This is a genomic window from Mesorhizobium robiniae, assembly GCF_040545535.1.
GTDB classification, from domain to species: Bacteria; Pseudomonadota; Alphaproteobacteria; order Rhizobiales; family Rhizobiaceae; genus Mesorhizobium; species Mesorhizobium robiniae.
This window is the reverse complement of record NZ_JBEPMC010000001.1, coordinates 337,398-395,068: the sequence shown is the minus strand read 5'-3', so window position 1 is coordinate 395,068 and position 57,671 is coordinate 337,398. Positions and strand designations below refer to the sequence as shown.

Below are 57,671 nucleotides of genomic sequence, written 5' to 3'. Positions count from 1 at the left end.
TTCCCGGGGTCTGCCGAGATTGGTCAGATCTCCAGTGAGCACAAGAATGTCCGCTTCGCGCGAAACTTCGCCGAAGAGATCGCGACAAGAGGCCTGGGCGTCCTCGTTCACATGCAGGTCGCCGACGGCCGCGATCCTCACGGTGCCGCCGTTCCCATCCCTTGCCGTGGCAGTTTTGCTCTTCTCAGCCATCGCGAAATTCTCCCGTTCCGCCGACGCCGGCAAAACCCCATTCCTTGACGTCGATTTCATAGTCGGTCGGCGAAAGCAGTCGTCCGCGGCAGATCTTCATCCGTGGAGTAGGCAACTCCCTCTGCTTGGCGAGACGGTCGAGCAATTCGTCGAGCAGCCATGCGGGAACATGATCGCGCTCGCTTGGATAGATCCATCGGAAATTCAGAAGCTGCATCAACAGCACCTCCCAGTGAACTTCGAGATAGGAAAGCAGCCGGTGCCAGTCGATCTGATCTTGCGCCTTGAGGATGGTATGAGCGACGTCGGCGCCGTCGTGGCGGCCTCTGTCCTGGATGAAGCATTTGGACCAGATAAGCTCGGTCGGACCCACGATCCGCACCTGAGTGCCCAGCAGCTCGATTTGCCGTGCATGCTCCAGCCACTGGTCGCCGACCGGCATGGTCCCGTTCGCCGACGCGAATATGACGTCAAAAAAATGCGTGCTTTTGAATACCTTTCCAAGCCATCGGTCGTCCACGATCTCGACCGCATAGCCGGCCTGCTTGAAATGGGCGAGAATGCGCGCGTAGTCGCCGGCCTTGCAGAAAATGTCGAGGTCCTTCGTCTGGCGCGTAACGCCTGTGTAGGCGCTCACCGCATAGGTGCCGGCGACAAGAAAGGGGATGTCCGTCGCGGCGAGTTCGCGGATCGCCTCTGTGTAGAAGACTTCGGCCTCGGCGTGCTGAAGCGTCGGCGCGGCTTTTGGATCGATCGTCGGAACGGATGCCGGTATGGCGCCTCCCGTTGGAGAATTGTTGGTCATGAAATCGTGGCTCCAAAACCCCAGCAACCTGCAACTGTCCGTTCTTAAACAAAGCCGCCGCCGCATGGTTCCTTTGCCGAGATCATGCAGCCGGACACTTCCATCGGACGGCCGGGCCGCCAAATCCGCTGAAAAATGCGACGGCGGAGCCTTTTTCGCCGCCGAGGAGTTGAAGATATGACAAAACCACCGGCACGGAGGCGACTATGGAGGGCAAGCGCAAGGCCGTACGCGTCAGGCTCAATGGCAGGGTGCAAGGCGTCTCTTTTCGCGTGTGGACACGGACCGAGGCCGAGAGGCTTGGCCTGTCCGGATGGGTTCGCAACGAGGATGACGGATCCGTAACGGCGCTGATCGTCGGGGCCGAAGACGCGGTTTCGACGATGATGAACCGGTTGTGGAAAGGGCCGACCGGGGCGGCGGTCGCCGGCGTGACATCTCAAGATGTCGATCCCGGCCAGAAGCCGAACGGATTCAGGATCATCGGCTAGAAGTGGTTGCCGGCCATGGAAAAACCGAGGCTCAAGCAAAAGCCAGGCATCAGCAACTCTTGCCTTCCGTCACCGGGAACAATCGGCAGCCAATGCCGTTGGAACCAATCAGCCATGACAAAGTCACCGGAGCAGATGGCTTTCCGCTCAGTTCGGCGAGAAGTATTTTCAGGTCGGCTTCGGATTACCGACGGACAATTCGATGTATGCTCTTGCTCTGGCCACTGACTACGACGGCACACTCGCGGAAAACGGGATCGTTTCCGACGCGACCCGTGCCGCGCTCGAGCGGTTGAAGGAAACCGGCCGCAAATTGATAATGGTGACCGGTCGCGAGCTTGCCGACCTTGAAAGCGTTTTCCCGGAGCTTGGTATGTTCGACAAGGTCGTCGCCGAAAACGGCGCGCTTGTCTACACGCCGGCTTCGAAGAAGGAGCGGATCCTGGCGCCTGCCCCTCCGGCGGAGTTCGTCGACCGGCTGATGATGCGCAAGATCTCGCCCCTTTCGATAGGACGTTCCGTCGTCGCCACCAGGGAGCCCAACGAGACCATCGTGCTGGAAGCGATCAAGGAGCTTGGCCTGGAGCTGGAGATCATCTTCAACAAGGGCGCCGTCATGGTGCTGCCGAGTGGTGTCAACAAGGCGACCGGTCTTGCCGCTGCCCTCGAGGATCTGGAATTGTCCGCCCACAACGTCATCGGCATCGGCGATGCGGAGAACGACCATGCCTTTCTGCGCGCTGTCGGTTTCGGCGTTGCGGTTGCCAATGCACTGCCGAAAGTTAGGGAGACGGCGGACCACGTGACGAATGGTGCCCGCGGCGCGGGCGTAAGGGAGTTGATCGAGGGCCTGATCTCGCATGACGCCGCCTTGCTGGACACGGCGCGGCAACGCATCGAGATTGGCGCGGACGGTTCGGGCGCAATGATGCACCTTTCGCCACGCGGCGGCAGCGTCCTGCTGGCCGGCACGTCGGGAATCGGAAAATCCACCCTCGCCACCGCTCTGACCGAGCGCTTCGTCGAGCAGGGCTTTCAGTTTTGCGTGCTCGACCCGGAGGGCGACTACGAGGAACTGGAGGACGTGCTGGTGGTCGGCGATGCCAAAAGCCCGCCGAGCTCGCGCGAAATTTTCGATCTTCTGTCAAAGCCGTCCAACAATGTCGCCGTCAACATGCTCGGGATCAAGACCGAGGAGCGACCAAACGCCTTCGCCAAGTTGCTGCCGGAGCTTGCCGCGCTTCGCGCCCGCACCGGACGCCCGCACTGGCTGATCATCGACGAGGCACACCACGTGCTGCCGCACGCGCGCGACGGCACATCCTTTGCGCTTCCAAATAGCCTTTCGGCGACCATTCTGATCACGGTTCATCCCGACCTGGTTTCGCGAGACGTGCTGGCAGGTGTCGACACGGTGCTGGCTCTTGGTTCGGAAGCCGACAAGGTCGTCGAAAGCTTCTGTGCCGCGATTGGCGAGGACGTGCCGGAGGGTGTTGTGCCGCCACCGGAAAACAAGGTCTTGTATTGGAACCGGTCGACAACCGATCCGGCAAGGCCGATCGCGGTCGAGCGTCCCCGGCAGGAACGCAAGCGGCATATTCGAAAGTATGCCGAGGGCGATCTTGGCGACAACAGTTTCTATTTCCGCGGCGCTGACGGTACGCTCAACCTGCAAGCGCAAAATCTGATGATGTTCCTCCATATCGCCGAAGGGATCGACGACCGCACCTGGGAACATCATCTGCGCGCGGGCGACTATTCGGCCTGGTTCCGCAACCAGGTCAAAGACGAGGGACTTGCGGAGGAAGCGGCTATCATCGAGGATGACGAAAGTCTCGATCCGCACAGGAGCCGCGCCGCCATCGCCGAAGCGATCCATCGTCGCTACACCGCGCCCGCCGACTGAATCCGCCTACGCCGACGATATCAAGTTCCGCCGATGGCGGATCGCCGCCTTATGGCATATCCGTCATCAACGACCACGAATGGGAGGCGTGGGAACCACTTCGCCGCCCCAACATACCGCCCAGAGCAACCCCAGGAAAAGTACGCGGCGGTTTCCCGGGAAAAGCGCGTAGCGCCTTCCCTAGGGAATTGCGCAAAAACAAATACTTAGAGCGGTTACGCGGCTATTGAAAGCTGAACCGCTCTAAGTATCGATGCCGGCGGCGTGAATGCCCGCTGACTCAATGCGCGAAGATGCCCCGCAGCCAGGCGAAGAAACCGAACCTCTCGGACATTGCCGCACGGACGCGAGAGGCAGCCCATCGTGCTCGTATCGTGGCGCCGGCATGGCAATGGCAGACGATCTCGTGCAACTGCCAGTCGGTCAGCTCGAAGAAGCGCCTGGCTTCACCGTAAGTGTCATCTCGCAAGCCTTGCGCCCGAAAAATCGGGTCCTCGAAGGCAACGGTGAGAGGTGAATCGTTGTAGCGCATTTTTTCGCGTATCTCAGGGGACTTGTATTCGGTGCCTGTCAGCGCTTCGAGACGCCGATCGGGATTCTTCTCCAGCAATTTCGCCCAACGTTCGAGACGTTGACTGCGAGTTGCCACTAGATCTGTTGCTTCAGCGTGAACGTCGGCAACGGCATGCAGTTGGTCAAGTGTTTGGTGCTTCACGGCCGCCTCCTATTCAACAGGTGAGTTCGCCTCACCCTGAAATGGAATTATGGCGCTCCGCGTGGCCGACAAGGCCCGCACACCCGGACAATTCGATCACTTTTTCTGATGGCGCCGTCCTGCCATGGGCGCGCCAGATGCGTGCGGGATCGCTGGAGACACCAGATCGGAACCATAGCCACGCGTGGTCGTTCTGCTGCAACAGCCCGGAGAGCGACACCGTCGAAACGGGTGGCGTCAGAAATCCCACCCGACGTCGATGACCCGCCAAGGCAGAATGCAGCGAGCGGAAGGAAATCACGCCATGGCCATTCTTCCCACTCCCGAACCAACGCCCACTCCCGCACCCACGCCGCCGCCGCTTCCTGAACCGAAGCCGGTGCGTGAGCCGGACCCAGACAGACTTCCCGACGAAGCCCCTGTCCCCAATCCGGATGAAAACGACGCACCACTGAAAATCGGCCCTCAAACGTCCCATCTCGGCGTTTGATGGAGCAGATTTTGGCGTGAGGCGATCAAGAAAAATGCTCTTCCAGTTCGCACAGCTCCTCACTGATGGCGGATGGTGGCCACGCATTGCGGACCACAAGCATCAGATCGAGCGCTGCGGCGAAGCGAATTCCGAAGCCTGCCGCAGATGCTGGCGCAGCAGCGCCTCGGCCCATTCGATCTCGCCCGCCTCGACGGCATCGAGGATGGTCAGATGTTCCCGGCAGGACTGCTCGATACGTTCCGCCGGCAGTTCCTCGAAACCCGCCGATTCCTGCAACCGGCGCAGATTGTTCTGCTGGCGCACCGCGTCGGCCAGGAAACGGTTGCCGGAACAGGCCGCAAGTCCTTCATGAAATGACGCGTTGATCCGGAACCATTCGTCGCCGCCAATCAGCGTCTTGCCCGTCGACACGATCGCCAGGATACGCTCGTGAGCGCGCCGGACCGGCACCAGTTGCTGGGGATCCGCGCTGAACATGGGCGACCGCAGCGCCGCACATTCGACGGCCATCCTGAATTCATAGCTTTCCCGGTACGCATCTTCGCCGACAAGCGTGTCGGCGAAGCGCCAGCCATGCCCAGGCAGGCGCTGCACCAGGCCTTCGGCGGCAAAGCGAAGCAAAAGCTTGCGCACGACACCGCGTGACACCTGGTAGCGCGGCATCAATTCCGCCTCGGACACTTCCTGGGGCAGTTGGCCGAGCGCGCGCTCTCGCATCATCCTGCGGTAAAGCTCCTCGAGCGGAGAACTCGGCAGGATATCTTCCGGGTCGAGATCGGCGACATCGCGCGCCAGTTGTAGCCCCCTCGTCTCGAAGGGGCTCAAGATGCCTTGGGCGACGAGCAGTTCCAGCGCTGCGCTGACGGGAGAACGCGAAACGCCGAACGTGCGGGCAAGGTCCGGCACCGAGACGCGGGTTCCGACCGTCCAGCCCGAATCCCTGATCCGCTCCAGAATCCGCCGCGCCAGATCTATCTGCAGCGGACTGGCTGCCTCGCTGCGTGGCGGCCGGTCGATGATCGTTTCGTTCATATGCACTTCCTCAGGCGTTCGCATTATAGATATGCGCCACGCAGTTCAAACTGGCAATCTATCGAATTTTCCTGCTTTTCATTCAATCAAAATGCATTACTATCCGGACTCATACGAGTTTGAGGCTTTCCCTTTGATGACAACAGTCACACCTTTTCCGCTTGTCGAAATCGCAGGAGCGCCGAAAGCGCGCGGCATGGCCTACGGCGAACAGACGCGCGGGCGCATCGGCGCTTCGGTGGCGCTTTACGCCGGGCAACTCGACCGTTTTGGCTTCAGGCCGGACGACGTCGGGCGGTTTTCCCAGATGTTCCTGCCGCGCCTTCGGCAATGGGCGCCCGATCTCGTCGAGGAAATGGAAGGGATCGCGTCAGGCGCCAATGTCGAGCTGTCCTCGATCATCCTGGTCAATGCGCGGACGGAAATCTTGCAGCTTGCCAGGCGCGAGAAAGGCATTTCCGACGACGAGCCTGACGGGTGCACGGGCGCGGCGATCCTGCCGGAGGCAACCCGGGACGGCAGGCTCATTCATGGCCAGAACTGGGACTGGAAGGCCGAATGCGCCGAGACGTCGGTGGTGTTGCGCATCCGGCGAACGGACGGGCCGGACCTCCTCACCTTCACCGAAGCAGGCGGACTGGCGCGCAGCGGCTTCAACGCGGCCGGCATCGGCATTACCGCGAACTATCTCGAATCGGACCGCGATTATCGCGAGATCGGAATCCCGCTTCCCTTCATCCGGCGCCGGGCTCTCGAGGCGCAGCATTTCTCCCACGCCATCAAGGTGGTGGCGACAACGCCGAAATCCGGCTCCAACAACATGATCCTCAGCACGGCCGAAGGGTTCACGGTCGATCTCGAATGCGCGCCGGACGAGGCGTTTGCGATCTATCCGGACAAGGACATGATCGTCCATGCCAATCACTGGCAGAGCCCGGTGGCGCTGTCCAAGCTGCGTGAAACCGGGCTTCGCGATGTGCCGGACAGTCTCTATCGCGACCACCGCGTGCGCCGGCACTTGTCGGCGCGGCATGGCGATATCACGATCGGCGATCTAAAGGAGGCGCTGTTCGACGACTTCGCCTCGCCGTTCAGCGTATGCCGCCCAGTGGTCAAGAAAGAAGGCGGCAATCTGTCGGCGACAGTTGCTATGATCGTCTTCGAACCAGCCGCCGGCGTGATGGAGATCGCTCCCATGCCGGCTGAAAACCGCGAGTTCACCCGCTACGAACTCACGATGGACGACGCGGTCCTCGAGCGGCTGGAGAAACCAGTGCCGGCACGGGAGACATCTTCGATATCAGCACAGGAGAAACGATGGTCCGCTTTGTCCTGACCCGCATTGCCAGCGCCATACCGACACTCATCCTGGTGTCGGTCGCGGTCTTCGTGATGATGCGCTTCATCCCGGGCGATCCGGCGACCTTGATGCTGGGAGACCTCGCACAGCCTGGGCAGGTGGAGGCCATGCAGCACCAGATGGGGCTCGACCAGCCCGTGGTGGTGCAATATCTGATCTGGGTCGGGAACGTCCTTACAGGTGATTTCGGACACTCGATCGGCAGCGGACAAGAGGTGCTGCCGCTGATCCTCGACCGTTTCGCCGTTTCCTCGACCATCGTTTTCCTGGCCGTGCTTGTCGCTTCGGCGATCGCCGTGCCCGCCGGCATGCTGGCCGCCTGGAAGCAGGACAGCCTGCGCGATATCGCCGTCGTCGCCACCTCGACCTTCCTGCTCTCGATTCCCAGTTTCTGGCTGGGGCTGATGCTGATGCTGATCTTCGGTCTTTACCTCGGCTGGCTGCCGATCGTCGGCTACGTGCCTTTCAGTCGCGACTTCGCGCAAGCCGCCCTGTATGTGATCCTGCCGGTGATCACCCTGGTGCTCGTCGAATCCGGTCCGATTGCGCGCATGGCCAGGGCCAGCACGATCGAAGTGGCGCGACTGGAATACATCACCCATGCGCGAGCAAAGGGACTTTCGGAAAGCGCGGTGATGTGGCGCCACGCTTTCAAGAATGCCTTCGCGCCCACCTTGACCCTGATCGGCTTCGTGCTCGGCAGCCTGCTTTCCAGCATCGTCGTCATCGAGACCGTCTTCACTATTCCCGGCCTCGGCCGGCTGCTGGTCGACGCCATCTATGCCCGCGACTATCCCGTTGTTCAGGGATCGATGCTGTTCGTCGCCTTCATCTATGTCGCGGTCAATCTGCTCGTCGACCTGATTTATCCGCTGCTCGACCCGAGGGTCACCGCATGATCGCCCGTGCGCTCGGCCGGCCCGGTCTGAAATTCAACGCGATCTTCGGGATCATTGTCACCGGAACATTGATCCTTCTGGCCGTGTTCGGTCCGTGGATCGCGCCCTACGATCCGCTCAAGCTCGATCTGCCGTCGCGCCTCAGCGGGCCCTCGCCTCTGCATCTGCTCGGCGCCGACGAGTTCGGACGCGACGTGCTCAGCCGCCTCGCCAGCGGCGCGCGTACCAGCGCCTGGATCGCTTTTGCGACTGTTGTCTTCGCATTGATCACCGGCACCGTATTCGGCGTTCTCGCAGGTTTCCTGCGGGGCTGGGTCGATCGCGTCATCATGATGGTCAACGATGCCTTCCTCGCCTTTCCGGGCCTGCTCCTGGCGCTTGGCCTGATGGCGGTGATCGGCGCCAGCCGCGAAGGCATCATCCTTGCACTCGGCCTTGCCTACATGCCGATCGTGGTGCGCGTGGTGCGGGCGTCCGTGATGTCCATTCGCGAGCGGGAATATGTCGAGGCGTCGCGCGTGATGGGCAACAGCGAGATCATCACCATGGCGCGGCATGTGCTGCCCAACTGCGTCGCCCCGATCATCGTGCTCGCCACCACCATGTTCGGCTGGATCATCCTGTCGGAAAGCGCGCTGAGCTTTCTGGGCTTGGGCGTCCCGCCTCCGGCGCCGAGCTGGGGCAACATGCTGTCGACGGCAAGGCCTTATATCGGCCAGGCGCCGCATTTGATCATCCTGCCAGGTCTCTGCATCTCGATCACGCTGCTCGGCATCAACATGCTGGGCGACGCGGTGCGCGACTGGCTCGACCCGAAGATGTAGATTCTGGGAGCATGCTCGTGCCCACCGCGGACAAGAACACGATGCTTTCGGTGCGGAACCTGTCGATCTCGGTCGGACCGTCGGGAAAGCGGATCGTCGACGAGCTGAGTTTCGATCTCGCTTCCGGTGACATGCTGGCGCTGGTCGGCGAATCCGGTTCGGGCAAGACGATGGCGGCCCGTTCGATCCTGAACCTGCTCCCGGCACCGCTGGTCACGACCGCGGACAGCAGCATCCGCTTCGAAGGACAGGAGCTCATCGGCATTGCCCCAAAGGCGCTGCGCCGGATCCGCGGTGCTGAGATCGGCATGGTTTTCCAGGAGCCGATGGTCTCGCTCAATCCCGCCGTCACCATCGGCGAGCAGATGGCCGAAGGGCTTCGCCTGCATCGCGATATGTCGCGCGCCGAGATAAAGGATCGCTCGCTGGCGATGCTGGAGAGGATCCAGATCAGGGATCCCGGCAAATGCCTTGCGGCCTATCCGCACGAATTCTCGGGCGGCATGCGCCAGCGCATCATGCTTGCATCGGTCATGCTGCTCAAACCGCGCCTGCTGATCGCAGACGAGCCGACCACGGCGCTCGACACGCTGGTGCAGCGCGACGTGCTCGACCTCATGGTCGAGCTGACGCGGGAGAATGGAACCGCAGTCCTGCTGATCAGCCACGACCTCGGCATGGTGTCGCACTATGTGAACAGCGTGACAGTGATGTGCGAAGGCAAGGCGGTCGAACAGGGCAGCAGCATCCAGGTCCTTCACGCGCCGCAGCACGACTATACGAGGCGGTTGGTGGATGCGCTTCCCAAGCGCAGCGCCGGCGGATCGAGAAAAGCCGTCGACGGCCCACCTCTGGTCGAGATCAGCAATGTCGTCATCGACTATCCGGGCCGTCCGAGACTGTTTGCGCGCGCGGAGCGCAAGCGCGCCGTCGATGGTGTCGACCTGACCGTCCGGCGTGGCGAAACCCTGGCATTGGTCGGCGCGTCGGGCTCCGGCAAGACGACGCTCGGCCGCGCCATTGTCGGCCTGGTCAGGCCGTCCGGTGGAACGATTTCGTTTCTTGGCAAGGCGATTGCAAATGACCGATCCGCTGACGCTCGTGAGCAACGTCGCGACATGCAGATCGTCTTTCAGGATCCCTACTCCTCGCTCGATCCTCGCCAGTCCATTGCCGAGATCGTCACCGAGCCGTTGAAGCTCGACACCGAATTGGATCGCAAGCGGCGAACCGCGCGCATGGATGAGGTCATCGAGGAAGTGGGGCTGTCGCGCGACCTTCTCGAGCGTTTCCCGCATCAGCTGTCGGGCGGTCAACGCCAGCGCGTCGCGATCGCGCGGGCGATCGTCAGGCGACCGGCCTTCGTCGTCGCCGACGAACCGGTTTCGGCGCTGGACATGACGGTGCAGAAACAGATCCTGCTTCTAATCCGGTCGTTGCAGGAACGCTACGGTTTCGCCTGCCTCTTCGTTTCGCATGATCTGGGTGCCGTCGAGCAGGTTGCCGACCGGGTCGCCGTCATGCAGGACGGAAGGATCGTCGAGATCGGCGACCGCGACGATGTCTTCGACCGGCCGCGCCACGCCTATACGCGCGCCCTTCTCGATGCGGCGATGCTGATCGACCGCCGTTTCGCCGATGGCGCGGGCGCCCGCAAGGCGGTGGCGCAATGACGGCGACACGGCTCGTCTGCGCACCATCCGTTCTACCCTTGGCCTCGACCGGCGATCGGCAAAGAAGATTCCGAACGGGTCGAGCAGCTGTCCTCTCCTTCCGTTAGTCTGCTCCGTCCTTTCTCGCCCGCTCGATGAATTTCTCCGCGACCGCTTTGCCGAGTGCGGCACCGGCCTTGTTGTCTATCTCGTAGTGGATGCCGGCCCAGACGCGCGAATCGCCGGCCTCTTTGCCAACCTTGCGGATGAAGTCGGCATGGTTGGGAAACAGGTATGCCAGGACCTCGCATCTGGCGGTCGAGAGCGTGGAGTGGTTCGACGGATAACTGGGATGTGCCGGAACTGCGAACAGGGGAGTGATGCTCGGGTCAAGCATGTTGGGTCGCAGGTACCAATATGCGTACTTCCCGTCGTTGCTTGCAATGTAGGCGTCGTAGTAGACCGTTGCGAGCATCGCGTAAGCCCGAGCGGCGCGCGGCGGGTTTGAATCCGTCTTGTCCTCGAACATCCACTTGCTGGTATAATCATACCAGTCGGTGAACAGGCCGGATGGGCTTTGCCAGTAGAACGCTTTGTAGCTGATAGGGAATTTTCGTTCAAACTGTCGGATTGCATCCATCTCGGCCTTTACGGCCGGGGACTGGCAGTCGGGCGGCGCTGACGGCCTGAATTCATCGGGTGCTGCCAGCACGATCGGCTTCCATTTTGGCATGGTTGCATTGGCGGGTTTGTCCCCGACCCACATGCACGGCCCGGTCGGAACAGTGCCGGTCCACGCTTCATCGGAGCCATCGGCCTTTGCCCGCGCAATCAACTGCTCTGCGACCCTCCGCCCCAACTCCAGGCCGGCGGAAGAATCGCTTGGGAACTGGACACCGGCAAGGACACGCGACTGTGCCGCTTCTTCGGCCATTTCTTTGAACGACGATGTCTCTTCGGGAAAGAAATAAGAAAGAACCGTCGCGGCAGCTCCGGCGGCTGCGGCATGCTCGGATGGATAGGAGGGACTCCGCGGCGGCGGCAGCGCAGTTGCCAGCGTCGCATCCGCCTCGCTCGGGCGCGGCCGATTGTAGAAGTACTTCGCGTCCCACGTAGCGATGGTGGCGTCGTACATCGCCATTGTCAAATAGGTGTAGACGCGGTGCGCATTTGGAATCTGCTGGTTTTCGAGGAGGCGATTGTTGACCAGATCGATCCATCGGTACCCAGGCGAGCCGGCGTCCCAGAAGGTGATTTTGCCGGCGGCAGCCGGATCCTTTTGCGCCAGGAGATCCCGCATCTGCGCCAATTCGGCTGCTGCGGCGGAGGCGTCAGGCGGCGGCGGGACTCGGAAGTCCTCGCCAGACGTGATTACCCACGTCTTCCACGTTCCAGCCTCTGGTTCTATCAAATCCGATTGGGCGAAAGCGCAGTTCCCTGACAAAAGGACCACTGCGCAAGCCTTGCATAAGGCGCTGAGCATGTTTGCCTCCCATGGTTGGTCCCCGGCCCAAAGACGGACGCTTTTCTGGTTTTACTGCTCCGCCCTAATTTAGCGACCGCTGATTATAGCGCCGGACACCGCCGGACAAAAGGATCAAATGTGCGAATAGGGCAACGTTGTTGGTGACCGGTTTCCTTCTGACTTGAGGCCCGATGGCCGCTGTAACAGCGACATGAAATCCCGCGCAAAGTCGATGTTTGACGGCTTCTGCCGCAGGGCAACGTCAGCTTTCCAGCCCTTCGACGTTCCAGTTCGATTGCGGGAATGTCCGCGTTGGGGTCAGTTAGAGACTTCAATCTACCTGATTGAATGTCTGCCATCGATTTTTATGAAGCTGCCAGTCCGCTTTCGGCCCTAGATGGGGACGGTCGTTTCCTCAGCGCCAAGCGTCGGCTCCGGGCGCACACACGCCGTCCGAGAGCTGGTGAGTTTAGGTCTCCGTCCCATCCCTCAAACGAAAGATCGGAGGCAACACGCCTCCGATCTTTCGAGCGACAGAGAACCGCCAGTCTATTCGCTTTTCCAGACGCCCCATACGCGGGGGTTTGCCGCCGGCCATACCGAATAGCCCTTCACCTTCGGCGATACGGCGTCGACGGATGGCTCGTAATAAAGGCCAAGGATCGGCACATCCTTTGCCATGAGAGCATGGAGCTGCTTGAACAACGCCTTGCGTTGCCCGGGGTCGGTCGTGGCCATCGACTTCGTGTAGAGGTCGAGGGCCTCCTTGCTGTCCCACTGCGCCGTCGGATCGGTCGCCTTGTCGCCGAGGATGACGCCATACATCAGCGATGGATCGAGACGAGCCGAATAGCCGAATGACTGGATCTGGAATTTGCCGGCAAGGTAATTGTCGAGCTGTGCCGCCCAATCCAGCACTTCGAGCTGGGCGTTGAAGCCCGCGGCCGTCAGCATCGCCTGCAGCAGTACGGCGTTCTCATACATCCCCTGGTAGCGGGTGTTGGTCTGGATCTTGATCGGCTCACCCTTGTAGCCGGCCTCGTCCAGCAGTGCCTTGGCCTTGACCGGGTCGTATTCCGGCCATTTGAGGAAATCACCGTCGAAGAACGAGCTCGCCTGGGCGACGGCGGAGGGATCACCGGCAGCAACACCATTGGTGCGGGCGGCGGCGATCTGGTTGATGTCGGCGGCATGCGCCAGCGCCTGGCGTATCTTGACGTTCGACAGCAGCGGGTCCTTCGTCTGCAGCAGGATCGCCGTCCACGACAGGCCTTGCGTCGACAGCACCGTCATGCCTCGGGACTTGGCTTCCTCGACACGGGACGACTCAAGATCGGGCAGGACATCGAGCTCGCCGGCAAACAGCGCGGTTTCCGATGCCGCCGTGTCGGGAATGACCATGAAGCGCACCTCGTCGACATAGGCCTCACGGCTGCCGGCAAAACCGCTCGGCGCCTCCTTCACCGGCTTGTAATCGGCAAAGCGTTCGAGCGCGACATACTGGCCCTTGACCCACTCTTTCAGCTTGAAGGGGCCGCTGCCGATGGCGCTATCGGCGATCCACTTGCCGTCGGCGCCGACATTCCTAGGGCTGGCGACCCAGCCATTGCATTGCACATTGGCGAGCTGTGCCAGGAACAGCGCATTCGGCGCATTGAGCGTGAAGACCACGGTGCGTGGATCAGGCGTCGTCACCTGTTCTACCTTGAGGCCCTGGCTGCCGTCGAAGAACGGAATGCAGAACCACTGGTTGGCTGCGTCCATGCGGCGGTCCCAGTTCCATTTGACGTCCGCAGAGGTCACGGCGTCGCCATTGTGGAAAGCTGCGCCGTCGCGCAGCGTGAAGGCATAGGTCTTGCCGTCGTCCGACACTTTCCAGGATTCGGCCAGCGCCGGGCCGACCGTGAGATCGGCGCGGTAGGCTACCAGCGTCTCGAAGATCTGGTGCAGCACCGTGTCGGTGTTCGCGTCCCGGTTAAGACCGTCGGTGGCGCGAATGTCGGCGTTGATACGGACCTTGAGCGTGCCGCCGGTTTTCGGCTGCTCCTGCGCCATCGCCGGCAGCGCACACGCCATCATGGCGATTGCCGCCAGCATCCGGATCAATCGTCTTCCCATTCCCGATCTAGTTCCCATTTTTATCTCCAGTTTTGTTGACTGCAGTTTTTCAGACGGGCGCGGCATTCAATGTCCGCGCAAAGAAGTCCTTGACCTTGGCGATGAGCTCGCGGTCGTCGTGGGTGATGCCGGGCATGACATCCAGCTGCACCTCGACGCCGTGTTTCTCCAGGCTGCCCTTCAATGATCTGATCCGATCGTTGCGGGTCGCGCCGGCGAGATCGGCGCCGGGCATCCACCAGGCATCGTCCGGAGTGATGGTGATCTCCCAGGTTTGGAGATCGTCACCACCGATCACCATCTGCACGGCGACCTTGCGCATGGCGTCGAGGTCGACCTTCTTGCCGAACACTTTCTCGAAGTCGCGCACCCCGACCCAGAAATCATGATCGAAGTCGAGCAGGGTCACGACACCAGGCGCGCCGATCGATGCAGCCAGCAGACGTTCGGGATGGAGGAACAGGAAACGATGGGTGAAATGACCGCCGCCGGAGAAGCCATACATCAGCACCCGGTCGCCGCGGATGCGGTAGCGCTCGCGCATTTCCTCGACCATGTCGAGCATCACGGCATCGTAGTGGAGGTCGCCCTCGCGCAGCATTTTGTAGGAGGAAAGGTCGCCCGGAAAACAGATATTCGCCGGGAAGAGCGGGGCAAGCACGATCACGCCGTTCTGCTCGGCGAAGTCGGCAAAGGCGTCCCGGTAGGCGAGCATGCCGCGTTCGGTGCCATGCACGATCACCGCCAGCGCATAGGTCTTGTCGCCGTCCTCGTCATAATCTTCCGGCACATAGGCACAATAGGGAAAGCGCTGGTCGAAGCGGGAGGCATACACCGTCGTGTGGCCGAAATCGTAATAGGACAGGCGCTTGCCATGTCCGCTGACCTTGCGCATCAAATTTTCCCCAATCTCAATTTCATTGTTCCATCATTTTGTGCGACTGAAAAGCATTTATTTATCTTGGATGCCGGCAAAGTACGTATTTTACATCGCATAACGCCGGACCTTGCTGGAGCGGACGCGAGCCGGTGTACAGCCGCCGCGCGCCGTCGCCGCATTTGCCGGGCGCAACCGGGAGAGCGACGACGACGCGGCTTGCGGCGTTGCGGTTGAAGCGTCTATCATGTGCTTGAAAAATCGCTGACTTCGGCCTTCATGCCGCGTTCGGCCATCATTTCTAGCGGCAGATGTAGCCAGCTGCGTAGATTTCAGAACGAATGAAGTAGCGCACCGCCAATGGCCGATAAAACGCATTTCGGGTTGACCGCCGTCGACACCGTGCCCCTGCATGAGAAAGTCTATCTGGAACTGGTCAGGGCATTGATGTCGGGCCAGTTTGCGCCCGGCCAGAAACTGACCTCGCGCAAGCTTGCGAAGGAACTCGGCACCAGCGACATGCCGGTGCGCAGCGCCTTCATGCGGCTGCAGGCGCTGCGTGCGCTGAGCCCGATGCCGAACGGCAGCATGGAGGTGCCGGTCATCTCGGCCGAAAGATTCTCGCAGCTGACCGAGGTGCGAACGATCCTCGAAGGTTCCGCGACCGAGCTTGCCGCAAGGCTGATCAATGGCAACAATCTGCGGGCGATCCGTCGTCATTGCACGGAGCTGACCCTGGCAGCCCGCAAGGGCGACATCGACGACTATCTGCGCAAGAACTACAACTTCAAGTTCTCGATCTATCGCCACTGCGGCAATGAGCAGATGATCTTCCTAATCGAGACGGTATGGATGCAGGTCGGTCCGTTTCTCCGGAACCTGACCACCGGTTTCGAGGACAATCTCGCCGCCATTCTCGATATCGATTACCACGAGGAAGCCGTCGCCGCGATCGAAGTGCAGGACGGCCCGCGCGCGCGGGCCGCCATCGTGCGCGACATAAACGACGGCGCGACGCATCTCTTGCAGCACGTCAAGTTTCCGGAAACCCGGAACTGACGACCCGGGAAGCACTGTCGAGAGCAGTCACCAGGCGGCGCAAACCGCCTCGCTAACCGCCACGACCTCCTGATCCATCCGAAACCGTCCATCCATCTCGTTGATCATCATAGACGGCGGTTCAAATGCCGCTTGGCTTTCCCCGACCGTACTACTATATTGCGATCGCAAATCGCGCAATTGGTCTTGAAATGCCTCCCGATATCCGAGCTAGTGAATTGAAAAGATAACGGAAATCCTCTGGTGACCGCCAGAGCTGTTTCCACAAACTCACAAGCTTTCTATAAGAGATGTCGTAACCGAGCAGGGCTACGGCACCTTCGGAATCAGGGGTTGAAATTGGGCGATGCAATCACGGACGTTCTGAATTGGCTTGAACGCAGGGACGACATCCACAGCCTGAGGGCTGCGGTGTGCGACCTCAACGGCATCATGCGCGGCAAGCGCATACCCGTCGAGCAGGCACGCAAGGCGCTGGAGGGCAAGCTGCGCATGCCCTATTCGCTGGTTGGGCTCGACATCTGGGGCGAGGATATCGAGAACAACACGCTGGTTTTCGGCAACGGCGACGCCGACGGCCTTTGCCAGTGGACGGGGCGCGGCATCCTGCCGGTGAGCTGGACGGCACATCCGACCGCACTTGTCCCGCTCTGGCTTGCCGACGAGAACGGTGCGCCGTTTCTCGGTGATCCGCGGCGGGCGCTGGCCCGTGTCCTCGATCGCTACAAGGCTCTGGGCCTGACCCCGGTCGCTGCTACGGAACTGGAATTCTATCTGGTCGACCCGCAATCGCAGCGGCCGGTCGGACCTGTCTCGCCGATAACCGGGCGTCGTCTCGATTCCGATGCAGCCCTGTCGATCGACGAGATCGACGACTTCGAAGGCTTCATCCACGATGTCTACGACGCCTGCCGCATGCAAGACATTCCCGTCGACACCGCGATCGCCGAGAACGGCGTCGGCCAGTTCGAGATCAACCTGAACCATGTCGCCGACGCCTTGCGCGCCGCCGACGATGCCGTGCTGTTCAAGCGCACAGTCAAGGGCATAGCTCGCAAGCACGGCTTTGCCGCTTGCTTCATGGCCAAGCCCTATGGCGACCGCGCCGGCAACGGCTTTCACGTCCATTTCAGCCTGACCGACGCCGAAGGCCGCAATGTCTTCGATGACGGCACCGACCAGGGTTCGGACGTCATGCGCCATGCCGTCGGCGGTCTGCTCGCCGCCATGGCCGAAAGCACGCTGGTGTTCGCGCCGCACTTCAACTCCTACCGCAGGCTGCGCCCCAGATCCTATGCGCCGACCGCGGTTGCCTGGGGCTACGAGAACCGTATGGTTGCGATCCGCATTCCCGGCGGGCCGTCGAGCGCACGCCGGATAGAACATCGCGTCGCCGGTGCGGACGCCAACCCGTACCTGGTGCTTGCGGCAATACTAGGCGCCGCACTCACCGGCATCGAAAGACAATTGTCGCCTGGCGATCCGGCGGGCAGAGACGGCAAAGGACTTCAACCGGCCAAGCTGCCGCCTGACTGGGCCTCCGCGATCGCCAGCTTCGACAGCGGCCCGCATGTGGCGGAGATATTTCCGGCAACCTTGCGCGACTCCTTCATCGCCTGCAAACGGCAGGAGCTGAATACGTTCGCGCTCAATGTCAGCGACTTCGAGCTCGAGACTTACCTCGAAAGCGTTTGATCGGCAGGGCGCTCCAGCAACCACGGGGTCAGGGGCCTGCCTGACGGCGCCGCACACTTCCAGAAACGCTGTGTCCGAGCGCTTGTGTGATTTCCAGGTCCTCGCGCTTACATCTCGGCGCTTGGTAGAACGACTGACATTCCGGGGCCCAGGACGGAAACCGTCAGCCCGCATTCCTGCCGAGCGGCATGCAGCTTTCCCCGACGATCAGCGCCGGCTGGAAAACGATGCTGCGCACGGGCTCCGACACCCTTTCCTCGATACGATCGACGAGCAGGCGCAGCGCTTCATTGGTCATATCGGCAATGGGGTGCTCTGTTCTCGTCAGTCGCGGCTTCAAGCCGCCGGCGCCGGCGACCGTGTCCGTCGAGGCGATCGAGATGTCCTGCGGACAGCGCAGGCCCAGATCGGCAACAGCTCTCATCACGCCGATCGCCATGACGCCATTGGCGACATAGATCGCCGTCGGGCGATCGGGCGACCCCATCATATCGCGAGCGACCGAATAGGCGGCTTCCTCGCGAAATTCGCCGGACCTGACATGACCGGGCTGCGGCGCAAGCCCGCGCGCGGCCATCGCATCGATCATGCCGTCCAGCCTGCCCTTGCTGGTTGACAGTTGCATCGGGCCGGTAATCGAGCCGATGCGGCGATGCCCAAGGTCGAGCAGGTAATCGACGGCCTGCCTGCCCGCCTCCCGATTGTCGATGGTCACCGTATCGGCGCTGTTGCCTTCGATTGCTCGCCCCAGAAGAACGGTCGCCATGCCGTCGAACTCATGCGGCTGGTATTGATTTGCCGCGCCCACCGGAACCAGAACCATTCCGTCGCAACCGAGAGTGCGAATACGCGACAGGATGCGCCGTTCCGTGTCAGGTTTTTCATCGCTGTTGAAGAGAACGAGCGAATAGCCCCACGCCGCGACGGCCGCCTCCGCCGACCAGACGATGCGTGCATAAAACGGGTTCGACAGGTCGGCCACCGCAAGGGCGATCAACTGGCTGCGGCTGCGACGCAGGTTACGGGCAGCCAGCGACGGCTCATAGCGCAGTTCGCGAATGGCGGTGACGACGCGAGCCCTCAGCACAGGGCTGACAAAGGCAGTATCGTTCATCACGGCCGAGACCGTCGCGGTTGACACGCCTGCCTTCCTGGCAACGTCTTTTATAGTGGCCATTTTGCCCTGATAGCTAATCGTTTCGCTGAAGTCTGGTTCAGATTTGTGGCTGTGTCCAGCGGATTCATGCTTGCATTGGACCGCATTTTGCAGGACGTTAGCGAAACGGTTTGCTGCCAAGAGGCTCTGGCGGCAGATCAAACGAAGGGAGGAGAACCATGAGAAATCTAGTTTGCATCATCGCCGTTGGAGCGCTCTCGCTGGCAACGGCCGGCGCCGCCGCGCAGGACAAGCCGCTGCTTGGCATCGTGTCCATAAGCGCCACCGAAGCCAACAATGTCCGCTACATCGAGGGCGCCACGAAGGCAGCCGACGAGCTCGGCTGGAAGACCAATGTCGTCGATGCCGCCGGCAGTGCCGACCAGGCGAATGCGTCGATCCAGAATTTCGCGCAGCTCAAGGCGCATGCGATCATCGACATGGTGTTCCCCTATTCGTCGATCGGCGCGGGCCTGGCTGCCGCGGGCGACGCTGGAATACCTGTGGTGACCTGGGGCGGCGGGCTTGGCTCGACCGTCGCCGCCACGAACGGCTCGGGCGGACCTATGGCGATACCGGTCGTCGATCTCATGGTCGAAAAAATGGGTGGCAAGGGTTCGATACTGGCCCTCACCTACCGGACCGGCGAGGTCTGCCGGAACCGCGAAGTGGTCATGGACGAGATCGTCGCCAAACACCCTGACATCACCGTCACCAAGAACGAAGTGCGCATTCCCGGCTATTTCGAGGACGGCGCCCAATACGCCAATGCCTGGCTGGCCTCGCATCCGGCCGGCAAGGAAAACCTGGCGATCTGGGGATGCTGGGACGACCCGGCGATCGGCGCCATCGGTTCACTGCGCGCCCAGGGGCGCGACGACGTCCTCGTTTACGGCATCAATGGCAATGCCCAGGCGCTGGAGAACATCAAGAACGGCTTCATGACCGCGACGGCCTGGCAGGACAGCTTCACCGAAGGCTACAACATGGTCAAGATGCTGAAGGACATCAAGGATGCAGGCGGCGCATGGCAAGCCAAGGCAGCCGAGGTTCCGGCCGTGCTGGTGACCAAGGAAACTGCCGATGCCTTTCTCAAGGACCACCCGGAAGCCATAAAGTAGGGCTTGGTTTGGAGGCGATGTTGACAAGGAATGCGCCGCAGCCAGGCGGCGCCGAAATAGCGACCCCGTTCCTGGTCGCGCGCGATATCGCAAAGGCCTTCGGCGGCACACAGGCGTTGAAGGGCGTCTCGCTCGACATTGCATCAGGTGAAGTCCACGGGCTCGTCGGTGCCAATGGCGCGGGCAAGTCGACCTTCATCCGGATCCTGGCCGGGTTGAACCAACCCGATGCCGGTCGTCTCGAACTCGACGGCCACAGCCAGGAGATTGGCACGCCGCAGCGGGCGACCGAGCTCGGCATGAGCTTCATTCATCAGGAGCTTGCTTTTGTACCGGGCATGACCGTGCTGCAGAACATCATGCTGGGCGTGCCGAAGAAAACGCGCTTTGGGCTGACCGATTGGCGCGCGATCGCGCGCGACGTAGCACCCATCGCCAGGCGCGTCGGCATATCGGCACCGCTCAACGCCGGCGTGAAAGGTCTTTCGACTGCCGAGATATGGCTGATCAATATTTGCCGCGCCCTGGTGCGCAAGGCGCGGCTGATTGTCATGGACGAGCCGACGGCATCGCTTGCCGCCAGTGAAGCGGAACGGCTGTTTGCCATCGTGCGCGATCTTTCCGCGTCGGGGGTGGCCGTGCTCTACATCTCGCACCGGCTGGACGAGATCCTGAACCTGTGCACGCGCGTGTCGGTGTTTCGCGACGGCAGCTCCGTCGCCGAGTTCGCCGGAGACGCGCTCAATCGGCCTGCGCTGGTCGAGGCAATCGTCGGCGGCGCAATTCGGGACGTTCAAAGGACAGCCACCACACGGGCTCGCGGCGATGTCGTGATGGAAGCAAAGAAGCTGACGCGGGCGCCAAAAGTCCGCGGCGTCAGCCTTCAGCTCCATGCCGGCGAAGTGCTGGGCATCGGCGGCCTTGTCGGCGCCGGGCGAACCGAACTCGCCCGGCTGCTTTTCGGAGCGGACCGGCCGGACAGTGGCGAGATGATACTGGCGAACCGGCCCTATGCGCCCGCCTCCCCTGCAGCGGCCGTCCAGGCCGGGCTCGGGCTGGTCCCGGAAGAACGCCGGGCGGAAGCGCTTTTTCTCTCCAAGAGCATCGCCTTCAATTTGGGCATCGCCAATCTCGACAAGCTGGTGCACGGCCGCTACCTGCCGCTGATGAACCGCCGCGCCCGCACGTCCATGGCCGGCGAGATGATCCGGTCGCTATCGATAAAGGCGCGCAACGCCAGCACGCCCGTTGGCCGTCTCAGTGGCGGCAATCAGCAGAAAGTGGCGATCGGCCGCTGGCTCCAGCGCACGCCGCAAGTGCTGATCCTCGACGAGCCGACGCGAGGTGTCGATATCGGAGCGCGCGCCGAGATCCACCGGCTGATCCGCCAGCAAGCCGAGGCCGGAATGGCGGTTCTGGTGATTTCATCGGAACCGGACGAGCTGCCCGAGCTATGCGACCGCGTTCTGGTGATGGCGGAAGGCCGCATCGTTCGCGAGCTGACCGGTCCGGCGGTGTCGCGAAAGGCGATCGTCGAAGCAAGCTATCTCGAACCGGAAGCCCAGATGGAGGATCATCCCGCATGAGCGATGTTGCGATTAGCGCCCGGCGTCTGTCGCCCGGAGCCAAGGCGGCGCTCGGTATCTTTGCCCGCTACGGAACAATCATCGGACTTCTGGCGATGATCGTCACATTTTCGATCCTGTCGCCGGGAGCCTTTCCCACCGTGGGCAATTTCACCAATGTGCTGAACCAGGCCTCGCTGGCCATGATCATTGCCGGCGGGCTGACGCTTGCCGTGGTCGTCGGCGAACTCGACCTGTCGATCGGCTTCGCCGCCAGCCTGCACGGCATTCTGATCACCGGCCTTGTCGTCCACGACAAGCTGCCGATCCCGCTTGCGGTGGTCATCGTCATCGCATTGGGCGCGGTGATCGGCCTCGTCAACGGCTTCATCGTCACCAAGGTAAAGGTCAATTCGGTTATTGCGACGCTCGGCGTCGGCACCATCCTGACTGGCCTCGCCTTCGCCTATTCCGCCGGCGTTCCCATTGTGGCCGGCGTGCCGGAGGCATTTCTCCAGCTTTCCCTTGGCCGCTGGCTGTCCGGCATCCCCAACAACATCATCGTCATGATCCTCGTTCTCGGCGGACTTTGGCTCCTGGTCGAGCGGACGCCGCTCGGCCAGGAGATCCAGGCCGTCGGCGGCAATGCCGTGGCAGCCCGCCTTGCCGGGGTGAATGTCGATCGCATCAAGATCCTCGGCTTCGTCATTTCGGGAATGTGCGCCGCTCTCACCGGTATACTGCTTGCCTCGCGGCTCGGCAGCGGCACGGCAAGTGCTGCCGACTCCTACCTGCTCACGGCATTCGCGGCAGTGTTCCTTGGCTCGGCAACTTTGCGTGACGGCGAATTCCACGTGCTTGGCACGCTGGTCGGCGCCCTCATCATTGCCTTCGGCTTCAATGGCCTCAACATCTTCGGCGCCCCGACCTTCTCGCAATATATGCTGCAGGGCGCCATCCTGATCATTGCCGTAGGCATGGCAAGCCTGGGCCGCTCGCTGGCGGAACGCTGAAGGAGAAAGCGATGACAAACGAAACCACGCCTTGGGAGGTCTATGTCATCGAATTCGCCCGATCTCGGCAGCAGCCCTGGGTGGATCTCGTCGCCGGCATGTATGACGACGGCAAGGTCGATCTTCCCTTCTCCTTCGTCCTGCTGCGGCGCGGCGACCGCAACGTACTGGTCGACACCGGGTTCATCCAGGAATCGAGCGACGCCTTCTCGCTGAGATTTGGCATTCCCTACTGGGTCTCGCCGGTCCGCATGCTGGCCGAGCTTGGCATCGGACCCGGCGGTATCACCGACATTTTTGTGACCCATGCGCATTTCGACCATATGGGATCGATCGCCGAGTTCCCGAATGCAAATCTCCACATCCAGAAAAGCGAGTTGCTCTCCTGGTATGAGGCGATCGCATTGCCGCCGCGCTTCGGTTATCTCACCGCGATCATCGATCCCGATACGCTGCGCGCCGCTCTCGATGCATCGGTCGATCACCGCGTCTCGCTGATCGACGGCGACAAGGACGATGTGCTGCCGGGCGTCCATGTGCGGCTGGGCAGCGGCCACACGATCGGGCAGCAGTTCGTCATCGTCCAGTCCGCGCGCGGCAGACTGGTCATCTCCGGCGATTGTGTCTATTCGAAGCGCCAGCTCACCGGGCACAAGCACGACGGCGTCTACGCGCCGCTGAACAATGCCGTCGGTAGCGTCTGGGAGCAGCTGAAAACCATCGACCGCATCAACACCGAAATCGGCGGCGATCTTGGGCAATTGATCGTGCTGCACGACATAGAACGATGGAAGGGTCTGCCGATCGTCGCAGAGCTCGAAGGATTTCGTATCGTCAGGGCCGGATAGGAAAGCCTGAAAGGCGACTTTCCTGATCTCCGGATTTCTGGCCTCAGGGCAGATGTAAAAACACCGGAAGAATGCTCCTCAGCTGAAGTTCTCCCAACAGCTCGAACAGTGGCATGGCGAGCACAAAGGGCGCTGCGTCGAACAAAGTCCTGATCACGCGCGCCGGCTCGATCTCAAGCCTCTCGGGAGCGTTCCACAGGCTAATCTTGGGAAGAAACCTGGGAACCCTACGGCAGTATTCGATATAGTCTTGGCCAAAAATCGCGCGAAGCGCTGCCTCTTCACGGGCCACGACCTGGCGAAAGACAACAAATGACAAAACGAAGAAGAGGGTCGCAATAGTCAGACTTCCACTCCCCGCGCCCATCCCGATCGCGCCAACAAAAGAGAACACATAAAGAGGATTTCTGACGATTGAGAACGGGCCATGGGTTACCAGTTCCCGTACCTTGCGTCCTCCAATGTAAAGTGAAGCCCAGCAGCGGCCGATTATGGCAAGCAGCACTAGAGAAAAGCCAACATTTTCGATCCATTCTTGAACCGGCCCCTGCCAATCCCATACCGACCGAACGAAAGGCAAAGTGCAGGCAATCAAGAACAATATTGCAAATAGGGCACGTTTTCTTGCCTTTTGCACCCCTAGCAGGTTGGGCGCTTCAGATGGCTTCAAGGTACCCGGCATAGTTTCCCTCTTGGGCTCGACGCGATTTCCGTCGGCGAGTAGTTGAAAAATCAGGCAGAATTGCGCGGGCGGTGTGGTCTCTTGCCGGCGACCCGGGCCGGAGCACATCGCCGCTCTTCCAGGCATCGAGTGCGACGCCTGCCGATCGTCGCAGAGCTCGAAGGATTTCGTATCGTCAAGGCCGGATAGGAAAGACTGAAAGGCGACTTTCCGGGAGCTGCTTCTCCAATCGATCCACCGCCGCAGCGTTCATGCATTCAGGCAGGTCGGCCCATGCCGCGAACGCGCACGGCAACGAGCAACGCAGTTCGGAGGCGCGGAAGCGGGTATGCTATTGGATTTTCATGATGTCTTTGTTGCGGTTCCCGTCATGCGAATGGTGCAGGCCAAGCGTGATAGGCGGCGGCGCGGCGACCTCGCCCTTCGCCATCGCGCCGACCGCGCCCTTGGCCGGCGTGATGCCGCCATCGACCAGCCAGACGGCGCCAGTGACGTAGCTCGCTTCGTCCGAGGCTAAGAACGCATAGACGTTGGCAACTTCCTCCGGCGTACCGCGACGGCCGAAAGGCACGGCCGTGATCAGCGCCTTCTCGACTTCTTCATCGACGGCACCAGTTTCCTTGTGCGTCCAAGCCGTATCGATCGGACCCGGGCTTACGCAACTGGCGCGTACGCCGTATTGCGCCTGCTCGACGGCGACGCCTTTCATGAAAGCGTGCAGGAAACCTTTGGTACCGCCATAGACAGTGTTCCGCGGCTGGCCGTTGACGCCGCCTTCCGAGCCGGCGCTGATGATGGCGCCGCGGGTTTTGCGGAGATAGGGCAAGGCGTATTTCGTCATCAGGAACGCCGAGCGAACATTGCAGCGGATATGCTCGTCGAACTTGTCTGTCGGCATGTCATCAGTTTCGGCGTTGACGAGCAGAACGCCTGCATTGTTGATGAGCACGTCCAGCCGACCGAAACGGTCCACCGCAGCAACCACGCAATCGCGCGCCTGAGCTTCATCGGAGACGTCGGCTGCAAAGGCGATTGCCTCGCCGCCATCGTCCAGGATTTCAGCGACAATGTCCTCGATCGGGTCATCGGGCAGACCGTTGACGACAATTTTGGCGCCCTCGCGCGCGAATTTGAGGCAGATCGCTTCGCCGATGCCGGTTCCGCCGCCCGTTACGATCGCGACCTTGTCTTGCAGCTTACCATTCATGGCGACCTCCTTCCTTGGAAGTAGAACCCCAGCGGCAGGTTGTGGTTCCATTGGCCTCCTTGAGAAGCCGAGACTTCAAACAAAATAAACCCGGGGCCAGGGAGATCGACATCGGAATCTGGGTAAAGGGCGTCACGCCCAATTACCACGCACAGACGAACATCATCCCCTTCGCCGTCAATGTGCCGATCGCCTGCGGCAACGCGCTGGTCATGCCTGGCGACATCGTTGTTGCCGACGATGACGGCGTCGTGGGAGGAATTCGCCCGCTACCGGCTGTCGCAGGGCGGCGACCTCAGGAAGTACTACCCGCTGACGAAGGAGGTGGAGGAGGAATACCAGGCCTGGCGCAAGCAGCAGGGCTAGGCTCGGAATCCATCGAGCTGCGCTTCGATGGCCGCCTTGTCTATAACCGACCATACTTGCACGATCTTCTCGCCGCGAAATTCATAGAATACATTCTCGGCAAAGGAGACCCTCTTCCCGTTCACATCGAGGCCAAGGAACGTTCCCCTTGGCGTGCAATCGAAGCCCAACCGGCTCGCTATGTAAGGCGGATCGGAAACAAGCATCTGGATGTTGAAATAAAGGTCCGGGATTTCCTCGAAGTCTTTCTCCAGCATCTCGCGATAGCCGGATAATCCGATCCGCCGGCCGTTGTGGATCGCTTCATCATGAACGAACTGTCCCAGCTTCGGCCAGTCCTGCTCGTTCAGGCAGGCAATGTAGTCCCGGTAGATGTCGGAAAGGTCGGTCCTAGTCACGGCAATTGCTCCTATCTTCTGCAAGGCTCTGCTGCAAAGCCAGTACCTCGATGCAAAGCCGGCGTTGCAGTTGAACCTGGCGGCGCGCAGATCGCCCCACAACCGATACCAGCTGTCAATGTCCAAGCGAGCGGCGCGACAACGACATCGTGAAGTTGTGCAGGTTGACTCGATTGTCCGCTTGCCTAACTAGGATGGCGGGGCCAGCGCAAATCATCACAGTCGGTATGATATTTTCCAGCATCCGAAAGCCTGTCCTTCTCGTTCTCTTGGCCGTCAGTTTCATCGTGTCTTCCTGCGTCGCCCCTGACGACACGTCGACCATGTCGAAGGAAGACGCAACGACGGCGGCAGCCCGCAAAGAGATGGTCGGTCTTAGCGAGGCGGACGTTCGAATGTGCGCCGGCTTTCCGACTGCCACCGCTGATGCGGGCGGATCAGGCCAGATCTGGACCTATCAGCGTACCGTTCAACGCGGCAATCTCAACGTCGTGATTCCAACTTTGGCGGTGGGTGCTATTCCGACCGTCGGAGGATCCGTCAATGTCAATCCTGGCGGCTACTGCAACACGCAAATTCGAATGGTCGATGGCCGTGTTGCCGAGGTCGCCTACGCCGGCGACAACAATACGACGAACCACCGCGATGCGCTCTGCGTCAGCACGGTAGACGCCTGCGTGAAATATGCCCGCCAGCGCCATCACGTCAGAACAGGGGCCGCCTCCAGGTAGATCGGCCTTGCGAAGGCCGGCCTCCGAAACCATTCTTGTGGTTCGGGAATACAAGGACGGCAGACGATGATCATCAATCGCAGGACATTCGTGAAGGCTGCCGCCACTTCGGGAGCGGCTTTCGTGTTGCCGGGAACCGCGCCCGGCGCGCCGCCTGCGCCGGTTATGCGGGCCGTACCCTCTTCGGGAGAGATGATTCCCGCAGTGGGGCTCGGCACCTGGATCACCTTCAATGTCGGCGACGATCCGGTGCTGCGCGACGAATGCGCCGAGGTGATCGCGGCCTTCTTCGCGGCAGGCGGCCGCATGATCGATTCCTCGCCCATGTACGGCTCCTCGCAGCCGGTGATCGGCTATGGCCTCGAGAAGCTCGGCCAGCCCGAAGCGCTGTTTTCGGCCGAGAAGGTCTGGACCTCCTCCGCCACCGACGGAGCCGGGCAAATCGAGCAGTCGCGCCGCTTCTGGGGTGTGCCGCGCTTCGACCTCGTGCAGGTCCATAACCTCGTCGGTTGGGAGGCGCATCTCGAAACCCTGTCCGCCATGAAGGCGGACGGACGCATCCGCTACGTCGGCATCACGACGTCCGAAGGACGGCGGCACGATTTGTTCGAACAGATCATGCGCACGCATCCGCTCGACTTCGTGCAGCTCACCTACAACGTCGTCGACCGCGAGGCGGAGGAGCGGCTCCTGCCGCTGGCGGCCGAGCGCGGCATGGCCGTCATCGTCAACCGGCCGTTTCAGCAAGGCGCGCTGACGCGCCAATTCGAAGGCGAGACGCTGCCGGACTGGGCCGCCGAGATCGGTGCCGGGAGCTGGGCGCAGTTCATTCTAAAATTCATCGTTTCGCACCCCTCCGTCACCGTCGCCATCCCCGCCACGACCAGCGTCGACCATGTGCGCGAGAACATGATGGCCGCGGCCGGTCCCCTCCCCGACATGGCCATGCGCGAGCGGATGGCGGCTTACATCAGGGACCTCTGAGCAGGCATTTGTGGCCCGCCCACGAATGCCTGCTCAGATTCTGTTGTTTGTCGCAGGTTCTTGTCGCAAAACCGTGGGACACTTTTGCGGAACCTGGTTAGATGTCGGAATGGTGGACCTACCGGCTGGAGGATTTCCTGCTCTTCTCGCCGCGCGTCTACTGGCGCATGTTCGAGTTGCATAATGCTGCATTCTGGCCGCTGCATCTCCTGACGCTCGCCGGCGGCCTTGCCATTGTCCTGCTCATGCTCAGGCGGCCGCGTCGCCATGGTCTCTGGATTGCGCTCATCCTCGCCGCGCTCTTTGCTTCCGTCGGCTGGTCCTTCCTGTGGAGCCGCTATGCCGTGATCAACTGGGCGATCGCCTATGTCGCCCCGGCCTTCGGCCTGCAGGCATTGCTGCTGACGATCGGCGGCGCACACGGCGGCCTCGCCTTTGACCGGCGCGACATCGCAGGGCGGTTCGGGCTGCTGCTCATAGCTGTTGGCCTCGTCGTCTATCCCCTGCTGCCGCTGCTCTTCGGGCGGCCATGGGCGAGCGCCGAAATCTTCGGCATCGCGCCGGACCCGACGGCGATCGCGACGCTCGGCGTCCTGCTTGCAGCAAGCGGACCCGTGCCGCTGCTGTTTCCGATCCCGCTGCTGTGGCTGCTGCTCAGCGGCTTGACGCTCCATGCCATGGGCGATCCGCAAGCCTGGCTGCCACTTCTGGCAGCGGCCACCACTGTCGCTGCCTTGGCCCTGCGCCGCATTGCCCGATGATACGACGGTGCGTTCGCTCCGGCGGGAAGCGCGAGCGCAGGACAATCGCTTCAGGCCAATTGTCGATGTCGGCGGCGCAAACCTGAAGCGGTTGGCCACGTCACGGCCCGAAATCAATTGCTTTGTGACGGCAGTTATGCTAGGAATTTATTCATGGTGCTGATTCGCGCCAACGACCCGCCGACGAGGCGGGTTTTGTGTTTTCAGGTTTCGGCGTCGCCATCCTTCACAAAGCTCCAGCTCAGATCTGACGTGCGGCTTGACCCGGCGTAGCCAATTCCGAGACGTCGAGTCCAAACAGCGCCTCTAGCAACGTTTTATTGACCTGAAGCGATTCCCCTGTGCTGGGAGCCCGGCTCAGTTGACACTCCTCAAGGCTACCCACTACAAGTCGTAAGCTTCGGCTTGCTCCGGAGTCGCACGAATTGGCTGCACGAGGGGGCAGAGTCATGGTGTGTGTTCAGAATCCCGCCGGGACTTCGCTTCCCGGACGGACATCCACGATTTCGGCCTTGCGGAGGAGCCTGCGCGCGCAGGCGAGCCAGCTTGCGCTGCGATCCGCCATCGGCATCGTCGCCGCTGCAGGTGCGAGCCTGCTAGCCCCGGGACAGGCCTGGGCGGCTTGCACCGTCGCCGGCGTCACTGTCCAATGCGGCACCACCTCCACCACCGACACGACCTATCCCACCAACCCGCCTGACGACCGCTATTACGATGGTTCGTCCGGCGGGCTGATCACCCTTACTGTCGATGCGGGAACGACGGTAAGTGGGCATGGCCTTGCGTTTTCCAACGCCGGCACCGGCGGCGTCACCGTCACCAACAATGGCACGATCAGCGTCGACGCCGGCAACACGCCCACCGCGGGCGGCACAGCAGCCCTGTCGGTCTCGGCGGCCGGCGGCCCGATCGTCTACACGGGCGGGAGCATCATCAACAACGGCGCCGGCAACGCGTTCGATGTGACGCAGACGGGCGGTGCCGGTTCGGTCGACATCACTGTCTCCGGCAATGTCTCGGCGGCGACCGGCGAAGGCATCACAGTCCGAGACGTGGCGACCAGCACCGGCATTTCGGTGATTACCAACGATGTGACCGCGCTGACGGTCGCCAGGGACGCGATCGACGCCCAGAGCCAGTCGCTGACCGGCAACGTGACGATCGAGGCGAACGGCGACCTCCAGGCGGGCAATGCCGGCGTGGTGGCGGCGATCCTCCCGGCTGCGGCAACCGGCAATGTCGACGTGACAACCAATGGCTCGATCGACGCCCGGTTCGGCATCGATGCCGAGAACTTCGGCGCCGGCTCGACTACGGTGACCACGGTCGGCCCGATCAATGTGACCACCGGCAATGGCATCTTCGCGCGGACGGCCGGCGGGGCCGTCACGGTGACGGCGGGCGACGTGACCTCCACCGGCAACACGGCCATCATCGCCCGGCAGACCAGCGCGGTTGGCGCGGGTGCGATCGACGTGACGGCGGGCAACGTCTCGGGCACGACCGGCATCGAGGCAACCAACAGCGGCACGGGCAGCGTCACCGTCACCGCCAACGGCACGGTCACCGGCACGAGCGCCGAAGGCATCAATGCGAACGGCAACGGCGCCGTGACCGTGAATATCGCCGACACGGTGACCGGTGCGACGCGCGGCCTGACGCTGGTCGGCGGCACCGGCGGCACGGGCGACATCTCGGTGACCGGCGCCGGTGGCTTCGTCGGCGGCACCGGCGACGCGGCCAACATCCTCAACAATGGCGCAGGCAGCGTCACGGTCGACATCTCGGGCGCGAGCAGCTCCACCGGCGGCGAAGGCATCGTCGTGCGCGATACTGCTGTCGGCGGCGACATCAGCGTCACCACGGGTGCTGTGACCGCGCTGACGGTCGCCAGGGACGCGATCGACGTCCAGACCCAGTCGACGGCCGCCGATGTGACGGTGGTCGCCAACGGCGACCTCCAGGCGGGCAATGCCGGCGTGGTGGCAGCGATCCTCCCGGCTGCGGCAACCGGCAATGTCGACGTGACAACCAATGGCTCGATCGACGCCCGGTTCGGCATCGATGCCGAGACCTTCGGCACCGGCTCGACCACGGTGACGGCGGTCGGCCCGATCAATGTGACCACCGGCAACGGCATCTTTGCGAAGTCGACCGGCGGGACCGTCACGGTGACGGCAGGCGACGTGACCTCCACCGGCAACACGGCAATCATCGCCCGGCAGACCAGCGCGGTTGGCGCGGGTGCGATCGACGTGACGGCGGGCAACGTCTCGGGCACGACCGGCATTGAGGCAACCAACAGCGGCACGGGCAGCGTCACCGTCACCGCCAACGGCACGGTCACCGGCACGCTTGCGGAGGGCATCAATGCGAACGGCAACGGCGCCGTGACCGTGAATGTCGCCAACACCGTGACCGGTGCGACGCGCGGCCTGACGCTGGTCGGCGGCACCGGCGGCACGGGCGACATCTCGGTGACCGGCGCCGGTGGCTTCGTCGGCGGCACCGGCGGCGCGGCCAACATCGTCAACAACGGCTCGGGCACGGTGACGGTCGACATCGCGGGCGCGAGCAGCTCCACCGGCAGCGAAGGCATCGTCGTGCGCGATACTGCTGTCGGCGGCAACATCAGCGTCACCACGGGTGCGGTCACGGCGCTGACGGCCGGCAGCGACGCGATCGACGTCCAGACCCAGTCGACGACCGCCGATGTGACGGTCGTCGCCAATGGCGACCTCCAGGCGGGCAATGCCAGCGTGGTGGCGGCGATCTTCCCGGCTGCGGCAACCGGCAATGTCGACGTGACAACCAATGGATCGATCGACGCCCGGTTCGGCATCGACGCCGAGAACTTCGGCACCGGCTCGACCACGGTGACCACGGTCGGCCCGATCAATGTGACCACCGGCAATGGCATCTTCGCCCTGGCGACCGGCGGCGCCGTCACGGTGGACGCCGGCGATGTCACCTCCACCGGCAACACGGCCATCATCGCCCGGCAGGTCTCCCTGGCCGGTGCGGGCGCCATCGACGTGAGCGCCGGCAACGTCTCGGGCACGACCGGCATCGAGGCAACCAACAGCGGCACGGGCAGCGTCACCGTCACCGCCAACGGCACGGTCACCGGCACGCTTGCGGAGGGCATCAAGGCGACTGGCAACGACGCCGTGACCGTGAATGTCGCCGACACCGTGACCGGCGCGACCTACGGCCTGACGCTGGTCGGCGGCACGGGCGGCAGCGGCGACATCTCGGTGACCGGCGCCGGCGGCTTCGTCGGCGGGACCGGCGACGCGGCCACCATCCTCAACAATGGCGCAGGCAGCGTCACGGTCGACATCTCGGGCCCTAGCAGCTCGACCGGCGGCAGTGGCATCGTCGTTCGCGATACTGATGTCGGCGGCGACATCCGCGTCACCACGGGCGCGGTGACCGCGCTGACGGCGGGCAAGAACGCGATCGACGTCCTGGCCGACTCGGCGACCGCCGATGTCACGGTGGTCGCCAATGGCGACCTCCAGGCGGGCAATGCCGGCGTGGTGGCGGTGATGCTCCCGGGGCCGGCAACCGGCAATGTCAGCGTGACCGCCAATGGCTCGCTCGACGCCCGGTTCGGCATCGATGCCGAGAACTTCGGCACCGGCACGACCACGGTGACCGCGGTCGGCCCGATCACCACGACCGGCAGCGGCATCTTTGCGCGGTCGAACGGCGGCAACATCACGGTGACAGCGGGCGATGTGACGTCGACCGGCGCCATTGCCATCATCGCCGAGCCGATCGGGGCGACCGCGGGCGCGATCGACGTGACCACAGGCAACGTCTCGGGCACGATCGGCATCAGGGTGACCAACAACGGCACGGGCGCGATCGGCATCACCGCCAACGGCACGGTCACCGGCACCGCCGGCGAAGGCATCAACGTGGCCGGCAACGGCGCGGTTAGCGTGAGCATCGCCGATACGGTGACCGGCGTGACCAACGGCCTGGTGCTGTTCGGCGGCAGCAGCAACATCTCGGTAACAGGCGCCGGTGGGTTTGTCGGCGGGACCGGCGACGCGGCCAACATCTTCAACAATGGCACCGGCACGGTCACGGTCGACATCTCGGGCGCGAGCAGCTCGACCGGCGGCGAAGGCATCGTCGTTCGCGATACCGCCCTTGGCGGCGACATCAGCGTCACCACGGGTGCGGTCACGGCGCTGACGGCCGGGAGCGACGCGATCGACGTCCAGGCGCAGTCGCTGACCGGCAACGTCACCATCGTTGCGGACGGCAATGTCCAGGCGGGCAATGCCGGCATTGTTGGCGCGATCGTCAACGCCGCGGCAACCGGCAATGTCGACGTGACAACCAATGGATCGATCGACGCCCGCTTCGGCATCGATGCCGAGAACTTCGGCACCGGCACGACCACGGTGACGGCGGTCGGCCCGATCACCACGACCACCGGCAATGGCATCTTTGCGAAGTCGACAGGCGGCGCCGTCACTGTGACAGCGGGCGACGTCACGTCCACCGGCAACACGGCGATCGTTGCCCAGCAGACCGCGGCCGCGGGCGCGGGCGCGGTCAGCGTGACCGGCGGCAACGTCTCGGGTACGATGGGCATCCTCACGTCCAACGCCGGTACAGGCGGGACCGCCATCAGCACCAACGGCACGGTCGAAGGCGACCTCGCTGCGATTTCGGCGACATCGAACGCCGGCCACGCGATCGGCATCACCCTTGCTGGTGCGACGCACAGCAGCGCCCTGACTGCCACGGCGCTGGCAATTACCACGGCCGGCGGCGCCACGACACTCACCAATGGCGGCGCGCTGACCGGCCGGGTGGAGCTTGGCGATTACGCCGACCTGGTGACCAACAACGCCAGCTGGAGAACCGGCGGCACCAGCCTGTTCGGCGCAGGCATCGACAGCGTGGTGAATGCAGCCGGGGCATCCCTCGTCACCGCCGGCAACGGCGCAGCGCTCGAAACGACCGCTTTCAGCGGCCTCGAATCCCTGTCGAGTGCCGGCCGTCTCACCATGCAGGATGGCGGCGCCGGCGACCGTACTTTGCTTTCCGGCAATGTGACGCTGGCAGCAGGCTCCACCTACGCCATCGACATCGGCGCGGCACTCCAGTCGGATCTGCTTCATGCCGCCGGCGCCGCCACCATCACCGGCTCGACGCTGTCGGTCAACATGCTAGGCGGCCTGCTGGTCGGTACTCACTATACGGTGCTGACCGCCGACGGTGGGTTGACCGGCGAGTTCGGCTCGGTGACAGGCCTGCCCGCCTTCCTGGCCATGTTGGATACTTATGACGCCAACAACGCCTATCTCGAAATGCTGAAGGCGCGCGACTTCGCCGATGCCGGGGAGACGCGCAACCAGATCGCCACGGGCGAAGGCCTCGACAGCATTCCGGAATCCGGGCCGCTGTTTGGTGCCGTCGCCAGCCTTGCGACCGACGCCGAAGCGCGCGACGCCTTCGACCAGCTGTCGGGCGAGATCCATGCGTCAGTCAAGGGGATGCTGCTGGAAGACAGCCGCTTCATCCGCGACGCCGCCACCAACCGGATCAGCGCCGCGTTCGGTGATGCCGGCGCCGCCGCATTGCCTGTTATGGCCTATGGCGAGGGCGGGCCGGAGATGGTGGCGGCCGACACCGACCGCTTCGCCGTCTGGGGCCAGGCCTTCGGCTCGTGGGGCGATAAGGACTCGGACGGCAATGCGGCCGCCTTCGACCGCTCGACTGGCGGGTTGCTGATGGGTGCCGATCGCCTGGTCGGCGACTGGCGCGTCGGGCTCCTCGGCGGCTACAGCCATTCGTCCTTCGACGCCGACGACCGCCAGTCCTCCGGCGACGCCGACAGCTATCATATCGGCCTCTATGGCGGCACCAACTGGGGCGCCATCGCCTTCCGCACCGGTGCTGCCTACAGCTGGAACAGCATCTCGACGCAACGCTCGGTCGCCTTCAACGGTTTGGCCGACTCCCTGTCGGCCGATTACGACGCCGGCACTGCGCAGGTGTTCGGCGAACTTGCCTACAAAATGGCCGCCAACCGTTTCCATTTCGAGCCGTTCGCCAACCTCGCCTATGTCAGCGTGCATACCGACGGCTTCACCGAAAAGGGTGGTGCTGCAGCGCTGACCAGCGCCAGTTCAACCACCGAGGCGACTTTCACCACGCTTGGGCTGCGTGCCTCGACGGACTTCGCGCTCGGCGGCACGAACGCCACTGCGCGCGGTATGGTCGGCTGGCGCCACGCCTTTGGCGACGTCACGCCGGTTTCGACCTTCGCCTTCGCTGGTGGCGATGCTTTTACCATCGCCGGCGTGCCCCTCGCCAAGGATGCTGCGGTCGTCGAGGTCGGCTTCGACCTGCAAATGTCGACCAACGCGACACTTGGCCTGTCCTATACCGGCCAGTTCGGCGCCCATGCCGCCGACAATGGCGCCAAGGCAGACCTCCGCGTCAAATTCTGACGACGCGCCCTCAGCGCGCCGCCCACACCAGCCCGCGACGAAATATCGTTCGCATCTCAGGCACCGCGAACTCCTTGGCGACGTGGCCGAGCGCCGAATAGAACACCCTTCCCTTGCCGTGCCGGCGCTTCCAGACGACGGGCATGACCACGCCGTCTATCCAGGACGCATGCTCACCGGAGAAGGTGGTGGTCGCCAGCACCTCGTTCGATGGATCGACATGCATGTAGTACTGCTCGGAACGGTACGAGAAATCGTCGATGCCGTTCATGATGGGATCGTCGCGCCTGGTGATGTCGACCCGGTAGTCGATGATGTTACCCGGGTGGGCCACCCACTGACCGCCGCACATGAACTGGTATTCCGTGGCTTCGCGAAAAGCGTCGCACATGCCGCCATGATAGCCGCCAAGGCCGACGCCGCCCTCGACTGCCTTGGTCAAGTTGAGCTCCTCGTTCTTGGCAAGCTTGGCCATCGTGTAGATCGGGACGATCAGGCTCAGATCGGCGATAGCGGGGTCGGCGAAGATCTCGGTCGTGGTTTCGACGCGCACGTCAAACCCTTCCTCTTCGAGCATCGTCTTGACGACGCGCGCGCCTTCTTCCGGCTCGTGTCCGTCCCAGCCGCCCCACACGATCAGCGCTTGCCGCATGTCCTCTCCATCATTGTCCTCATCGCCAAACGAGCCATCGCCGGTCGATCCGGCCGGCTGCTCCTCAATTCGACCTATGCCAACGATACCCAGACAGTCCCGACCGTTGCAACGTCCTTCAGGCCAAAATCAAATGAATGGCCGATCACTCGGCTGCCATGGAACTGCGCGTGCCGTTCAGCGCGATCAGGCGTTTCGCGCGTTCGAGGCTGGCTGGCTGCTCGCTGCGGTAGCGTTCGCCGATCTCCATCATCAGGACTGTTCCCGGCAGGAACTCCAATTCGCCAAAAATCTCCTCCCAGGCGATATCGCCCCAGCCGAGCGGCATGTGCAGGTCGCCGAGACCCAACGCAGTCGCTTCCTGCAGAAAGTAGGGCTTGTAAAAGCCCTGTGGCCGCCCGAAGGAATCGTGGACATGCAGATGCCCGGCCACCGGCGCCATGGCACGGATCTGCTCGCGGAAGTTCAGTCCGCGATAGGTCGCTTCGAGATAGGCATGGCTGAAGTCGATCAGCGCGACCAGATTGGGATGGTTGACCGTCTTGACGGTCTCGGCCACTTCCGCCGGCGTCTGCCGGTATTGCCCCGGCTCCGCGGTGAAAATGTTCTCCAGCGCGATGCGCACGCCGTAGGGCTTGGCGAATTCCGCCAGTTCGGACAGCGCCTCGCGCTCGCGCCGGTCCGCATCGGCGCGCAAGAGAGGCTGGTCGGCGCGCAGGAAGCCGCCGTGCTGGACGAGAATACGGGCGCCGATCCGGTCGCAGAGCTCGACCAGCGCCTTGGCCGCCTCCAGCTGGTACCTGCAGGTCGCTGGGTCCATGAAGTTGGAGGAGACAAGGCCATGAACCGTGTAGCGGAAGGGGAATGCGCCGGCCAACGCCACGAGCCTGTCCGCCCTTTCCCTTATGATGCGGCCACCCGCGACAAGATCGATGCTGGTCAGCGCAAGCTCGACGGTGTCGACGCCGATATTTTCAAGCCGGCGAAGATCGGCTTCAAGGCTGTCCAGCTCGCCGTCGCGAGACTGCGCGTTGAAGCCGGTTGCGATAAGATTGCTCATTTGTCTTGTCTCCAGGTTGGGCCAGATTGGCATTGTCGTTGTGTGGCCGATCGGTGCGATCAGGCCGGATTGGCTTCGAGTGGCGCTGCCGTCATCATGGCGGAGCGCAAGGCGATGGCGAGGTCCGGGCGGTCCGATGTCAGGCGGCCGATCCGCCGTTCCAGCCAATGGCGGATCGTCGCCTCCTCATTCAGGGTCCACACGCAAAGCCGGTCGAGCGGCAGTGCGGCTCGGACCAGTTCCCACTGCGCCTCCATCAGCTCGTGATGGATGGCGACGATGTCGACGAGGCCGTCGACGCGCGCAAGGAATGCCGCCAGGCCGCCCTGTCTTTCGGCCCAGTCCGCATTGACGGAGACGAGGCGCGCGACCTCAGGCGCGTGGCGCCGGCAGTCTTCCAGAACCGAAATGTCGAAGGAGGTCAGATGCGTCCTGTCCTCGACGCCGAAGCGTCGAAGCGCCTCGGCGACGCGCCGGGCAATGTCGGGATAGGGCGTACCGGTTTCGTCGATCTTGGTCTCGACATGCAGGCCCGGTCCGTCCCTGGAAGAAAGCACGGCCAGCACGTCCGCCAGTGTTGGAATGGGTTCGTCAGTGCCTTTTAGCTTTACGCCTGCCCGCACCTGCGGCGTCAGCTTACGCACCGGCCCAAAACCGTCCGTCGTGCGTTCAAGCGTCGCGTCATGGATGACCACGAGCTCGCCCGGCTCCGTCAGGTGGACGTCGAATTCGATGGCGTCGACGCCGAGCTCCAGCGTGTTGCGGAAGCCGGCAAGCGAGTTCTCCGGCCACAGATTGCGGGCGCCGCGATGGCCGGTGATCAAAGTCATGCCGGTGATCAAGGTCATGCCAGTCATCAAGGTCACGGACGTCTCCTCGGATTGCTGAACATCTCACCGAACCGTGGGATCGAGCTTGTCGCGCAGCCAGTCTCCGACCAGCGAGATGGACAGCGTGGTGAGCATGATGACTAGGGCGGGCGCCAGCATGATCCACGGCGCGCGAGTCAGATATTCGCGGCCGAAGCCGACCATGTTTCCGAGGCTGGTCTCCGGCGGCTGGACGCCGAGGCCGAGGAAGGACAGGCCGCTTTCCATCAGGATGATCTCGGGAAAGGTCAGCGTCATCGAAACGATCAGCGTCGAGGCGACATTGGGCAGGATGTGGCGCAGGTAAACCCGCGCCGGCGTGGCTCCGAGCTGCACCACCGAGGCCGCATAGCCCTGCGCGCCCGCCGAGATGGCAAGGCCCCGCGCGATGCGCGCATAGCGCTCCCAGCCGTAAAAACCCATCAGGCAGACCAGCAGCACCATGGAGGAACCGAAGAAGGCCAGAACCGCCAGCGACATGATGAGAAACGGCAGGGCCGCCTGGAAATCGGCCAGCGCTAGCACCAGATGCTCGACGAAACCGCGGAACTGCGCAGCGGCGAAGCCGAGCGCCGTGCCGAAGACGGCCGAAAGAAGCGTCGCCCCGAAGGCGATGACGAGCGAAAGGCGGATCGACTGGATGAGGCGCGAGAGCACGTCGCGGCCCAGTTCGTCGGTGCCCAGCAAGTGCCCCATCGTGCCGGGATACGAAAGCCGGCTGGTGAGATCCATCTGCGTGATCCCATAGGGGCGGATGCGGTCGGCGAATATGGCAACCAGCACCATCGCGGCCAGCCACAGGATTCCCAGCCCGACGCTCAGCGGTACGTTGCGGCGGATGGACGACAGGAACCCAGCCCTTTGCCTCGCGTTTGGCCGTGTGGCCGCCGGATAGATCAAAGCCATGCCGGTTCTCCTCAATGGCTCGCGGGCGAACGCAGGCGCGGGTCGAGCCAGCCGTAGAGCAGGTCGACGGCGAGGTTCGACACCACCATGGTGGCCGCGACGACGAGCAGGATGCACTGGACGACGGCGAGGTCGCGATTGCTGACCGAAACGATCAGCAGCCTGCCGATTCCCGGCCAGGAGAAGATCGATTCCACCACCACCGCCCCGGCGATCAGCGAGCCGACCATGAAGCCGACGATGGTCACGATCGGCACGGCGGCGTTGGGCAGCGCATGGCTCCACACCACGTCGCGCCATTTCACCCCCTTGGCCGATGCCGTGCGGATATAGGGCTGGCCCATCACCTCGATCATGGCGCTGCGCGAGAAACGGGCGAGTATGCCTATGCCGCCTACGCTCATGGTGAGCGTCGGCAGGATCCCGTGCATCCATGTCTCCTGCCCGCCGGAAGGCAACACGCCCAGCGTCACCGAAAAGATCAGCACCAGCACCAGGCCCATGACGAAGGAAGGAATGGTGAAGCCGAGGATCGCCAGCAGGATCACGCCGCGATCGGCGAAGCTCTGGCGGTGCAGCGCCGCATAGACGCCGGCCGGAATTCCGATCAGCAGCTTCAGGATGAGCGCCGGAACGGTCAATTGCAGCGTGGCCGGCACGCGCTCCAGCACCAGTTGCAGCGCGGGAGCCTTGTCGCGCATCGACACGCCGAAATCGCCGGTGAAGATCGATTTGAGGTAAGCCAAATATTGAATCCAGACCGGCTGGTCGAGACCCCACGACTTGCGGAACGCGTCGATGACGGTTTGCGGCACGTCCGGCCCCAGCATCACCTCGGCCGGGTCCCCCGACATGCGCAGCACGACGAAGGCGAAGGTCATCACCGCAAGGATGGTGATGACGGCCCTCATAACGCGCGCTAGAACGAAACGGATCATGGCGGGCTCCGTCAGGCGGCCATTGCGGCGCTGTCCGACACGACATGACAGGCGGCGGTACGCCCCTTCTCGATCTGCCGCAGCGCCGGCGTTGTCGTGCGGCAGACGTCGCGGGCGACGGGGCATCGCGGATGGAAGGCGCAGCCCGACGGACGTGCGGCCGGATTGGGCGGCTCGCCCTGCAGGATGACGCGCCCCTCCAGCTTCTTGCCGGGGATCGGCATGCTGGAAACCAGCGCCTTGGTGTAGGGATGCCGGGGCGACTGGAAAATCACGTCGGAGGAGGCTTCCTCCACGATCCTGCCGAGATACATGACGGCGACACGGTCGGCCAGGTTGCGCACGACCTTCAGGTCGTGGCTGATGAAGATCATGGCGATGCCGTTCTCTTGCTGCAGGTCGCTCAACATGTTCACCACCTGCGCCTGGATCGACACATCGAGCGCGGAGACCGGCTCGTCGCACACCAGGAGTTTGGGCCTTGCAGCCAGCGCACGCGCGATCACCGCCCGCTGGCGCTGCCCGCCGGAAAGTTCATGCGGATAGCTGCCGGCCTGGTCGGGGCGCAGGCCGACGGCCGCCATCAGCTCCTCAACGCGACCGGCGCGGCTTTCCCTGGGCCCGATCCGATGGATGTCCAGCGGTTCGCCGATCTGGGTCGCGATCGTCTGCCGGCGGTCGAGTGCGGCCAGCGGGTCCTGATAGACAAGCTGCATCTTCGCGCGCAGCGCTCGCCACTCCGGCGTGCCGAGCCTCGGCATCGGCTGCCCTTCGAAGCGCACCTCGCCACCCTGCGCCGGATCGATGCCAAGCAGCATTCGTCCGAGCGTCGACTTTCCCGAACCGGACTCCCCGACAATGCCTAGCGTTTCGCCGGGGAATACCGACAGCGAGATATCTTCCACGGCGCGAACAAAGCTAGGACGGGAGAAGGGTCCGTGCCTAAGCGCGTAAATGCGCACCAGCTCCTTTGCTTCGATCAGCGGCGTCATTGCAGCAAATCTTCAGGGACCCTGCGGTCGGCCTTGCCGACTGCGGCTGGCCCGATCGGGTGCGCGCAGGCGAGCTTGCGACCATCCTTTTGCGGCAGGAGGGAGGGCGGCGACGTCTCGCAGAAAGCGGTAACGCGCGAGCAGCGCGGCGCGAAGGCACAGCCCTGCGGCAGGATCTTCGGGTTCGGCACCGTGCCCGGTATCGGGATCAGCCGCTTTCGGGGGCCATCGATGCGCGGGATCGCGTCGAACAGGCCGCGCGTATAGGGATGGCGAGGACTGGAAAACAGCTGCGCGACCGAGCCTTCCTCCACGATGCGGCCCGCATACATCACGCAAACCCGTTCGCAGACCTGCGACACCGCGCCGAGGTCATGGCTGATGAACACCAGCGCCATGCCGGTCTCGGCCTGCAGCCGGATCAGGAGGTCGAGAATCTGGGCCTGAATGGTCGCATCGAGCGCGGTGGTCGGCTCATCCGCGATCAACAGATCCGGTTCGCCCGCCAGTGCCATGGCGATCATCAGGCGCTGGCATTGCCCGCCGGAAAATTCATGCGTGTAGAGATCGAAACGGCCACGGGCATCGGGAATGCCGACCATGTCCATCAGCCTCAATGCCTCGGTCTTCGCGGCCTCACCCCGGAGCCCCCGATGAATGGCCAGCGCCTCGGTGATCTGGCGGCCGATCGACAGGACCGGGTTGAGCGAGCTCGATGGGTCCTGGAAAATCATGGCGATCCGCCCACCCCGCACCTGCTCCAACGTGCTGCGCGGGCTGCCGCACAGCTCGCGGCCTTCAAGGCGCACGGAGCCGGTAACGCTTGCTTTCCCGGGCAGCAGGCCGAGCGCCGCCAGCCATGTGACCGACTTGCCGCATCCCGATTCCCCGACCAGGCCGAGCGCCTCGCCGCGTGCAACATCGAGATCGATGCCGTGCAGCACCTGCACGCCGTCGAACGCGACTTTCAGGTTGCGCAGTTCCACCAGATTGGCCGTTGCAGCTGTCATCGCCATCCGCTTCCGCTCTCCCGAAGGACCTCATGAAAAGAAAAAACTCCGGCGGGGCGTTTCCCTGCCGGAGCGGGTTCATGGCGAACGGTCAGCTTGCCCAGTTGGTGGAGCGGAAATCCATGGCGAAGGCGGGTGCGGCCTTCCACTTCAGCGACGATTTCATGCCGGTGAACACCGCGTTCTGGTGAAGGATCTGATAGACTGGATCCTCGCGCTCGCAGATTTCCAGCATGCGGGCGAAGGCCTTCTTGCGGGCGGCGCGGTCGGTGCCGGTTTCCAAGATCGCGGCCATCTGATTGGCCTCGGCATTGGTCCAATCCTTCTTCTGCTGGACTTCGCCGTTCGGACCGTACTGGTTGACGATGCCGCCAACAGGATCGTTGAAAGCGCATCCGGCTGACCAGTCGCGCACGCCTTTCACGCCGGCCGGATCGTGGATCTGCGCCCAGTTTTCCTTCATCTCGATCTGCACGTTGAGGCCGACCTGGTTCCACATCTCGACCATGATCTGGCCGTTCGAAGTCTGGTTCGTGTAGTAATTGTCGAGGAGCCGGAAGGGGATCGCGTCGCCCTTGTAATTGGCCTGCTTCAGCAGCTCGCGCGCCAGATCGGGGTTATAATCCGGCACCCTCCAGCCCTGCACGAACATCTCGTCATAGAAGGGGAACTGTAGCCCGGCCGGAATCGTCGTCTGGCCTGCCCATAGCGCTTCAATGATCGCCTGGCGGTCGATGGAATGGGTCATGGCGCGGCGCACCAGCGGGTTTTCGAGTATCGGATTCTGGGTGTTGAACACCGAAACCCTGTGATTGAGGATCGTCGAGCCCTGCACCTCGAAGCCGGGGGCACCCTGAACGGCGGGAATCTGGTCGGGCGGCAGGTCACAGGCAAAATCATACTCGCCAGACAGAAGCCCGTTGACGCGCGAGGCGACCTCCGGAACCTCGACAAAACGGATTTGCTCGAGCGGCGGGCGACCGCCCCAATAGTCGTCGAAGGCCACGAGAGTAAGCGACACGTCCGGCTTGAACTCGCCGACCGAATAGGGGCCGGTGGTGACCGGCTTGCGCGCCCAGTCGACATAGTTCGCCGCCTCGTCCCAGGCACGGCGGTTGGCGATCTGGCTGCCGAAGGCATAGAGGCGGCCCTCCAGCGTCACATCCGAGGTCGCGTTGTGGAAACGCACCGTGTGTTTGTCTACCGCCTCGACGCCGGCGAGCCGGGGCCACAGCCGGCGGCCGATGCCGGGTATCGTGGCAGGCAGTTCCTTTGGCGTCGCGGGTTTGTGGTCGTCCTCGAAGATCGTCTTGCCGCCGACCGGCTGCGTGTCGCCGAAAACGCGCTGGGCCGAGAAGCTGAACACCACGTCATCGGCGGTCAGCTCGTCGCCATTGTGGAACTTCACGCCCTGGCGCAGCTTGAGCTCGACGGTCTTATCGTCGATGCGTTTCCACTCGGTCGCGAGGCCGGGAACCGGGCCCTGGTTGCCCATCCAGTTGCGCAGGATCAGCCCTTCCCAGAAATTGGGGAAGAACACCCGCTCGCCCACATTGGATTGCTCGTTCCATATGTCGAGCGTGTTGTTATTGGTGATCTTCTGCACCGCGATGGTGACGGACGGGCGCGCGCCCTGACCGATCGCAAAGCGCGGCAGCACCATGCTGCCTGCGGTTGCACCGAGGATACCAAGCGCGCCGCGCCGAGTGAATGAGAACATCGGAATCTCCTTTGCGAGAATGGCAGGTCGTGGCCAAAGCAATCTGGCCGGTTCTACGTTCAGCACTGTGTCTGTTTCGTAATGGCCAGATGAATTATTTGTGACAATCCGCAGTTATGTATTTAGACATAAAGTATTCATATCGATTTATTCTAGATAGTCATGGCAAATCCTGCCCATATCAGAGCATCTATCCAAGTTGATCTATTCCTGTTTAATCTGCTATCCGGCTGAAACGGCCATGATTTTCCTGCTGGCAAATCAACCGATCAGCCGGAAACAGATCGCCGGAATTTATAAGTTACAAATGCTACACCAGTGTGACGTTTGTAACCAAAAGCGGCCACGGCACGAGGGGTAGAGCGCATGGACCAGCAGGAGCTGATGATCAGGGCGGCATGGCTCTATCATGTCGAGGGCCTGACACAGGCAGAGATCGGCGAGCGGATGCATCTCACCCGCCGCAGGGTCAACGAGCTTCTCGCCGCAGCACTTGAGGAAGGGATTGTGCGTATAGGCTTCAGCTCGCCGCTAGCCGCCAATATCGAGATCGAGGCTGAACTGCGGAGCCGGTTCGGCCTGCAGGATGCCGTCGTGGTGCCGACGCCGGGCGATCCCGGGCTGGTGCACTCGGTCATTGGCCGGGGCGCGGCCGCCTATCTGGATAGGCTGATCCAAAGCCGGAAGCCTGCCTCTATCGGTGTCGGCTGGGGGGCGACGTTGCGGGAAACCGTACGGCACATGACGGCCGTCAGCGAGCCGCAGATGGAGGTACGGTCCATGATGGGCGGACTGACGCGCGGCCTGGAGATCAACACATTCGAGATCGTCCGCGGCTTCGCGCAGGTCCTGGGCGCGCAATGCTGCTATTTCGCGGCGCCGATCTACGCGGAGAGCCCGCAGTCGCGCGAGGCGATCATTTCCCAGTCGGTGTTCCAGAGGATATTCCCCCGCACCTATGATGTGGATGTCTCCTATCTCAGCGTGGGAGATGTATCGCGGCAATCGCTCCAAGTGCGTTACGGCCTGCCTGAGGGAACGGACGCGCGTGATCTCATCGCAGCCGGCGCCGTCGGTGACCTCCTGGGCCGCTATCTCGATGCCTGGGGCAAGCCTGTGGACCACCCTCTGAACGGCCAGGTGCTTTCGCCGGAACTCGACGACTACCGCAACATTCCCTGCCGGATCATTGGCTCAGGCGGGACGCACAAACATGCCATTCTTCTAGCCGCGGCGCGGGCCGGGCTGGCGACGGTGATCGTAACGGATGCCGACAGCGCAAAAGCCATGCTTGACACCCGATAGGCTCGGCCGGCCTAGAACCACCGCCGCTCGGGCTCGGAACTCTTTGCAATCGCAATTCCCAAGAGAACACCGACCACGCCGCCAAGCACCATCGCCGAAGAAACTGTGCCTGGGTTCTGCTGGACAGTTTCGGACACGGTGTGCGCCTGGCTGCGCAATTGCCGGGCTGCGCGCGAGGCCCGTTCGGCGGCGCTATCGTACCAGCCCTGTGCCTCCTCGGCTTGGTCGGAAAGGGTCCGATTTATTTTGCTGATTTCGCGGCGAAGCTCGGCGATCTGCTTCTTCATCGCATCCTGCGCTTCGTTTGCCGCCTTTGAGGCGCCTGCCGTGCTGGTGGTTTCGGCCATTGGATTTCTCCCTGTGGTAATCGGATCCCGCATTGGTAACCAGACAGGGAAACGACCGCGGCGGCGCAGGGTTCCTTGCCTTAGAGCGACATGCGCCCACTTGGACGCACAAAGTACGCTCTAGCGATTTGTATCCGAGCATCGTGCTTTCCGAAAATCGGTTCCGATTTCGGGCCGATGCGATAGAAAACAGCGGCCGTCGATTGCGCTAGCGAGCAATCCCTTGCACGCATGTGTGGCGAGCAATGATGCTCTCCTCGTCGGTCGCGACGACGCGTATTTCGACCTTGCTGTCCGGTCGGCTTATGATCTCGGCATGCGAGGCATTGGACGGCTCGTCAATCGCCACGCCAAGCCAGTGGAGCCTTTCGCATATTGCCTTGCGGACCGGCGCCGAGCGCTCGCCAATGCCGGCGGTGAACGCGAGGCATTCGAGGCCGCCCAAAGTGTTGGCGAGCGCGGCAGCCTCCCTTGCGGCCCGGAACGCAAAAAGGTTCACCGCTTCGCGGGCGTGGGGGTCGTCGCTCGCCTCCAGCGTACGCATGTCGCCCGAGACGCCGGATACTCCGAGCAGCCCGGATTCCTCGTAGAGCATGTGCTGCAGAGCCTCCCCCGAGACGCCTCTTTCCAGGATGAAGTACAAAAGCACGCCCGGATCGATGGCACCGCAACGCGTGCCCATGACCAGGCCGTCGAGCGCGGAAAAGCCCATCGTCGTATCGACGCTTCTCCCGTCGCGCATCGCGCACAGGCTCGCTCCGTTGCCGAGATGGGCGACGATCGTCCGCTTCGCTGCAAGAGCGGGCGATATCTGCTTGAGCCGCCCGGCGATGTATTCGTAGGAAAGACCATGAAACCCGTAGCGGCGGATTCCGTCCGTATCGTATCTGCGCGGCAGCGCGAAGCGGCTCACGATCGGATCGATCGTCTGATGGAAGGCTGTGTCGAAGCACCCGACCTGCGGCAAGTCCGGCCGCAGCGCGGAAAGCGTGCGGATCGGCGCGAGACTGCGAGGCTGGTGCAGCGGCGCAAGCGGCGTCAGCCTGTCCAAGGCGTCGATCACGTCAGGCGTCAGACGGACCGGTTCGACGAACTCGCGCCCGCCATGCACGATGCGGTGGCCAGCGGCCACCAGCTTCCTGCCGCCAAGCTCGCTCTCGATCCAGTCGAGTAACGCGTCAATGCCAGCATTGCGCGCGTCTCCGGCAAGCGGCCGATCACACTGCACCGTTCCGTCGGCCGCCTTCGCGGTGAGCTTCGGTGCATCGCCCAGATCCAGCGCACCGCGCGAGACGAGTTGCAGGTCCCCGGAGGATCCGAGGTCGTACAGTCCGAACTTGATGCTGGAGGAGCCGGCGTTCAGTGCAAGAATTGCCTGTCGCATCAATCGCCAGCCTTCGCCGCACTGTTCTCAGGCCAGTTCCAATTCTGAATTTCGGGCATGTCTTCGCCATGCTCGCGGACATAGGCCTTGTGCTCCACCAGCTTCGCTTGCAGTTCGGCGGCAAGGTCTTTCGCCCGTTCGGCCAGCCCCGGCACGTGTTTGATCGCAGCAAGCGCCAAGTGGAAACGGTCGAGTTCATTGAGCACGACCATGTCGAACGGCGTCGTCGTGGTGCCTTCCTCGCGAAAACCGTGCACATGCATGTTGTCATGGTTGGCGCGTCGGTAGGTCAGCCGGTGGATGAGATAGGGATAGCCGTGATAGGCGAAGATGACCGGCTTGGTCTTCGTGAACAGCGCGTCGAAATCCTCGTCGGCAAGGCCATGCGGATGCTCTGAATTCGACTGCAGCGTCATCAGGTCGACCACGTTGACGACGCGAACCTTCAGCTCCGGAAACGCCGAACGCAGAATGTCGGTGGCAGCGAGCGTCTCCAGCGTCGGCACGTCGCCGGCGCAGGCCATCACCACATCCGGATTCTTACCCTTCGCCACCGTCCCTGCCCATTCCCAGATCCCTGCCCCCGCCCGGCAGTGCGCTTCTGCGTCTTCGACAGACAGCCATTGCGGCGCTTGCTGCTTGCCGGCGGTGATCACGTTGATGCGGTTGTAGGTTCTCAGGCAATGATCGGTGATCCAGAGCAGCGTGTTGGCATCCGGGGGGAAATACAGCCGGACCGTATCGGCCTTCTTGTTGGCGACGAAGTCGGCAAAACCGGGATCCTGGTGGCTGAAGCCGTTGTGATCCTGCCGCCAGACATGGGAGGTCAGCAGGTAGTTGAGTGAAGCGATCGGCTTGCGCCAGGCAAGCTCGCTGGATGTCTTCAGCCATTTCGCATGCTGGTTGACCATGGAATCGACGATGTGGATGAACGCTTCGTAACAGGAAAACAGGCCGTGGCGGCCGGTCAGCAGATAGCCCTCCAGCCAACCCTGGCAGAGATGCTCGCTGAGCACTTCCATGACGCGGCCGTCGCGGGAGAGCTGGACGTCGTAGGGCTCGATCCGCTGCATCCAGACCCGGTCCGTAACCTCGAACACGTCGTCGAGGCGGTTGGAGGATGTCTCATCCGGCCCCATCAGCCGGAAATTCCTGGCCTCCGCGTTCTGGCGTATGACGTCGCGGAGATAGCTTCCGAGAACCCGCGTCGCCTCGGCTCTGGTGCCTCCCGGACGCGGCACGTCGAGCGCCAGGCCTTTCCAATCGGGAAGCGCTAGGTCGCGCTTCAGCAATCCGCCATTGGCATAAGGGGTCGCGCCCATGCGCTTGGACCCGGTTGGCGCAAGCGCCGCCAGGTCTGGAAGCAGACGCCCGCTGTTGTCGAACAGCTTTTCCGGTTCGTAGCTCCGCATCCAGTCTTCCAGGATCTTGCGGTGCGCTTCGTTGCCGCGGGCATTCGACACCGGCACTTGATGCGAGCGCCAGAAATCCTCGACCTTCTTGCCATCGACCTCCTTCGGTCCGGTCCAGCCCTTCGGGCTCCGCAGTACGATCATCGGCCACAGCGGACGCTCTCCCTGCCAGTCCGATGCCCGAGCACGCTTCTGGATCGAGCGGATTCTGTCGAGCGCGGTGTCCAGCTTCGTGGCCATCAACCGATGCATGGGAATTGGCTCGTGACCTTCTACGAAAAATGGTTCGTAGCCGTAGCCGGCGAACAGACCCCGCAATTCCACGTCATCCATCCGGGCAAGGATTGTCGGGTTGGCGATCTTGTAGCCGTTGAGATGCAGGATCGGCAGCACGGCGCCGTCGGACGCCGGGTTGAGGAACTTGTTGGAATGCCATGCCGCCGCGAGCGGTCCGGTTTCCGCTTCGCCGTCGCCAACGACGCAGGCGACGACCAGATCGGGATTGTCGAAGGTCGCGCCGAAAGCGTGGACCAGCGCATAACCCAGTTCTCCGCCTTCATGGATCGAGCCGGGCGTTTCGGGCGCCGCATGGCTGGGCACCCCACCAGGAAAAGAGAATTGCCGGAAGAGTTTTCTCAGGCCGTCTTCGTCCTGGCCGATTTCAGGATAGATCTCGCTGTAGGTGCCCTCGAGCCACGTGTTCGCCACCATCGCGGGGCCGCCATGACCTGGGCCGCAGATGAACAGAAGGTCGAGATTACGTTCGCGGATGACGCGGTTCAGGTGGACATAGATGAAGTTGAGGCCGGGCGTCGTGCCCCAATGGCCGAGCAGCCGCGGCTTGACGTGCTCGGCTTTCAGGGGCTCGCGCAGGAGCGGATTGTCGAGGAGGTATATCTGGCCGACCGAAACGTAGTTCGCGGCGCGCCAATAGCGGTCCATGAGACTGACCTGGTCAAGGCCTGTTGGCTGTGCGGTGGTCCGAGCCTCGTCATTCATCGAAACGTCTCCAGAATGCGTTCGCCCCGTCGATATCTGGAGTGAGATCGCCCCGAAGAAAGGATTTTCGCGGAAATAAGTTCGGCCGGAGCCGCCGCCGCGCCCACCAGTCGCTCTTTTGCAGGAACCTGGAAGCTCGCCAACGGTTAAGGAGACGAGCCGCCAAAATGAGATCAAGCGCTGCCGGGCCGAGCGCACGCCGATCGAGGGATTGTCGCCGGTTGGCACGATTGAGGGCACAATCGGGCGGGGGCCACCAGCTTGCAAGAGGAGCAAAAGATGCTCGATCTTCCCGATGCTCGCAACCGAATGGTCGAAGTCCATCTCAGCCGCCGTGGTATCCGTGACCGCGAGGTGCTGGATGCGATGCGTGAGGTTCCGCGCGAGGCTTTCGTCGCACCCGGCTTTGAAGAATTCGCCTACGAGGATGGGCCGCTGCCGATCGCCGAGGGTCAGACGATATCGCAGCCCTACATCGTCGCCTTGATGATCGAGATGGCAGAGATCGGACCAGGCGACCATGTCCTGGAGGTTGGCACCGGTTCAGGCTACGCGGCTGCCGTGATGAGCCGGATCGTCGAACGCGTTTACACGATCGAACGCCACGCTGGGTTGGCCGGGACGGCGAGACAGCGGTTCGAAGAACTCGGCTATGACAATATCGAAGTCCGCACCGGCGATGGCACCAAGGGCTGGCCCGACGCAGCGCCCTTCGACGCCATTCTGGTCGCCGCCGGCGGACCTGGTGCGCCGCTTGCGCTTCAGGAACAGCTCGACGTCGGCGGCAGGCTCGTCATCCCGGTCGGCGACGAACCGCATGATCAGCGCCTTCTCAAGGTCACCCGAACCGGCGCTGCAACCTATAGCGAGGAGGATTTCGGCGGCGTGCGGTTCGTGCCGCTCATCGGCGAGCAGGGCTGGCCCGAGAGCGGCAGCCGTATCGCGACCGCACGCGCCCGCACGCGCAGCCTGCCGGAGATGATCGCGGCAGCGGCCGAACCGCTGCCGGATTTCGACGATCCGGCGTTCGGCGAATTGTTCGACCGGTTTGGCGACCGGCGCGTCGTCTTGCTCGGCGAAGCGAGCCACGGCACGTCGGAGTTCTACCGGGCCCGCGCTGCGATCACCCGCAGGCTCATCGAAAAGCATGGCTTCACCATCGTCGCTGTCGAGGCCGATTGGCCTGACGCTGCGGCGGTCGACCGCTACGTCCGCCGCCGGCCGCCACGGGCCGACGCCGATCCGCCGTTCCAGCGGTTTCCCACCTGGATGTGGCGCAACACGGACGTTGCGGCATTCGTCGACTGGATGCGATATCACAATGAACGGATCAGGATATCGTCGCGACTGGCGGGATTCTATGGCCTCGACATCTACAATATGGGCGGATCGATCGCCGCGGTTCTGCAATATCTCGACAGGGTCGATCCGCAGGCGGCAAAGATCGCACGTGAACGCTATGGCTGCCTGACGCCCTGGCAAAATGAGCCCTCCACCTACGGCCGCGTCGCACTCACCTCCGGCTACGAGAAATGCGAGGAGGCGGTGCTGGAACAATGCCGCGAACTGCTTGCCAAGCAACTCGACTATGCGCAGCAGGATGGCGTCGATTTTCTGGACGCCACCCAGAATGCCCGGTTGATCGCTTCCGCAGAACGCTACTATCGGATCATGTACTATGGCGGCGCGCAGTCCTGGAACCTGCGCGACACCCACATGTTCGAGACGCTCGAGCATCTCATCGAAGCCCGCGGGCCAAACGCCAAGGCGGTCGTCTGGGCGCATAATTCCCATATCGGCGATGCCCGCTACACCGAGATGGGGGTTGTCAGGGACGAAGTGAACATCGGCCAGTTCTGCCGCCAGCGTTTCGGCGACGAGGCTGCCTTGATCGGGCTCAGCACGCATTCGGGGACGGTCGCCGCGGCCTCCGACTGGGACGGTGAGATGGAGATCAAACGGGTGCGGCCTTCCCATGGCGATAGCTACGAACGGCTTTGCCATGATTGCGGCGTCTCGCGTTTCCTGCTCGACATCAAGCGCGACGACGATCTCCGCAAGCGGCTGTCGGAGCGGCGGCTGGAGCGCTTCATCGGCGTGATCTATCGGCCGGAAACCGAACTGCGCAGCCATTACGCGGATGCTTCTCTTGCCCAGCAATTTGACGCGTTCGTCTGGTTTGACGAAACCGCCGCGGTGACGCCGCTTGGGCCCGAGCATGTCGGAACCGGCGTTCCCGACACCTATCCATTCGGGCTTTAGCGCCTCGCAATCAGAGCCGTATCAGGCTGCCTTTCGCCGGAACATTCATCGCGCCCTGCTGTTTCTAGAGCAGGACCCTTTCGAAGGAGTTGTGCTATGAGCGGAACCAAACATCCAAAATGGAAAAAACCGAGCGATGCCGATCTGAGGAACAATCCTGGAATAGGGACGTCCAAGGGCACGATCAAGGAAGGCGACGAAATCGTACTTGACGGCGAAAACACGATCGAAGGTGACGTCGAGAACGACACGAACGCCCTTGGCGGGATCAATCCAAGGCAGAAGATGCGGACCAACAAATAGCGCTGCCATTCCTCGGCGCTATTCATTCCCAGCAAAAAATGTCGCGGCGACGGCAACCGAGATCAGGCTCAGCATAGCCAGGCCCGCCCTGGCAACATGCGAAGCCTCCCAGATGTTGCGCAGTTCTTTCCAGTCGCCGCTTTGCTTACGAGAGAACATCGAAAAGAATGCCGCGGCTGGTTTCGGCACGGCGATATCCTGCACCCAGAAATTGTTGACGGGATGCGTGACCAGCCAATAGGTCGCATGTCCCGCCACCAAGAAGACAAGGGCCGCCAAGGTCCACCAGAATCGAGCGCTTGCGTAGGGCGTCAGGTAGAGCAGGATGGCGAGTGCAATGATGCCGCCGATCTCGGCAAACCCGCCGACAGTGAAGCCGGGATAGTAGATCGCCTGTACGGATTTGTAGGTGGCCTCCTTGAGGCGCAGCTTGCCGGGCAACTCCAACGCATGCGCGAGCGAGAGCGCCATTGTGATTGCAACCAGAAGAAGGGTGACAATCATGAACGCGCGCATGCCGTTACTCCCTGAACCGTGCCTCGCAATACGCAGCGTACATAGAGTGCTCGCCGACCCGGTAAAGGTGACGAAAGTGACGGCCGGGAACCATCTTTAGGCACGATGGTTGTCATCCCGGGGTGATCCTCCTCGAGGAACATCCCAGGGTGATCCTCGTCAAGGAAGCGGACATGACCGATCCTGATCCGAACAATCCCGTGCCGATACCGGATAATCCCAATCCTGAGCCTGCCCGGCCGCCCGCTCCACCGGAGACTCCGCCGGATGAGCCTCCGGGCGTGCCTCCGCCTTCGCCTGATCCCGTTCCCAGCCCGGAGAGGCAGCCCGTCGAAATTCCTCCCGATACACCACCCGAGATTCCCACACAGCCGACCTTCCCGGGGTCCTACGGCCAGATTATCAGACCCACAGCAAGCTTGATCACTAGAGCCTGGGCTGACGCATGGCGAGACGGCGCGGACCTTGCCGCGATCGGCTGTAGAACGACGACGTCGCCGGCCGCCCGGGTTCGATTATTCCCCGATTTGGCTGGTCGAACGTTCGTTGAGCGTCCCGCCCGTTTGCGCATCGATCGCCGCCAGGCTGACCTCATAGCCCCAGAGGCGACGGATATGGCGCAGCGTGGCGTCGCGATTGGCCTCCTCCAGCATAATGCCGTTCTTCACCTTGTGCTCCAGTCGCAACTGTCGGTCGCCGAGCAGATCCACATCCACCACCTGGATATCCGGCCGGCTCGCGCCGATGTCGTAGCTGTGGGCGAGCCCAGCGCGTATCTTTTCGTAGCCACGCTCATTGTGTATCGACGCGACCTCGTAATGCGGTTCGCTGGCGGCATCGGTGAGGATGAAGAACCGCCATTTACGCATCAGGGCGGGGCTCAGATACTGGCGGATGAAAGATTCGTCGCGATGGTTCGCCCACGCGTCGAGCAGGGTCTCGCGCCAATTGCCGTTGCCGGCGATATCGGGGAACCAGTCGCGATCCTCGGCGGTCGGCTCTGTCGATATGCGCTGGATGTCCTGCATCATGTCGAGGCCCAAGGCATAAGGATTGATACCCGAAAAACGCGGATCGTCGAAGGCCGGCTGAAAGATCACGTTCGAATGGTTGCGCAGGATTTCCAGCATCGCGCCTTCGCTGATCAGGCCGCGATCGAACAGCGTGTTCATGAGTGTGTAGTGCACGAAGGTGGCGCAACCTTCATTCATCACCTGCGTTTGCCGCTGCGGATAAAAGTACTGCGCCACGACGCGGACGATTCTAATGATTTCACGCTGCCAAGGCTCCAGTACCAGGCTGTTTTTTTCCAGGAAGTAGAGCAGGTTCTCCTCGGGCAGCTTGAGCGTTTTCTTCCGCTCCGCCGTGCCGGGCTCCTTTTCCCCCACATTGTCTCCGCTCTTCGAACGCGGGAGCGTGCGCCACAGATCGTTATAGGAACGCTCTTCGTATTCCAGGCGCTCGCGAATGCCTTCGCGCTGCCTTTCCGACGACAGCTTCGGCGGCCGGCGATATCTGAATACGCCCTGCTCCATCAGCGCGTGAGCCGAGTCGAGGATCGCCTCCACCGCGGCGACGCCGTGCCGCTCCTCGCAACGAGCGATATAACTCTTGGCGAAATCCAGATAGCTCAGGATCGCGCTGGCATCCGTCCACTGCCGAAACAGATGATTGTTTTTGAAAAAATGATTGTGGCCGAGCGCCGCATGGGCTGTCACCAGCGCCTGCAGGGCCATGGTGTTTTCCTCCATCAGGTAGACGATGCAAGGATTGGAATTGATGACCAGTTCATAGGCCAGACCCCGGCCCGCCTTGCGATAGAGCAACTCCTGGTAGAGGAAGTGCTTGCCGAAGGACCAGTGACGATACATCAGCGGCATGCCTACCGATGAATAGGCATCGAGCATCTGCTGGGACGAGATGATCTCCATCTGCACCGGATAGACGTCGAGGTGAAGCTCTTCGATCGCGATCGCCTCGATTGTTTCGTAGGCGCGCGACAGCGTCTTGAAGTCCCAGTCGGACCCTGAAAAGAGCAGACCTGATTTGCTGGTTTGGCTGGATTTGCCGGTCTGGCCGAATTTGCTCGTCTGGCCGAATTTGCTCGTCTGGTTTGCCATCGGTTCCCCTCAAGCGCTCTTCTGCAGGGCCGGCTGCCTGGCAAAGAGCTGCCGAAAGACCGGATATATGTCGGCTGCGTTGGCGATACGGCTCATCTGGAAATTCGGCCATCTCTGGTTGACAGCGCTGTAGGCGCGCCAGAGCGAGGTTCCATTATCGGTGGCGCCGAAAATATGGCTCTCGCGTTCGTCGAGGATCTCCACATAGGCGAAATACTGGCACAGGCGCATGATCTGGCCGTCCATGAGGCCGATGCAGCGCTCGGAATCGGTTACGAAATTGTCGCCGTCAGATGCTTGGGCGGCATAGATGTTCCATTCGTTGCTGGGATAGCGTTGCTCGATGATGCGGTGCATCTCCTCGAGTGCCGTGGAGACGACAGTGCCACCGCTTTGCGTATTGTAGAAGAAGGTTTCCTCGTCGACTTCCTGCGCCTCGTGCGTATGACGGATGAAGACGATGTCGGTGCGATCGTAGCGGCGTTTCAGGAAGAGGTGCAACAGCACGAAGAAGCGCTTGGCCAAGTCCTTCTCGCGTTCGCCCATCGAGCCGGATACGTCCATGAGACAGAACATGACCGCGTTGGCATTCGGCACCGGCCGGTTATCGAAACGGTTGAAGCGGATGTCGACGGGGTCGACGTAGGCGATCCGCTTGCGACGGCGCTCAAGTCGCTCAAGCTCTTCGCGCAACGCTGTGATGCGCTGGCGTGCCGCCGCGCCCTGGGGCTCTGCCTCCAGGACTGCCAGTTCCTCTACAATCGCATCGAGATCCCCTTGCTTGGGACGCTTGAGCGCAATCCGGCGGCCATGGCTGTTTCGCATCGTGCGCCCGACATTGATATTGGTCGGGGCACCGGTCGCGGCGAATCCGGCCCGGCGCGGCTTGAAGGCAAGTATCTCCTTGAGGTTGAGCTTGACCATGTCGGGAAGTTCGAGGTCCTCGAAGAAGAGGTCGAGCACCTCCTCACGCGAGAGCACGAAACGAAAATCGTCTTCCGAGACCGTTTTCCCGGGAGATCCACCGCCGCCGCCCTGGCCGGGCTTGGGAACCCGGTCGCCAGGAGCGAAATGCTTGTTGCCCGGCAGGATATGCTGCCGCTTGCCGCTGTCTTTCGCATCGCTGAAGCTTGGCTCGGCTGTGCCCCTCGCTGGCATGGACACGGCGTGCTCGGCATCCACATCGGCGATCTTGCCGGTACGGATCTGATCGCGGATGCTTCGCTTCAGCTCCTCGCGCGCACGCTTCAAGAAGCGCTGGCGGTTGCCGAGGCTCTTGTCCTTCGGGTTCAGTCGGCGATCGATGAAGATCGGCATGGAACCATCCCGGCCGGACTTAACCCGCCTTGTTCACCCGCATGTACCAATCCACCAGCCGGCGGACCTGACGTTCGGTGTAACCGCGTTCGACCATCCGATGCACGAACTCGGTATGACGCTTCTCCGTCACGCTGTCCTGCTTGGAGCCGAAGCTGATCACCGGCAGCAGGTCCTCGACCTGGCCGAACATCCGCTTCTCGATGACTTCGCGCAGCTTCTCGTAACTTGTCCATGACGGGTTGCGGCCATGGTTCCTCGCCCGGGCGCGCAACGTGAATTTCACGACCTCGTTGCGGAAATCCTTGGGATTGGCGATGCCGGCCGGCTTTTCGACTTGCGACAGTTCATTGTCCAGCACCTCGCGATTGAGGATCTGGCCGGTATCGGGGTCTTTGTAGTCCTGATCCTCGATCCAGGCATCGGCGTAGGCGATGTAGCGGTCGAACAGGTTCTGGCCGTATTCGCTGTAGGATTCCAGATAGGCCTTCTGGATCTCATGGCCGATGAACTCGGCGTAACGCGTGGCCAGTTCCGACTTTATGAAGTCGAGATAGGCGGCTTCGGTTTCCTTCGGGAACTGCTCGCGCTTGATCGCCTCCTCCAGAATGTACATCAGATGCACAGGATCGGCGGCCACTTCATTGGTGTCGTAGTTGAAGGTCTGCGACAGGATCTTGAACGCAAAGCGCGTGCTGACGCCGGTCATGCCTTCGTCGACACCGGCGGCATCGCGGTATTCCTGAACCGACTTCGCCTTGGGATCTATGTCCTTGAGGTTCTCGCCGTCATAGACGCGCATCTTCGTGTAGAGCGGCGAATTGTCGTGCTCGGCGAGCCGCGTCGAGACGGTGAACCGGCTGAGGATGTCCAGCACTTCCGGAGCACAGGGACTGGAAGCCAATTCGCTTTCGCGCAGCAGCTTTTCGTAGATCTGCCTTTCCTCGGTGACCCGCAGGCAGTACGGCACCTTGACCACCAGGATACGGTCGAGGAACGCCTCGTTGTTTTTGTTGTTCTTGAACTGCAGCCATTCCGATTCGTTGGAATGGGCTACGACGATGCCCTGATAAGGGAAAGATCCGAAGTTTTCCGTGCCGTTGTAGCTGCCTTCCTGGGTAGCGGTGAGCAACGGATGGAGAACCTTGATCGGCGCCTTGAACATCTCGACGAACTCAAGCAGCCCTTGGGTGGTCCGGTTCAGGCCGCCGCTGTAGGAATAGGCGTCCGGATCGGACTGGCTGAAATTCTCGAGTTGTCTTATGTCGACCTTGCCGACCAGGGCCGAAACGTCCTGGTTGTTCTCGTCGCCCGGCTCGGTCTTGGCGATGCCGATCTGGCGCAGCCGCGACGGCATCAGCTTGACCACGCTGAACTTGGATATGTCGCCCGATAGTTCATCGAGGCGCTTGGCCGCCCACGGCGAGATCAGGCCGTTCAGCCGGCGCCGAGCGATGCCGTATTTGTCCTCCAGCAAGTCGCCCATGCGATCGGGATGGAAAAGCCCGAGCGGCGATTCGAAAACCGGGCTGATCTGGCCGCCGACCTTCAGCGTGTAGATCGGACGCTCCTCCATCAGCTTTTTCAGCCGTTCGGCGAGCGAGGACTTGCCGCCACCGACAGGGCCGAGCAGATAGAGTATCTGTTTGCGTTCCTCGAGCCCTTGAGAGGCGTAGCGGAAATAGCCGGCAATGCGCTCGATCGTGTCCTCCATGCCATAGAACTCGGCGAAGGAGGGATACACTTTGATTGTTCTGTTTGCGAAAATGCGGCCGAGCCGCTCATCCTTGCTGGTGTCGATCAGGGTGGGTTCGCCAATCGCCTCAACCATCCGTTCGGGCGCCGAGGCGTACATCGATTTATCCTCGCGGCAGGCAAGGAGATATTGCTGGATGCTTATCTCCTCTTGCGCCGCGTTCGTATAAATCTCCGAAAACAGATCGAAGACGTCGGAGTGGTTCTCGCGCATGGTATCCTCGCCCCGGCCGGTCTGGTTGCTGTCGCCTCTTCACTCAACTGTCGGAAAGCCTTTGTGGTTCCCTACCTTCACGTAGTGCGTCTGAGGCCGGATGTTAGGGGTCCAGACAGATATCGTGAACGTCTGAAACACGGGCACGACTCGCTCGCACAATGAGACGTTTCCAAGGAATGTCCATTCTTCCACCAGCGCCTGCCGAGCGCAACAGCCCGCTGCGAACAAGCTGCGAACAAGTCGTTTTCCGGAGCAATGAATCAGGCCGTTTGCTGCTAGACTCCGACACTCTCGGGCCAAAGCGCCTGGATCTGCTTCGGCAATGCGTCTCGCACCTTCGCCGACTGGCCGAGGTCGACATGCCTGGCGAGAACTTTGAACACGGATCTCGCCGCGTCCTCGGGATTCACGGGCCGACTGGATTTCATCTCCTCCGCGATGCTCTGCAGGAAATCCTCCAATGAACGGCTGTCGGCTGGCAGATCATGCGGCCGATACCGGTCATAATAGGCTCCGCGTATGAGAAGCGGCAGCCCTGCCCCCAGATTGGCAGCCAGCTCGATCTGCAGCCAATCCCGTAAGGTGCGTAAAACGGCTCCCAGCATATGCCAGGCAACGCGCCTGTCGGGCCCGTGATCGGCCATGATCTCGTCCAGCCAGATGTTTGTCGTCTGCAGGGTTTTGTCAAAA

49 protein-coding genes and 1 pseudogene (2 of these 50 cut by a window edge) are annotated in these 57,671 nt (G+C 62.4%); 23 read left to right on the top strand and 27 right to left on the bottom strand.

The genetic code is table 11. The features are described 5' to 3' along the window. Both ABID19_RS01855 and ABID19_RS01850 read right to left on the bottom strand, forming a co-directional pair. Positions 1 to 192: the 5' portion of a metallophosphoesterase family protein gene (locus ABID19_RS01855; protein ID WP_354487533.1), read on the bottom strand. The gene continues 561 nt to the left of window position 1, outside the view; 192 of the gene's 753 nt are visible here — the first part of the coding sequence; its start codon is at positions 190 to 192; the stop codon falls past the left edge of the window. Beyond that, positions 185 to 997 (bottom strand): nucleotidyltransferase family protein, encoded by an 813-nt coding sequence (locus ABID19_RS01850; RefSeq protein WP_352931343.1) that lies wholly within the window; start codon positions 995 to 997, stop codon positions 185 to 187. Before ABID19_RS01850 ends, ABID19_RS01855 begins: the two co-directional genes overlap by 8 nt. Here ABID19_RS01850 and ABID19_RS01845 point away from each other — a divergent pair. The 3 genes from ABID19_RS01845 to ABID19_RS01835 all read left to right on the top strand — a co-directional run bounded on the left by ABID19_RS01845 (position 996) and on the right by ABID19_RS01835 (position 3,394). Continuing rightward, entirely contained in the window at positions 996 to 1,178 is a 183-nt protein-coding gene (locus ABID19_RS01845; RefSeq protein WP_354487531.1) for a hypothetical protein, read from the top strand. The genes ABID19_RS01850 and ABID19_RS01845 overlap by 2 nt on opposite strands. Positions 1,179 to 1,203: 25 nt before the next feature. Further along, a complete protein-coding gene (locus ABID19_RS01840; RefSeq protein WP_354487529.1) occupies positions 1,204 to 1,488 on the top strand; it encodes an acylphosphatase in 285 nt (94 codons plus the stop codon). Positions 1,489 to 1,690: 202 nt separating this feature from the next. Next, the gene (locus ABID19_RS01835) at positions 1,691 to 3,394 is read left to right on the top strand and encodes an HAD-IIB family hydrolase (protein ID WP_354487528.1); all 1,704 of its coding nucleotides are present in this window, start codon (positions 1,691 to 1,693) and stop codon (positions 3,392 to 3,394) included. Between the two features lie 280 nt (positions 3,395 to 3,674). On the opposite strand, the gene ABID19_RS01830 is transcribed toward ABID19_RS01835, so the two are convergent. Beyond that, entirely contained in the window at positions 3,675 to 4,109 is a 435-nt protein-coding gene (locus ABID19_RS01830; protein WP_352931337.1) for a hypothetical protein, read from the bottom strand. Between the two features lie 304 nt (positions 4,110 to 4,413). On the opposite strand from ABID19_RS01830, the gene ABID19_RS01825 reads away from it, so the two are divergent. Beyond that, positions 4,414 to 4,599: a hypothetical protein gene (locus ABID19_RS01825; protein ID WP_352931335.1), complete on the top strand. Its 186-nt coding sequence runs from the start codon at positions 4,414 to 4,416 to the stop codon at positions 4,597 to 4,599. Positions 4,600 to 4,701: 102 nt separating this feature from the next. Here ABID19_RS01825 and ABID19_RS01820 read toward each other — a convergent pair whose 3' ends face one another. Further along, positions 4,702 to 5,634 carry a GntR family transcriptional regulator gene (locus ABID19_RS01820; protein WP_354487526.1) on the bottom strand — a complete coding sequence of 311 codons (933 nt, stop codon included), beginning with the start codon at positions 5,632 to 5,634 and terminating at the stop codon, positions 4,702 to 4,704. A gap of 136 nt (positions 5,635 to 5,770) precedes the next feature. Here ABID19_RS01820 and ABID19_RS01815 point away from each other — a divergent pair, with 136 nt between their 5' ends. Genes ABID19_RS01815 through ABID19_RS01800 form a run of 4 tightly spaced genes read left to right on the top strand, consistent with a single transcriptional unit; the run spans position 5,771 to position 10,390 of the window. Then, positions 5,771 to 6,970, top strand: a complete 1,200-nt coding sequence (locus ABID19_RS01815) for a C45 family peptidase (protein WP_354487524.1) — start codon at positions 5,771 to 5,773, stop codon at positions 6,968 to 6,970. After that, positions 6,952 to 7,893 carry an ABC transporter permease gene (locus tag ABID19_RS01810; RefSeq protein ID WP_352931329.1) on the top strand — a complete coding sequence of 314 codons (942 nt, stop codon included), beginning with the start codon at positions 6,952 to 6,954 and terminating at the stop codon, positions 7,891 to 7,893. Before ABID19_RS01815 ends, ABID19_RS01810 begins: the two co-directional genes overlap by 19 nt. Then, on the top strand, positions 7,890 to 8,717 hold the full coding sequence (locus ABID19_RS01805; protein WP_354487523.1) for an ABC transporter permease: 828 nt from the start codon (positions 7,890 to 7,892) through the stop codon (positions 8,715 to 8,717). Before ABID19_RS01810 ends, ABID19_RS01805 begins: the two co-directional genes overlap by 4 nt. 41 nt (positions 8,718 to 8,758) lie before the next feature. Then, a complete protein-coding gene (locus tag ABID19_RS01800) occupies positions 8,759 to 10,390 on the top strand; it encodes an ABC transporter ATP-binding protein (protein WP_435528685.1) in 1,632 nt (543 codons plus the stop codon). 103 nt (positions 10,391 to 10,493) lie between these two features. On the opposite strand, the gene ABID19_RS01795 is transcribed toward ABID19_RS01800, so the two are convergent. The 3 genes from ABID19_RS01795 to ABID19_RS01785 form a co-directional block, all read right to left on the bottom strand. Further along, complete coding sequence (locus ABID19_RS01795; protein WP_354487520.1) at positions 10,494 to 11,504, bottom strand: phosphatase PAP2 family protein; 1,011 nt, start codon at positions 11,502 to 11,504, stop codon at positions 10,494 to 10,496. A gap of 879 nt (positions 11,505 to 12,383) precedes the next feature. Continuing rightward, entirely contained in the window at positions 12,384 to 13,970 is a 1,587-nt protein-coding gene (locus ABID19_RS01790) for an ABC transporter substrate-binding protein (protein ID WP_354487518.1), read from the bottom strand. Between the two features lie 31 nt (positions 13,971 to 14,001). Then, positions 14,002 to 14,847, bottom strand: a complete 846-nt coding sequence (locus tag ABID19_RS01785) for an alpha/beta hydrolase (protein ID WP_354487516.1) — start codon at positions 14,845 to 14,847, stop codon at positions 14,002 to 14,004. Positions 14,848 to 15,189: 342 nt separating this feature from the next. Between ABID19_RS01785 and ABID19_RS01780 the strand changes: the two genes are divergently transcribed. Both ABID19_RS01780 and ABID19_RS01775 read left to right on the top strand, forming a co-directional pair. After that, positions 15,190 to 15,888 carry a GntR family transcriptional regulator gene (locus tag ABID19_RS01780; protein ID WP_352931319.1) on the top strand — a complete coding sequence of 233 codons (699 nt, stop codon included), beginning with the start codon at positions 15,190 to 15,192 and terminating at the stop codon, positions 15,886 to 15,888. A gap of 339 nt (positions 15,889 to 16,227) precedes the next feature. Beyond that, positions 16,228 to 17,583, top strand: coding sequence for a glutamine synthetase family protein (locus ABID19_RS01775; RefSeq protein WP_354487514.1), 1,356 nt, complete (start codon positions 16,228 to 16,230; stop codon positions 17,581 to 17,583). A gap of 163 nt (positions 17,584 to 17,746) precedes the next feature. On the opposite strand, the gene ABID19_RS01770 is transcribed toward ABID19_RS01775, so the two are convergent. Then, a complete protein-coding gene (locus ABID19_RS01770; RefSeq protein WP_354487513.1) occupies positions 17,747 to 18,760 on the bottom strand; it encodes a LacI family DNA-binding transcriptional regulator in 1,014 nt (337 codons plus the stop codon). Positions 18,761 to 18,918: 158 nt separating this feature from the next. On the opposite strand from ABID19_RS01770, the gene ABID19_RS01765 reads away from it, so the two are divergent. Genes ABID19_RS01765 through ABID19_RS01750 form a run of 4 tightly spaced genes read left to right on the top strand, consistent with a single transcriptional unit; the run spans position 18,919 to position 23,286 of the window. Next, on the top strand, positions 18,919 to 19,860 hold the full coding sequence (locus ABID19_RS01765) for a sugar ABC transporter substrate-binding protein (protein WP_354487511.1): 942 nt from the start codon (positions 18,919 to 18,921) through the stop codon (positions 19,858 to 19,860). A 17-nt stretch (positions 19,861 to 19,877) separates the two neighbouring features. Then, the gene (locus tag ABID19_RS01760; RefSeq protein ID WP_354487509.1) at positions 19,878 to 21,446 is read left to right on the top strand and encodes a sugar ABC transporter ATP-binding protein; all 1,569 of its coding nucleotides are present in this window, start codon (positions 19,878 to 19,880) and stop codon (positions 21,444 to 21,446) included. Next, on the top strand, positions 21,443 to 22,438 hold the full coding sequence (locus ABID19_RS01755; RefSeq protein WP_354487507.1) for an ABC transporter permease: 996 nt from the start codon (positions 21,443 to 21,445) through the stop codon (positions 22,436 to 22,438). Before ABID19_RS01760 ends, ABID19_RS01755 begins: the two co-directional genes overlap by 4 nt. 11 nt (positions 22,439 to 22,449) lie before the next feature. Continuing rightward, positions 22,450 to 23,286 carry an N-acyl homoserine lactonase family protein gene (locus tag ABID19_RS01750; protein WP_352931307.1) on the top strand — a complete coding sequence of 279 codons (837 nt, stop codon included), beginning with the start codon at positions 22,450 to 22,452 and terminating at the stop codon, positions 23,284 to 23,286. Positions 23,287 to 23,329: 43 nt separating this feature from the next. Here the strand turns inward: ABID19_RS01750 and ABID19_RS01745 are convergent, their stop codons facing one another. Then, complete coding sequence (locus tag ABID19_RS01745) at positions 23,330 to 23,968, bottom strand: methyltransferase family protein (RefSeq protein WP_354487506.1); 639 nt, start codon at positions 23,966 to 23,968, stop codon at positions 23,330 to 23,332. Positions 23,969 to 24,299: 331 nt separating this feature from the next. Next, positions 24,300 to 25,175, bottom strand: a complete 876-nt coding sequence (locus tag ABID19_RS01740; protein WP_354487504.1) for an SDR family NAD(P)-dependent oxidoreductase — start codon at positions 25,173 to 25,175, stop codon at positions 24,300 to 24,302. Between the two features lie 41 nt (positions 25,176 to 25,216). Between ABID19_RS01740 and ABID19_RS01735 the strand changes: the two are divergent. Continuing rightward, positions 25,217 to 25,369 (top strand): annotated as a pseudogene (locus tag ABID19_RS01735) (hypothetical protein); the annotation flags it as partial. A 37-nt stretch (positions 25,370 to 25,406) separates the two neighbouring features. Further along, positions 25,407 to 25,541, top strand: coding sequence for a hypothetical protein (locus ABID19_RS01730; RefSeq protein ID WP_354487502.1), 135 nt, complete (start codon positions 25,407 to 25,409; stop codon positions 25,539 to 25,541). Here the strand turns inward: ABID19_RS01730 and ABID19_RS01725 are convergent. After that, positions 25,538 to 25,939: an ester cyclase gene (locus ABID19_RS01725; RefSeq protein ID WP_354487500.1), complete on the bottom strand. Its 402-nt coding sequence runs from the start codon at positions 25,937 to 25,939 to the stop codon at positions 25,538 to 25,540. The genes ABID19_RS01730 and ABID19_RS01725 overlap by 4 nt on opposite strands. Before the next feature lie 323 nt (positions 25,940 to 26,262). On the opposite strand from ABID19_RS01725, the gene ABID19_RS01720 reads away from it, so the two are divergent. The 4 genes from ABID19_RS01720 (at position 26,263) to ABID19_RS01705 (ending at position 34,897) form a co-directional block, all read left to right on the top strand. Then, positions 26,263 to 26,670, top strand: coding sequence for a hypothetical protein (locus ABID19_RS01720; RefSeq protein WP_354487498.1), 408 nt, complete (start codon positions 26,263 to 26,265; stop codon positions 26,668 to 26,670). Positions 26,671 to 26,835: 165 nt separating this feature from the next. Then, the gene (locus ABID19_RS01715; RefSeq protein WP_354488268.1) at positions 26,836 to 27,654 is read left to right on the top strand and encodes an aldo/keto reductase; all 819 of its coding nucleotides are present in this window, start codon (positions 26,836 to 26,838) and stop codon (positions 27,652 to 27,654) included. A 101-nt stretch (positions 27,655 to 27,755) separates the two neighbouring features. After that, the gene (locus ABID19_RS01710; RefSeq protein ID WP_354487497.1) at positions 27,756 to 28,415 is read left to right on the top strand and encodes a DUF6064 family protein; all 660 of its coding nucleotides are present in this window, start codon (positions 27,756 to 27,758) and stop codon (positions 28,413 to 28,415) included. 512 nt (positions 28,416 to 28,927) lie between these two features. Continuing rightward, the gene (locus ABID19_RS01705) at positions 28,928 to 34,897 is read left to right on the top strand and encodes an autotransporter outer membrane beta-barrel domain-containing protein (RefSeq protein ID WP_354487496.1); all 5,970 of its coding nucleotides are present in this window, start codon (positions 28,928 to 28,930) and stop codon (positions 34,895 to 34,897) included. A 10-nt stretch (positions 34,898 to 34,907) separates the two neighbouring features. On the opposite strand, the gene ABID19_RS01700 is transcribed toward ABID19_RS01705, so the two are convergent. From ABID19_RS01700 to ABID19_RS01665, 8 genes are all read right to left on the bottom strand, one after another. Beyond that, the gene (locus ABID19_RS01700; protein WP_354487494.1) at positions 34,908 to 35,549 is read right to left on the bottom strand and encodes a ThuA domain-containing protein; all 642 of its coding nucleotides are present in this window, start codon (positions 35,547 to 35,549) and stop codon (positions 34,908 to 34,910) included. A gap of 145 nt (positions 35,550 to 35,694) precedes the next feature. Continuing rightward, positions 35,695 to 36,609, bottom strand: coding sequence for a TIM barrel protein (locus ABID19_RS01695; protein WP_354487493.1), 915 nt, complete (start codon positions 36,607 to 36,609; stop codon positions 35,695 to 35,697). Between the two features lie 59 nt (positions 36,610 to 36,668). Next, entirely contained in the window at positions 36,669 to 37,439 is a 771-nt protein-coding gene (locus ABID19_RS01690; protein WP_354488266.1) for a glycerophosphodiester phosphodiesterase family protein, read from the bottom strand. Between the two features lie 63 nt (positions 37,440 to 37,502). Further along, on the bottom strand, positions 37,503 to 38,384 hold the full coding sequence (locus ABID19_RS01685) for an ABC transporter permease (RefSeq protein WP_354487491.1): 882 nt from the start codon (positions 38,382 to 38,384) through the stop codon (positions 37,503 to 37,505). Positions 38,385 to 38,395: 11 nt separating this feature from the next. Beyond that, positions 38,396 to 39,322 carry an ABC transporter permease gene (locus ABID19_RS01680; RefSeq protein ID WP_354487489.1) on the bottom strand — a complete coding sequence of 309 codons (927 nt, stop codon included), beginning with the start codon at positions 39,320 to 39,322 and terminating at the stop codon, positions 38,396 to 38,398. An 11-nt stretch (positions 39,323 to 39,333) separates the two neighbouring features. After that, a complete protein-coding gene (locus tag ABID19_RS01675; RefSeq protein WP_354487487.1) occupies positions 39,334 to 40,314 on the bottom strand; it encodes an ABC transporter ATP-binding protein in 981 nt (326 codons plus the stop codon). Then, positions 40,311 to 41,324, bottom strand: a complete 1,014-nt coding sequence (locus ABID19_RS01670) for an ABC transporter ATP-binding protein (RefSeq protein ID WP_354487485.1) — start codon at positions 41,322 to 41,324, stop codon at positions 40,311 to 40,313. Before ABID19_RS01670 ends, ABID19_RS01675 begins: the two co-directional genes overlap by 4 nt. Before the next feature lie 91 nt (positions 41,325 to 41,415). Further along, positions 41,416 to 43,044, bottom strand: coding sequence for an ABC transporter substrate-binding protein (locus tag ABID19_RS01665; protein WP_354487484.1), 1,629 nt, complete (start codon positions 43,042 to 43,044; stop codon positions 41,416 to 41,418). Between the two features lie 366 nt (positions 43,045 to 43,410). Between ABID19_RS01665 and ABID19_RS01660 the strand changes: the two genes are divergently transcribed. Beyond that, positions 43,411 to 44,349 (top strand): sugar-binding transcriptional regulator, encoded by a 939-nt coding sequence (locus ABID19_RS01660; protein ID WP_354487482.1) that lies wholly within the window; start codon positions 43,411 to 43,413, stop codon positions 44,347 to 44,349. Positions 44,350 to 44,360: 11 nt separating this feature from the next. Here ABID19_RS01660 and ABID19_RS01655 read toward each other — a convergent pair whose 3' ends face one another. From ABID19_RS01655 to ABID19_RS01645, 3 genes are all read right to left on the bottom strand, one after another. After that, positions 44,361 to 44,696, bottom strand: coding sequence for a hypothetical protein (locus tag ABID19_RS01655; protein WP_354487480.1), 336 nt, complete (start codon positions 44,694 to 44,696; stop codon positions 44,361 to 44,363). 208 nt (positions 44,697 to 44,904) lie between these two features. Further along, the gene (locus ABID19_RS01650) at positions 44,905 to 46,080 is read right to left on the bottom strand and encodes an acetate/propionate family kinase (RefSeq protein ID WP_354487479.1); all 1,176 of its coding nucleotides are present in this window, start codon (positions 46,078 to 46,080) and stop codon (positions 44,905 to 44,907) included. Beyond that, positions 46,080 to 48,491, bottom strand: coding sequence for a phosphoketolase family protein (locus ABID19_RS01645; protein ID WP_354487478.1), 2,412 nt, complete (start codon positions 48,489 to 48,491; stop codon positions 46,080 to 46,082). The genes ABID19_RS01650 and ABID19_RS01645 overlap by 1 nt, the downstream gene beginning before the upstream one ends. Before the next feature lie 279 nt (positions 48,492 to 48,770). Here ABID19_RS01645 and ABID19_RS01640 point away from each other — a divergent pair, with 279 nt between their 5' ends. Both ABID19_RS01640 and ABID19_RS01635 read left to right on the top strand, forming a co-directional pair. Then, on the top strand, positions 48,771 to 50,753 hold the full coding sequence (locus ABID19_RS01640; RefSeq protein WP_354487476.1) for a protein-L-isoaspartate(D-aspartate) O-methyltransferase: 1,983 nt from the start codon (positions 48,771 to 48,773) through the stop codon (positions 50,751 to 50,753). Positions 50,754 to 50,849: 96 nt separating this feature from the next. After that, complete coding sequence (locus ABID19_RS01635; RefSeq protein WP_352931271.1) at positions 50,850 to 51,056, top strand: hypothetical protein; 207 nt, start codon at positions 50,850 to 50,852, stop codon at positions 51,054 to 51,056. A gap of 18 nt (positions 51,057 to 51,074) precedes the next feature. On the opposite strand, the gene ABID19_RS01630 is transcribed toward ABID19_RS01635, so the two are convergent. The 5 genes from ABID19_RS01630 to ABID19_RS01610 all read right to left on the bottom strand — a co-directional run. Continuing rightward, complete coding sequence (locus ABID19_RS01630; RefSeq protein ID WP_354487474.1) at positions 51,075 to 51,572, bottom strand: DUF1772 domain-containing protein; 498 nt, start codon at positions 51,570 to 51,572, stop codon at positions 51,075 to 51,077. A 515-nt stretch (positions 51,573 to 52,087) separates the two neighbouring features. Next, positions 52,088 to 53,692, bottom strand: a complete 1,605-nt coding sequence (locus tag ABID19_RS01625; protein ID WP_354487473.1) for a SpoVR family protein — start codon at positions 53,690 to 53,692, stop codon at positions 52,088 to 52,090. Positions 53,693 to 53,701: 9 nt separating this feature from the next. Then, positions 53,702 to 55,009 carry a YeaH/YhbH family protein gene (locus ABID19_RS01620; RefSeq protein ID WP_354487471.1) on the bottom strand — a complete coding sequence of 436 codons (1,308 nt, stop codon included), beginning with the start codon at positions 55,007 to 55,009 and terminating at the stop codon, positions 53,702 to 53,704. Between the two features lie 19 nt (positions 55,010 to 55,028). Further along, the gene (locus tag ABID19_RS01615; protein WP_354487469.1) at positions 55,029 to 56,978 is read right to left on the bottom strand and encodes a PrkA family serine protein kinase; all 1,950 of its coding nucleotides are present in this window, start codon (positions 56,976 to 56,978) and stop codon (positions 55,029 to 55,031) included. Positions 56,979 to 57,256: 278 nt separating this feature from the next. Beyond that, positions 57,257 to 57,671: the 3' portion of a DUF2267 domain-containing protein gene (locus ABID19_RS01610; protein ID WP_354487468.1), read on the bottom strand. It continues 23 nt past the right edge of the window; only the last 415 of its 438 coding nucleotides appear in the window; its start codon lies off the right edge, out of view; the stop codon is at positions 57,257 to 57,259.

Bases quoted from the DNA above. Each gene is read 5' to 3' on its own strand.
- ABID19_RS01845 (WP_354487531.1), top strand. From the start codon at position 996: ATGAAATCGTGGCTCCAAAACCCCAGCAACCTGCAACTGTCCGTTCTT.
- ABID19_RS01850 (WP_352931343.1), bottom strand. From the start codon at position 997: ATGACCAACAATTCTCCAACGGGAGGCGCCATACCGGCATCCGTTCCG.
- ABID19_RS01840 (WP_354487529.1), top strand. From the start codon at position 1,204: ATGGAGGGCAAGCGCAAGGCCGTACGCGTCAGGCTCAATGGCAGGGTG.
- ABID19_RS01835 (WP_354487528.1), top strand. From the start codon at position 1,691: ATGTATGCTCTTGCTCTGGCCACTGACTACGACGGCACACTCGCGGAA.
- ABID19_RS01825 (WP_352931335.1), top strand. From the start codon at position 4,414: ATGGCCATTCTTCCCACTCCCGAACCAACGCCCACTCCCGCACCCACG.
- ABID19_RS01820 (WP_354487526.1), bottom strand. From the start codon at position 5,634: ATGAACGAAACGATCATCGACCGGCCGCCACGCAGCGAGGCAGCCAGT.
- ABID19_RS01815 (WP_354487524.1), top strand. From the start codon at position 5,771: ATGACAACAGTCACACCTTTTCCGCTTGTCGAAATCGCAGGAGCGCCG.
- ABID19_RS01810 (WP_352931329.1), top strand. From the start codon at position 6,952: ATGGTCCGCTTTGTCCTGACCCGCATTGCCAGCGCCATACCGACACTC.
- ABID19_RS01805 (WP_354487523.1), top strand. From the start codon at position 7,890: ATGATCGCCCGTGCGCTCGGCCGGCCCGGTCTGAAATTCAACGCGATC.
- ABID19_RS01800 (WP_435528685.1), top strand. From the start codon at position 8,759: ATGCTTTCGGTGCGGAACCTGTCGATCTCGGTCGGACCGTCGGGAAAG.
- ABID19_RS01795 (WP_354487520.1), bottom strand. From the start codon at position 11,504: ATGTACGACGCCACCATCGCTACGTGGGACGCGAAGTACTTCTACAAT.
- ABID19_RS01790 (WP_354487518.1), bottom strand. From the start codon at position 13,970: ATGGGAACTAGATCGGGAATGGGAAGACGATTGATCCGGATGCTGGCG.
- ABID19_RS01785 (WP_354487516.1), bottom strand. From the start codon at position 14,847: ATGCGCAAGGTCAGCGGACATGGCAAGCGCCTGTCCTATTACGATTTC.
- ABID19_RS01780 (WP_352931319.1), top strand. From the start codon at position 15,190: ATGGCCGATAAAACGCATTTCGGGTTGACCGCCGTCGACACCGTGCCC.
- ABID19_RS01770 (WP_354487513.1), bottom strand. From the start codon at position 18,760: ATGGCCACTATAAAAGACGTTGCCAGGAAGGCAGGCGTGTCAACCGCG.
- ABID19_RS01765 (WP_354487511.1), top strand. From the start codon at position 18,919: ATGAGAAATCTAGTTTGCATCATCGCCGTTGGAGCGCTCTCGCTGGCA.
- ABID19_RS01760 (WP_354487509.1), top strand. From the start codon at position 19,878: ATGTTGACAAGGAATGCGCCGCAGCCAGGCGGCGCCGAAATAGCGACC.
- ABID19_RS01755 (WP_354487507.1), top strand. From the start codon at position 21,443: ATGAGCGATGTTGCGATTAGCGCCCGGCGTCTGTCGCCCGGAGCCAAG.
- ABID19_RS01750 (WP_352931307.1), top strand. From the start codon at position 22,450: ATGACAAACGAAACCACGCCTTGGGAGGTCTATGTCATCGAATTCGCC.
- ABID19_RS01745 (WP_354487506.1), bottom strand. From the start codon at position 23,968: ATGCCGGGTACCTTGAAGCCATCTGAAGCGCCCAACCTGCTAGGGGTG.
- ABID19_RS01740 (WP_354487504.1), bottom strand. From the start codon at position 25,175: ATGAATGGTAAGCTGCAAGACAAGGTCGCGATCGTAACGGGCGGCGGA.
- ABID19_RS01720 (WP_354487498.1), top strand. From the start codon at position 26,263: ATGTCGAAGGAAGACGCAACGACGGCGGCAGCCCGCAAAGAGATGGTC.
- ABID19_RS01715 (WP_354488268.1), top strand. From the start codon at position 26,836: ATGCGGGCCGTACCCTCTTCGGGAGAGATGATTCCCGCAGTGGGGCTC.
- ABID19_RS01710 (WP_354487497.1), top strand. From the start codon at position 27,756: ATGTCGGAATGGTGGACCTACCGGCTGGAGGATTTCCTGCTCTTCTCG.
- ABID19_RS01700 (WP_354487494.1), bottom strand. From the start codon at position 35,549: ATGCGGCAAGCGCTGATCGTGTGGGGCGGCTGGGACGGACACGAGCCG.
- ABID19_RS01695 (WP_354487493.1), bottom strand. From the start codon at position 36,609: ATGAGCAATCTTATCGCAACCGGCTTCAACGCGCAGTCTCGCGACGGC.
- ABID19_RS01690 (WP_354488266.1), bottom strand. From the start codon at position 37,439: ATGACTTTGATCACCGGCCATCGCGGCGCCCGCAATCTGTGGCCGGAG.
- ABID19_RS01685 (WP_354487491.1), bottom strand. From the start codon at position 38,384: ATGGCTTTGATCTATCCGGCGGCCACACGGCCAAACGCGAGGCAAAGG.
- ABID19_RS01680 (WP_354487489.1), bottom strand. From the start codon at position 39,322: ATGATCCGTTTCGTTCTAGCGCGCGTTATGAGGGCCGTCATCACCATC.
- ABID19_RS01675 (WP_354487487.1), bottom strand. From the start codon at position 40,314: ATGACGCCGCTGATCGAAGCAAAGGAGCTGGTGCGCATTTACGCGCTT.
- ABID19_RS01670 (WP_354487485.1), bottom strand. From the start codon at position 41,324: ATGACAGCTGCAACGGCCAATCTGGTGGAACTGCGCAACCTGAAAGTC.
- ABID19_RS01665 (WP_354487484.1), bottom strand. From the start codon at position 43,044: ATGTTCTCATTCACTCGGCGCGGCGCGCTTGGTATCCTCGGTGCAACC.
- ABID19_RS01660 (WP_354487482.1), top strand. From the start codon at position 43,411: ATGGACCAGCAGGAGCTGATGATCAGGGCGGCATGGCTCTATCATGTC.
- ABID19_RS01655 (WP_354487480.1), bottom strand. From the start codon at position 44,696: ATGGCCGAAACCACCAGCACGGCAGGCGCCTCAAAGGCGGCAAACGAA.
- ABID19_RS01650 (WP_354487479.1), bottom strand. From the start codon at position 46,080: ATGCGACAGGCAATTCTTGCACTGAACGCCGGCTCCTCCAGCATCAAG.
- ABID19_RS01645 (WP_354487478.1), bottom strand. From the start codon at position 48,491: ATGAATGACGAGGCTCGGACCACCGCACAGCCAACAGGCCTTGACCAG.
- ABID19_RS01640 (WP_354487476.1), top strand. From the start codon at position 48,771: ATGCTCGATCTTCCCGATGCTCGCAACCGAATGGTCGAAGTCCATCTC.
- ABID19_RS01635 (WP_352931271.1), top strand. From the start codon at position 50,850: ATGAGCGGAACCAAACATCCAAAATGGAAAAAACCGAGCGATGCCGAT.
- ABID19_RS01630 (WP_354487474.1), bottom strand. From the start codon at position 51,572: ATGCGCGCGTTCATGATTGTCACCCTTCTTCTGGTTGCAATCACAATG.
- ABID19_RS01625 (WP_354487473.1), bottom strand. From the start codon at position 53,692: ATGGCAAACCAGACGAGCAAATTCGGCCAGACGAGCAAATTCGGCCAG.
- ABID19_RS01620 (WP_354487471.1), bottom strand. From the start codon at position 55,009: ATGCCGATCTTCATCGATCGCCGACTGAACCCGAAGGACAAGAGCCTC.
- ABID19_RS01615 (WP_354487469.1), bottom strand. From the start codon at position 56,978: ATGCGCGAGAACCACTCCGACGTCTTCGATCTGTTTTCGGAGATTTAT.